The organism is Herbiconiux sp. (assembly GCF_023264895.1).
Classification (GTDB): Bacteria; Actinomycetota; Actinomycetes; order Actinomycetales; family Microbacteriaceae; genus Herbiconiux.
Map to the genome: position 1 here is coordinate 1 of NZ_JAHFUY010000023.1, position 57,671 is coordinate 57,671.

49 protein-coding genes (1 of these 49 running past the window's edge) are annotated in these 57,671 nt (G+C 70.6%); 27 read left to right on the top strand and 22 right to left on the bottom strand.

The window, feature by feature from the left end; all coding sequences use genetic code 11:
* The 3 genes from Q0D57_RS04585 to Q0D57_RS04595 all read right to left on the bottom strand — a co-directional run.
* Positions 1–1,169, bottom strand: a 1,169-nt coding sequence (locus Q0D57_RS04585; RefSeq protein WP_291038891.1) for a DUF1254 domain-containing protein, incomplete at its 3' end; no start/stop codon positions are given.
* Positions 1,169–1,840 (bottom strand): GAP family protein, encoded by a 672-nt coding sequence (locus tag Q0D57_RS04590; RefSeq protein WP_291038894.1) that lies wholly within the window; start codon positions 1,838–1,840, stop codon positions 1,169–1,171. The genes Q0D57_RS04585 and Q0D57_RS04590, both read right to left, overlap by 1 nt.
* Positions 1,841–1,862: 22 nt before the next feature.
* A complete protein-coding gene (locus Q0D57_RS04595) occupies positions 1,863–3,533 on the bottom strand; it encodes a solute carrier family 23 protein (RefSeq protein WP_291038897.1) in 1,671 nt (556 codons plus the stop codon).
* 177 nt (positions 3,534–3,710) lie between these two features.
* Between Q0D57_RS04595 and Q0D57_RS04600 the strand changes: the two genes are divergently transcribed.
* Genes Q0D57_RS04600 through Q0D57_RS04610 form a run of 3 tightly spaced genes read left to right on the top strand, consistent with a single transcriptional unit; the run spans position 3,711 to position 5,956 of the window.
* Positions 3,711–4,205, top strand: coding sequence for a DUF1269 domain-containing protein (locus tag Q0D57_RS04600; protein WP_291038901.1), 495 nt, complete (start codon positions 3,711–3,713; stop codon positions 4,203–4,205).
* Positions 4,206–4,214: 9 nt separating this feature from the next.
* Positions 4,215–5,627: a DUF1254 domain-containing protein gene (locus Q0D57_RS04605; RefSeq protein WP_291038906.1), complete on the top strand. Its 1,413-nt coding sequence runs from the start codon at positions 4,215–4,217 to the stop codon at positions 5,625–5,627.
* Positions 5,624–5,956 (top strand): hypothetical protein, encoded by a 333-nt coding sequence (locus Q0D57_RS04610; RefSeq protein WP_291038910.1) that lies wholly within the window; start codon positions 5,624–5,626, stop codon positions 5,954–5,956. Before Q0D57_RS04605 ends, Q0D57_RS04610 begins: the two co-directional genes overlap by 4 nt.
* Here Q0D57_RS04610 and Q0D57_RS04615 read toward each other — a convergent pair.
* The 3 genes from Q0D57_RS04615 to Q0D57_RS04625 form a co-directional block, all read right to left on the bottom strand.
* On the bottom strand, positions 5,953–6,663 hold the full coding sequence (locus Q0D57_RS04615; protein ID WP_291038913.1) for a prolyl oligopeptidase family serine peptidase: 711 nt from the start codon (positions 6,661–6,663) through the stop codon (positions 5,953–5,955). The genes Q0D57_RS04610 and Q0D57_RS04615 overlap by 4 nt on opposite strands.
* Entirely contained in the window at positions 6,660–7,136 is a 477-nt protein-coding gene (locus tag Q0D57_RS04620) for a cupin domain-containing protein (protein ID WP_291038916.1), read from the bottom strand. The genes Q0D57_RS04615 and Q0D57_RS04620 overlap by 4 nt, the downstream gene beginning before the upstream one ends.
* 128 nt (positions 7,137–7,264) lie before the next feature.
* Positions 7,265–8,299 carry a LacI family DNA-binding transcriptional regulator gene (locus tag Q0D57_RS04625; protein WP_291038920.1) on the bottom strand — a complete coding sequence of 345 codons (1,035 nt, stop codon included), beginning with the start codon at positions 8,297–8,299 and terminating at the stop codon, positions 7,265–7,267.
* 163 nt (positions 8,300–8,462) lie between these two features.
* Here Q0D57_RS04625 and Q0D57_RS04630 point away from each other — a divergent pair, with 163 nt between their 5' ends.
* The 6 genes from Q0D57_RS04630 to Q0D57_RS04655 all read left to right on the top strand — a co-directional run bounded on the left by Q0D57_RS04630 (position 8,463) and on the right by Q0D57_RS04655 (position 22,835).
* Positions 8,463–9,755, top strand: a complete 1,293-nt coding sequence (locus tag Q0D57_RS04630; protein ID WP_291038923.1) for a sugar ABC transporter substrate-binding protein — start codon at positions 8,463–8,465, stop codon at positions 9,753–9,755.
* 74 nt (positions 9,756–9,829) lie between these two features.
* Positions 9,830–10,747 carry a sugar ABC transporter permease gene (locus tag Q0D57_RS04635; RefSeq protein ID WP_291038926.1) on the top strand — a complete coding sequence of 306 codons (918 nt, stop codon included), beginning with the start codon at positions 9,830–9,832 and terminating at the stop codon, positions 10,745–10,747.
* Complete coding sequence (locus Q0D57_RS04640) at positions 10,744–11,667, top strand: carbohydrate ABC transporter permease (RefSeq protein WP_291038930.1); 924 nt, start codon at positions 10,744–10,746, stop codon at positions 11,665–11,667. Before Q0D57_RS04635 ends, Q0D57_RS04640 begins: the two co-directional genes overlap by 4 nt.
* Before the next feature lie 2 nt (positions 11,668–11,669).
* Positions 11,670–13,631: a beta-L-arabinofuranosidase domain-containing protein gene (locus Q0D57_RS04645; protein ID WP_291038933.1), complete on the top strand. Its 1,962-nt coding sequence runs from the start codon at positions 11,670–11,672 to the stop codon at positions 13,629–13,631.
* Positions 13,632–13,686: 55 nt separating this feature from the next.
* Positions 13,687–19,104, top strand: a complete 5,418-nt coding sequence (locus Q0D57_RS04650; RefSeq protein ID WP_291038936.1) for a cell wall-binding repeat-containing protein — start codon at positions 13,687–13,689, stop codon at positions 19,102–19,104.
* 29 nt (positions 19,105–19,133) lie between these two features.
* Positions 19,134–22,835, top strand: coding sequence for a cell wall-binding repeat-containing protein (locus Q0D57_RS04655; RefSeq protein WP_291038939.1), 3,702 nt, complete (start codon positions 19,134–19,136; stop codon positions 22,833–22,835).
* Between the two features lie 121 nt (positions 22,836–22,956).
* Here the strand turns inward: Q0D57_RS04655 and Q0D57_RS04660 are convergent, their stop codons facing one another.
* The 7 genes from Q0D57_RS04660 to Q0D57_RS04690 all read right to left on the bottom strand — a co-directional run bounded on the left by Q0D57_RS04660 (position 22,957) and on the right by Q0D57_RS04690 (position 29,616).
* Positions 22,957–23,937: a cyclase family protein gene (locus tag Q0D57_RS04660; RefSeq protein ID WP_291038944.1), complete on the bottom strand. Its 981-nt coding sequence runs from the start codon at positions 23,935–23,937 to the stop codon at positions 22,957–22,959.
* Positions 23,918–24,709 (bottom strand): helix-turn-helix domain-containing protein, encoded by a 792-nt coding sequence (locus Q0D57_RS04665; protein WP_291038947.1) that lies wholly within the window; start codon positions 24,707–24,709, stop codon positions 23,918–23,920. The genes Q0D57_RS04660 and Q0D57_RS04665 overlap by 20 nt, the downstream gene beginning before the upstream one ends.
* A gap of 65 nt (positions 24,710–24,774) precedes the next feature.
* On the bottom strand, positions 24,775–25,860 hold the full coding sequence (locus tag Q0D57_RS04670) for an extracellular solute-binding protein (protein WP_291038959.1): 1,086 nt from the start codon (positions 25,858–25,860) through the stop codon (positions 24,775–24,777).
* A 68-nt stretch (positions 25,861–25,928) separates the two neighbouring features.
* On the bottom strand, positions 25,929–27,089 hold the full coding sequence (locus tag Q0D57_RS04675; protein ID WP_291038986.1) for an ABC transporter ATP-binding protein: 1,161 nt from the start codon (positions 27,087–27,089) through the stop codon (positions 25,929–25,931).
* Between the two features lie 9 nt (positions 27,090–27,098).
* Positions 27,099–27,968, bottom strand: a complete 870-nt coding sequence (locus tag Q0D57_RS04680) for an ABC transporter permease (RefSeq protein ID WP_291038989.1) — start codon at positions 27,966–27,968, stop codon at positions 27,099–27,101.
* On the bottom strand, positions 27,965–28,837 hold the full coding sequence (locus Q0D57_RS04685; RefSeq protein WP_291038992.1) for an ABC transporter permease: 873 nt from the start codon (positions 28,835–28,837) through the stop codon (positions 27,965–27,967). Before Q0D57_RS04685 ends, Q0D57_RS04680 begins: the two co-directional genes overlap by 4 nt.
* Before the next feature lie 2 nt (positions 28,838–28,839).
* Positions 28,840–29,616: a helix-turn-helix domain-containing protein gene (locus Q0D57_RS04690; protein ID WP_291038995.1), complete on the bottom strand. Its 777-nt coding sequence runs from the start codon at positions 29,614–29,616 to the stop codon at positions 28,840–28,842.
* A gap of 204 nt (positions 29,617–29,820) precedes the next feature.
* Here Q0D57_RS04690 and Q0D57_RS04695 point away from each other — a divergent pair, with 204 nt between their 5' ends.
* The 7 genes from Q0D57_RS04695 to Q0D57_RS04725 are packed head-to-tail and all read left to right on the top strand — an operon-like array spanning position 29,821 to position 36,968.
* On the top strand, positions 29,821–30,753 hold the full coding sequence (locus Q0D57_RS04695) for a DUF6282 family protein (RefSeq protein WP_291038998.1): 933 nt from the start codon (positions 29,821–29,823) through the stop codon (positions 30,751–30,753).
* Positions 30,753–31,709: a 3-keto-5-aminohexanoate cleavage protein gene (locus Q0D57_RS04700; protein WP_291039001.1), complete on the top strand. Its 957-nt coding sequence runs from the start codon at positions 30,753–30,755 to the stop codon at positions 31,707–31,709. Before Q0D57_RS04695 ends, Q0D57_RS04700 begins: the two co-directional genes overlap by 1 nt.
* On the top strand, positions 31,706–32,638 hold the full coding sequence (locus Q0D57_RS04705) for a hypothetical protein (protein ID WP_291039004.1): 933 nt from the start codon (positions 31,706–31,708) through the stop codon (positions 32,636–32,638). The genes Q0D57_RS04700 and Q0D57_RS04705 overlap by 4 nt, the downstream gene beginning before the upstream one ends.
* On the top strand, positions 32,638–33,441 hold the full coding sequence (locus Q0D57_RS04710) for an aldolase/citrate lyase family protein (protein ID WP_291039007.1): 804 nt from the start codon (positions 32,638–32,640) through the stop codon (positions 33,439–33,441). The genes Q0D57_RS04705 and Q0D57_RS04710 overlap by 1 nt, the downstream gene beginning before the upstream one ends.
* Positions 33,438–34,208, top strand: a complete 771-nt coding sequence (locus Q0D57_RS04715; protein ID WP_291039010.1) for an SDR family NAD(P)-dependent oxidoreductase — start codon at positions 33,438–33,440, stop codon at positions 34,206–34,208. Before Q0D57_RS04710 ends, Q0D57_RS04715 begins: the two co-directional genes overlap by 4 nt.
* Positions 34,201–35,496: an iron-containing alcohol dehydrogenase gene (locus Q0D57_RS04720; protein WP_291039013.1), complete on the top strand. Its 1,296-nt coding sequence runs from the start codon at positions 34,201–34,203 to the stop codon at positions 35,494–35,496. Before Q0D57_RS04715 ends, Q0D57_RS04720 begins: the two co-directional genes overlap by 8 nt.
* A gap of 23 nt (positions 35,497–35,519) precedes the next feature.
* Complete coding sequence (locus tag Q0D57_RS04725; protein ID WP_291039016.1) at positions 35,520–36,968, top strand: NAD-dependent succinate-semialdehyde dehydrogenase; 1,449 nt, start codon at positions 35,520–35,522, stop codon at positions 36,966–36,968.
* Between the two features lie 30 nt (positions 36,969–36,998).
* Here Q0D57_RS04725 and Q0D57_RS04730 read toward each other — a convergent pair whose 3' ends face one another.
* Entirely contained in the window at positions 36,999–37,439 is a 441-nt protein-coding gene (locus tag Q0D57_RS04730; protein ID WP_291039017.1) for a BLUF domain-containing protein, read from the bottom strand.
* Positions 37,440–37,540: 101 nt separating this feature from the next.
* Here Q0D57_RS04730 and nhaA point away from each other — a divergent pair, with 101 nt between their 5' ends.
* Entirely contained in the window at positions 37,541–38,893 is a 1,353-nt protein-coding gene (gene nhaA, locus Q0D57_RS04735) for a Na+/H+ antiporter NhaA (RefSeq protein WP_291039021.1), read from the top strand.
* Between the two features lie 12 nt (positions 38,894–38,905).
* Here the strand turns inward: nhaA and Q0D57_RS04740 are convergent, their stop codons facing one another.
* The 4 genes from Q0D57_RS04740 to Q0D57_RS04755 all read right to left on the bottom strand — a co-directional run bounded on the left by Q0D57_RS04740 (position 38,906) and on the right by Q0D57_RS04755 (position 42,224).
* Positions 38,906–40,300, bottom strand: coding sequence for a potassium transporter TrkG (locus Q0D57_RS04740; RefSeq protein ID WP_291039025.1), 1,395 nt, complete (start codon positions 40,298–40,300; stop codon positions 38,906–38,908).
* A complete protein-coding gene (locus Q0D57_RS04745) occupies positions 40,300–40,734 on the bottom strand; it encodes a hypothetical protein (RefSeq protein ID WP_291039028.1) in 435 nt (144 codons plus the stop codon). Before Q0D57_RS04745 ends, Q0D57_RS04740 begins: the two co-directional genes overlap by 1 nt.
* 127 nt (positions 40,735–40,861) lie before the next feature.
* On the bottom strand, positions 40,862–41,731 hold the full coding sequence (locus tag Q0D57_RS04750; protein WP_291039031.1) for an alpha/beta fold hydrolase: 870 nt from the start codon (positions 41,729–41,731) through the stop codon (positions 40,862–40,864).
* Positions 41,732–41,735: 4 nt separating this feature from the next.
* The gene (locus Q0D57_RS04755) at positions 41,736–42,224 is read right to left on the bottom strand and encodes a MarR family winged helix-turn-helix transcriptional regulator (RefSeq protein WP_291039034.1); all 489 of its coding nucleotides are present in this window, start codon (positions 42,222–42,224) and stop codon (positions 41,736–41,738) included.
* Positions 42,225–42,337: 113 nt separating this feature from the next.
* On the opposite strand from Q0D57_RS04755, the gene Q0D57_RS04760 reads away from it, so the two are divergent.
* Positions 42,338–45,505 (top strand): MBG domain-containing protein, encoded by a 3,168-nt coding sequence (locus tag Q0D57_RS04760; protein WP_291039037.1) that lies wholly within the window; start codon positions 42,338–42,340, stop codon positions 45,503–45,505.
* A gap of 271 nt (positions 45,506–45,776) precedes the next feature.
* The gene (locus Q0D57_RS04765; RefSeq protein WP_291039040.1) at positions 45,777–46,115 is read left to right on the top strand and encodes a hypothetical protein; all 339 of its coding nucleotides are present in this window, start codon (positions 45,777–45,779) and stop codon (positions 46,113–46,115) included.
* Positions 46,116–46,134: 19 nt separating this feature from the next.
* Here the strand turns inward: Q0D57_RS04765 and Q0D57_RS04770 are convergent, their stop codons facing one another.
* The gene (locus tag Q0D57_RS04770) at positions 46,135–46,653 is read right to left on the bottom strand and encodes a putative immunity protein (protein ID WP_291039043.1); all 519 of its coding nucleotides are present in this window, start codon (positions 46,651–46,653) and stop codon (positions 46,135–46,137) included.
* 136 nt (positions 46,654–46,789) lie between these two features.
* Between Q0D57_RS04770 and Q0D57_RS04775 the strand changes: the two genes are divergently transcribed.
* The gene (locus Q0D57_RS04775) at positions 46,790–47,005 is read left to right on the top strand and encodes a hypothetical protein (protein WP_291039046.1); all 216 of its coding nucleotides are present in this window, start codon (positions 46,790–46,792) and stop codon (positions 47,003–47,005) included.
* Positions 47,006–47,151: 146 nt separating this feature from the next.
* Here Q0D57_RS04775 and Q0D57_RS04780 read toward each other — a convergent pair whose 3' ends face one another.
* Positions 47,152–47,835, bottom strand: coding sequence for a hypothetical protein (locus Q0D57_RS04780; RefSeq protein ID WP_291039048.1), 684 nt, complete (start codon positions 47,833–47,835; stop codon positions 47,152–47,154).
* 143 nt (positions 47,836–47,978) lie between these two features.
* Positions 47,979–48,563, bottom strand: coding sequence for a TetR/AcrR family transcriptional regulator (locus Q0D57_RS04785; protein ID WP_291039051.1), 585 nt, complete (start codon positions 48,561–48,563; stop codon positions 47,979–47,981).
* A 170-nt stretch (positions 48,564–48,733) separates the two neighbouring features.
* On the opposite strand from Q0D57_RS04785, the gene Q0D57_RS04790 reads away from it, so the two are divergent.
* Entirely contained in the window at positions 48,734–49,555 is an 822-nt protein-coding gene (locus tag Q0D57_RS04790; protein WP_291039053.1) for an alpha/beta hydrolase, read from the top strand.
* 72 nt (positions 49,556–49,627) lie between these two features.
* On the opposite strand, the gene Q0D57_RS04795 is transcribed toward Q0D57_RS04790, so the two are convergent.
* A complete protein-coding gene (locus tag Q0D57_RS04795) occupies positions 49,628–50,299 on the bottom strand; it encodes a small multidrug efflux protein (protein ID WP_291039055.1) in 672 nt (223 codons plus the stop codon).
* Positions 50,300–50,577: 278 nt separating this feature from the next.
* Here Q0D57_RS04795 and Q0D57_RS04800 point away from each other — a divergent pair, with 278 nt between their 5' ends.
* The 6 genes from Q0D57_RS04800 to Q0D57_RS04825 all read left to right on the top strand — a co-directional run.
* A complete protein-coding gene (locus Q0D57_RS04800; protein WP_291039058.1) occupies positions 50,578–51,339 on the top strand; it encodes a MerR family transcriptional regulator in 762 nt (253 codons plus the stop codon).
* A gap of 508 nt (positions 51,340–51,847) precedes the next feature.
* Entirely contained in the window at positions 51,848–52,894 is a 1,047-nt protein-coding gene (locus tag Q0D57_RS04805) for a substrate-binding domain-containing protein (protein WP_291039061.1), read from the top strand.
* A 98-nt stretch (positions 52,895–52,992) separates the two neighbouring features.
* Positions 52,993–54,492, top strand: coding sequence for a sugar ABC transporter ATP-binding protein (locus tag Q0D57_RS04810; protein WP_291039064.1), 1,500 nt, complete (start codon positions 52,993–52,995; stop codon positions 54,490–54,492).
* A gap of 5 nt (positions 54,493–54,497) precedes the next feature.
* Positions 54,498–55,439, top strand: coding sequence for an ABC transporter permease (locus Q0D57_RS04815; RefSeq protein ID WP_291039067.1), 942 nt, complete (start codon positions 54,498–54,500; stop codon positions 55,437–55,439).
* Entirely contained in the window at positions 55,421–55,555 is a 135-nt protein-coding gene (locus Q0D57_RS04820) for a hypothetical protein (protein WP_291039070.1), read from the top strand. Before Q0D57_RS04815 ends, Q0D57_RS04820 begins: the two co-directional genes overlap by 19 nt.
* 25 nt (positions 55,556–55,580) lie before the next feature.
* On the top strand, positions 55,581–57,671 hold the 5' portion of the coding sequence (locus Q0D57_RS04825) for a DUF5107 domain-containing protein (RefSeq protein ID WP_291039072.1). It continues 885 nt past the right edge of the window; 2,091 of the gene's 2,976 nt are visible here — the first part of the coding sequence; the start codon lies at positions 55,581–55,583; its stop codon lies beyond the right edge, outside the window.

Genomic DNA, 57,671 nt, shown 5'->3' on the forward strand with positions numbered 1-57,671 from the left:
GCTTCGTCAGCGGGTCGGCGGTGCTGCACGAACAGGGTCAGCGATCCGTCGTCGGCGTAGCGGATGCCCTCGGTGCGGTCGCCGATGGAGTACCGGTCGATCTCGTTGGCGCTGAGCAGCCGCTGAGGCAGCGTGTAGAGCGTGGCCGACCAGAAGAAGCGGGCCTTCGGCAGCTGCTCGGCGGTGAAGGTGATCGTGTAGTCGGTCGTGCCGACGATGCGGTCACCGGCGGAGTCGACGAGCCAGCCGCCGTACCAGGCGACCTCCGGCGACAGGCCGTACAGTCCTTTCTTGGCGCCCTTGTTGCGGTTGTCGTAGGCGCCCGCCATCTCGTCGCGGAATCCGAAGAGCCCGATCGATGTGGTGGCGGCCGCCGAAATCTCGTCGAGGTGGGCGATGCCGTCGGCGAGCCCCTGCTCGAGGTCCTCCCGCGCATCCGCCTCGAGCCCGCTGGTGGCGAAGGTGCCGCTGCCGTCGAGGCCTATGCTCGCGAGCCGCTCGCGCACGGCCCGATCCTCCTCGAGCACCGGGGCGTGCCCGAGCAGGAAGTCGAGCACGTCGAAGAAACGGATGTCCGTGGCCGCCGCCTCGTCCCAGACCGGCCAGTCGACGCCCGGAGCGGCCTCCGGCGCCGCCGATCCGGTCACCTCGTGCAAGGGCGCGACGGTGTAGGAGTGCTGGATGCGCGTGAGCTCGTCGATGTCGCCGTCGGTGAACGCCGTGCGGCCGAGGCAGCCCACGAAGTCGGTCGACGCGGTGATGACGCCGTCCAGGCCCTCGGGGGTGCCGCCGGTCCACGAGGGCCCGGCGAGCAGGTAGCGCCCGGGCCCGGTGCCGGTGGTCGCCGCACTGACGTAGCCGGCGTAGACGGTGTAGAGGTCGTGGAACGGCAGGATGTAGAAGCGGTCGATCGCGGGCACGGTCACCACCAAGGGCTCGGCCCGCAGGTCGAACCAGCCCCACGAGTACGGGGTGTCGTTGTTGGGCGTGACGATGTCGGTGTTGTCGGGCGTGAAGGGCTCGGAGTAGTGCCGGAACCCCCCGAAGCCGCCCGTGTAGCGGGGGTCGGCGCTGTCGACGGCCTGCTCGTAGAGGGTGCGGTAGTTCTCGACCATCGCATACCCGAAGGTGTACGCGTCGCGGGCGATCGATCGTCGTTCGTCGTTCATCAGAAACTCCCCATTCCCTTGCCGATCAGCACGACGCCGATCACGAGCAGCAGCACGGCCATCACCGTGGCGTTGTTGTGCACGAGCCACTTCCTGAGCGACTCGAGCGGTCCCGTCATCCGCGAGGTGGCGACGAGGTACGCGATCACCGGCACGGCCACGGTCGAGGCCGCGATCACGGTGAACACGACGATCGAGACCACGATCCCGCCGACGTCGAGCGACTCGGAGCCGATGGCGAGACCGGCCGCCACCCCCATCAGGAGGTTCTTCGGGTTCAGCCCCGAGAGCAGGAAGCCGAGCACGAGGCCGCGGCCGGGAGTCATGGTGTCGATGGCCGACATCCACTTCGGCATCGCCGGCTCGGCGCCGTCTTTCGGGCGGCCGCGCCACTGCTTCACGGCGAGCAGCAGGAGGCCCGCGCCGAGCACGATCTTGATCACGCCCGCGATCGGCTTCGGGTCGTCGGCGTCGCCCTGCGGGAGGATCGACGAGAGCAGCGTGAACACGACGACCGCCACCACGATGCCGAGCACCCAGCCGAGCAGGAACCCGACGCTCGTGCCGCGCGCCTTGGGCGAGAGCAGCATGAGGATGGCCGCGATGACGGGGATCGGGCTGATGGCGATGCCGAGCGCGAGAGGGAGTATCTCGCCGATCACTGAACCCATGGTGGCCTGCTTTCTCGCCCGACTACTCGGGTGGGGGGCTGCTGAGGGCCTGGAGGGCGGCCCGGTTGGTGGGGTAGAGCGTCTCGTCGTCGAGAAGGCCGAGAGCGCGCATCCGCTCGACGATCGACGCCCGGGGCCGGCTGAACGACAGCGCGACGTGCTGGTCGCGCAACCACGCCTTGAGCGCCTCGAAGGTCTCGGCCCCCGTGACGTCGACATCCGACACCGCCTCGAGGTCGAGCACGACGTGCCGGATGCCGGGGGCCGCGGTGACCGCGCGCTTGACGGCGTCGGCGAACACCGAGCCGTTGGCGAAGAACAGGGGCGCGGCGAGCCGGATGACGAGCACGCCGGGGGCCGTCGGAGCACCGGGGGGAGCGGGGTCGAGCAGCGACGAGCCCGGGTCGTCGTCGGCGGCGAGCACGTCGATCGCGGGCGTCGAGGCGCGGCGCGCGAGGTTGATGAGGGCCAGCACGAAGGCCACCACGATGCCCGGGATCGCGCCCACGAACAGCGTCACGACGAAGCAGACGGCACCTATCGCGAACTCGAACCTGTCCTGGCGCCAGAGCAGCCGGAAGTCGCGGATGCCGAGCAGCGGCAGGATCGCGACGCCCACGATCGCGCCGATCGCGGGCGACGGGATGTGCTCGAGCAGTCCGGTGCCGAACAGCAGCAGCAGGAGCGTGCCGACGGCGGCGACGAGGCTCGGCAGCTGGGTGCGGGAGCCGGCCTGGTCCATGGCCGCCGTGCGCGAGGTCGAGGAGCCCACCGCGAAGCCTCCCGACGCGCCGGAGGCGATGTTCGCGGCGCCGAAGGCGAGGAGGTCGCGGTTCGGCCTGGTCTCGTAGTGGCGCTTCTCGCCGTAGCTCCGCGCCACCAGCAGCCCCTCGGCCATCGTGACCATCGTGAGCGCGATGGCGGAGGGCACGAGGGCGAGCCAGGTGCCCCACTCGAGCACGGGCCAGGTGAGCGCGGGAGGGCCGGCGTCGACCGGGCCCAGCACGGCCACGCCCTGGGTCTCCAGTCCGGTGACGACCACGACCACGGTCGCTGCGACGAGCACGACAAGGGCCCACGGCACAGCTCGTGCGAGCCGGCGCCCGACCAGCAGCACCGCCACGGCGAGGGCGGCGATGAGCACCGACCAGGCGTTCAGGGTGGGCAGCCCGGTGACGAGACCGGCGACCTTATCGGTGAACTCACCGCCGGAGTCGATCTTCACGCCGAGCATCTTGGCGAGCTGGCTGACCAGGATGTCGAGGGCGAGGCCTCCGACGAAGCCGATGAGGATGGGCTTGGAGAGGAAGTTGGCGAGGAACCCGAGCTTGAACACGGCGGCGAGCACGAACAGCACGCCGCTGATGATCGCCTGCGCGAGCGCCATCGTGAGGTAGTCGGCGCTCCCCGCCACCGCGAGCCCGCCGATCGACGAGGCGACCAGGGCGGCCGCCGCGGCATCCGGAGACGCGACCACCTGACGCGACGAGACGACCAGGGCGTAGACGATCGCGGGCAGCACGAGCGCGTAGAGCCCGGCGGTGGGCGGCAGACCGGCGATCTGGGCGTAGCCGATGTTGAGCGGCACCGCGATCGCGAGCAACGTGACGCCCGCGACGACCTCGCGGGCGGCGTTCCGCGGGCTCAGACCGGCAAGCAGGCGAGGCCGCTGCGACACGATCCGGTTCCCCACTCACGCCCCCTCCGCTCGTTCCTTCATCATGGTCGACAGTCGTGCAACTTGCACGAAGAATTTGCTGGCCGTCCTGGGAGGTCGCGCTTAGAGTCAGGACAGATGGGGTCCAGGCGGCCGCATCCGTGGAGATGGTGGTCGACCGGATCCCACCCACGCTCACAGGGGAGTGCCGGCATGGCCGATCTGATCGTCATCGCGTTCGATTCCGAGACCCAGGCCGAGGCGGCCTACAACGAGATCCAGTCGCTCCAGGGCGACCTCGTCGTCGAGCTCGCGGGCCTGGCCCTCGTGAAGGTCGACGGCGAGGGCAAGACCCACGTCGAGTACCCGGGCACAACGGGCAAGATCGGCATCGGCGCGGCCGGCGGAGCGCTCTTCGGCGCGCTGATCGGCATCCTGTTCTTCATCCCCTTCGCCGGGCTCGTCTTCGGCGGCCTCTTCGGGGCGCTGTTCGCCGGAATCGACAAGACCGGCCTCGACCGGGAGTTCCGCGACCGCGTGAAGAGCACGGTCACGGCGGGCAAATCCGCTGTCGTGCTCTACGCGGTGAAGCTCACCGCCGACAAGTTCGCCGCCGCCCTCGCCCCCTACCAGGGCACCGTGGTGCAGACCTCGCTCTCGGAGGAGGACGAGAAGGAGCTCATCCACGACCTCGCCGACAGCAAGTAGGCGAGCGCGGTGAGCACCCAGAACCCCGCCCTCTCCGGCCGACTCGCCGACATCGAGATGGACGGGGAGCTGCCGGCCCGCTCGTCCATCCCGGTCATCTTCGACGAGCTCGACTACCAGATGGCCTGTCAGGTGTATCTCTGGGCGCTTCCCCTGGTGTCGTATGCGCAGTGGAAGACGCAGCACTACGAGGTCTTCGGTGCCACCAGCAGCGACCTGGTGCGGTACCTGAGCTACCGCGACCGACTGGGCCTAATCACGGCGAACGCGACCACGCCCTACATCCTGAACTTCTTCGACCTCGCCGAGACGGGGCCGCTCGTGATCGAGCTGCCGGCCGGGCCGACCGCGGGGGGCGTCTCCGACTTCTGGCAGCGCGAGACCGGTTCGATGGGAGAGATGGGACCCGATCACGGGGAGGGCGGCACGTACCTCGTGCTCCCGCCCGGCACAGACGCACCGGCGGATCTGCCGGCCGGCCACCGTACGATGCAGGCGACCGGGATGAACATCATGTTCGGCTTCCGAACCCTCGATCCCGACCCCGAGCGATCCGCGGCCCTCGTCGATGCCGTGCGGGTGTATCCGTTCAGCGAGCGGGATGAACCGCCCGAGACGCGCATCATCTCGCCCGACGGCCGTCCCTGGTCGGGCGACCAGCCGCGTGGGCTGGCGTTCTGGGAACGTCTCCACGACATCTACCAGTCCGAGGTCGTCGACGAGCGCGACCGGTTCTACCTCGCCATGCTCAAGCAGCTCGGCATCCGGAAGGGTGAACCCTTCGCACCGGATGCGCGACTGACGCGCATCCTGGAGCAGGGTGCGGCCGCCGGCGAGCTGATGGCGCAGGCCAACACCTTCGCGAAGCGGTTCGAGCAGGGCTCGTACTGGTCGGACCGGGCATGGGAGCTGGCGATCGTCCTCGACAACACCCAGCAGCGCGGCGACGGCTACGATGAGCTTCTCGAGCGCGCCTCCTGGTTCTACGAGGCGGTCAGCTTCTCCGTCGCCATGAAGTCCCAGACCCCTGGGGTCGGGCAGGCGTATCTCGGTTCGTACACCGACGGCGCCGGCGAATGGCTCGACGGCGGCCGAACCTACACGCTGCACGTTCCGGCGGAGGTGCCCGCGAAGCTGTTCTGGTCGGCCACCGTCTACGACGCCGGCACCCGCTGCCTGATCGACAACGAGCAGCAGCGCGGCGATCGCGGCTCCCGCGACCCGGAGCTGGTCGTGAACGACGACGGGTCGGTCGACCTGCACTTCGGGCCGTCGGCACCGGCGGCGGGGGAGTCGAACTGGGTGCAGACCATCCCCGGTCGGCACTGGTTCTCGTACTTCCGCTTCTACGGCCCGCTCGAGCCCTACTTCGACCGCAACTGGAAGCTCGGCGACATCACTCCGGCCGGGGAGCCCTCGTGAGCGACCGGCCCCTCGTGCGGGAGCGCGGCTGGTGGGGGCTCTTCGCGGGCATCATCCTCGCGGTCGTGATCGCCTACCCGCTTTCGGCCGCAGTCGCGTTTGCGACGCATCCGCGCACCCAGAGGCTGTTCGGCGACGCCCTCGACGACGCCAGCCGCACCGGCTTCCAGGCCTTCCGGTGGATCATCGCGATCCTGCTGGCAGCCCTCCCGGTGGCTGCCGGGTTCGCCATCGCCAAGCTCGACCGCCGTGGTCTGCAGATCGTGGCCGCGGTCGTGGCGCTGCTCGTGATCGCGGTCGTCGTGCTGGCGCAGTTGTTCGTGTACTAGACCTGCCGAGTGGCCGCCTGCCAGCGGTCGAGCCAGGCGTGCACGTGGTCCCAGTGCGGCGCATCCGGGGCGATGTCGGCCAGGTGGGAGAGCTCGGCGAGCTCGAGGAGCTCGGTCGTCGCGCCCGCCGCCGTGGCCGCGTCCACGTAGGCGCGGGTGTGCTCGATGGGGACCCGGGCGTCGTCGGCCCCGTGCACCACGAGGACCTCGGCGGGGGAGGGCAGCTGGGCGAGGGGCGACGCCGCGGCGTAGGTCTCGGGGATCGCGTCGGGGGCGGCGCGGAGGAACTCCGCGACCGCCCCGTCTCCGATGCCCTCGTGGTAGCCGCGCACGAGGTCGGTCACGGGGGCGAGCGCCACGACCGCGTCGCCCGCCTCCCCGCCGAGCAGGGCGAGCTGCCCGCCCACCGAGTGCCCCACGATCGCCAGGGGCGATCCGCCGGTCGACGACCTCACCGCAGCGAGTGCCGTCGTGAGGTCGTCGCGGAGGTCAGGCCAGCCTGCCGCGCCCCGCCGGTACTCGATGTTCGCCACGGCCCACCCGCGCGCGGTGAACTCCGGCACGAGCGGATGCATGAGCGCCGCCGTGAAGGGCGCGCGCCAGTAGCCGCCGTGGATGAGGACCACCGTGCCCCGCGGGGTCGTGTCCGGGTACGAGAGCTCGATCCGCTGGTCGTCGTGCGAGCCGTAGCGGAGCGTCTCGGTCATGCTCCTTCGACGGAGCCGGGGGCCAGGAAGTCGACGCCGTTGGCGGCCGAGAGGCGCACGACCTCCTCGGGGTCGGTGACGTTGTGGAGCAGGCTGAAGAGGTTGGCCAGCTTGCCGCCGGGGCTCACCCAGAACAGCGACTTCGCGTCGGACTCCTGCTTGTTGTAGTAGGCGTGCGGCAGGTTGCGGGGCATCTGCACGAGGTCGCCGGGGCCGGCGGTGGTCCACTGGCCATCCAGGTAGAGCGTGTAGACGCCCTCGAAGACGTAGATGAACTCGTCCTGCGTGGGGTGCACGTGCGGCGGCACGCCGGTGCCGGCGGGGTCGAACGAGAGCCAGGAGTAGGTCGACGCGCTCTCGATCTTCGTGGTGTACGTGTGGCCCAGGACGTTCCAGACGCGGTCGCCGTAGGCCTCGTCGGCTCTGACGATGCCCGCGGGCAGGTCGCCCAGGATGATTTCCTCGGTGCTCATCGGCGTTCTCCTCGCTCGAAGGGATGTGGTTGCACCAGTGTGGCCGAGGCGCTCGCCGAATGCACGCATTTCTATCAGTCGTCACGAATCGGTAACACGGCGCGACGGTGTCGGTGTCCACCCGGACGTCAGCGGGAGGCGATCGTGCTGCCCCGGATGACGAGCTTGGGCTGGAAGAGCTCGGTGCCACCCGAGACGGGGGCGCCGTCGAGCGCCTCGAAGATGCGCTTCGCCGCCTGGCGGCCGAGGCCCTGCAGCGTGCAGTCGATGCTCGTGAGCTCCGGCCGGGAATTGGTGGCGAGCACCTCCCAGTTGTCGTAGCCGATCACGGCCACGTCCTCCGGAACCGACCGGCCGAAGTCGCGGAGGGTCTCGAGCGCACCGCGCGCGATCTGGTCCGAGCCGCAGACGAAGCCGTCGATGTCCGGATGCCGCTGCAGGAGCACGGCGGTGGCATCGCGCCCCCACCCCTCCGTCCAGCTGCCGAACATCACCTCGTCGACCGGGGTGAGGCCCGCAGCTGCCATGCCCTCGTGGAACCCCTCGGCGCGATCCTGCGCGGCGGCGTAGCCGGGATCACCCGTGATGTGCACGATCCGGCGCCGGCCGACCGAGATCAGGTGCTCGACGGCGAGCCGGCCGCCGGCGCGGTTGTCGGGCGCGAGCGACTGGTCGCGCGGGTCGTCGGAGGGCGCATAGGCGTACACCACGGGCACGGGGAGCTGCTGGCCGAGGGAGTTGCGCGGGTCGGTGCTCCGGCCCACCACGATGATGCCGTCGACCCTGCGGTTCAGGAGCGCCTTGAGGTGGTAGTTCTCGCGGATCCGGTCGCCTCGGGCGTCGCAGAGCAGCACGCTGATCTCGCCCGATCCGAAGGCGTCCTCCGCCCCCATCAGGATGGGGAGCACGAACCGGCCCTCGAGGTCGCTCGTGAGCAGCCCCACCGTCTTGGTGCGCCCGGTGACGAGACTCTGCGCCAGGCCGTTCGGGGTGAAGCCGATCTCGGAGGCGGCGGCCAGCACGCGCCGCCTGGTCTTCTCGGCTACCTCGGCGCGACCGTTGACCGCCTTGGAGGCGGTGGCCATCGACACCCCGGCCAGCTGGGCGACGTCATTGAGGGTGGGCGCGCGGGACGCATGGACGCGTGGTGACGTGTCGGCCATGATCCCCCAATCGGTTTCGAAACTGTTATCACTCTAACGCTTGACATTGCACCGCGGTTGGCGATTAGCTGTCCGAAAGGCGTTTCGAAAGTTTTGACGAGACGCCTACATGGCAGAAGCCGGGCATCCCGGCTCAATGACGAGCCCCACGAGGAGAACTTACATGGCACGGATCAAGGGCCACTTCGCCCGCTTCACGGCGACGGCGGTCGCAGGCGCTCTGGCGCTCACGCTCGCCGCCTGTGCTGGTGGCGGAGGCTCCACCACCACGAGCGCCGACATCCCCGCAGGGGGCACCGACGACGGCAGCACCCTCACCCTCTGGACCAGGGCGCCGCTCGAAAAGCAGGCCAAGCTGCTCGTGGAGGCCTACAACGCCTCGCACGAGAACCAGGTCGACCTCACCGTCGTTCCCAACGACGACTACGTGGCCAAGGTGGGCGCCGCGGCCGGAGCGGGCGGGCTCCCCGACCTCTTCGCCGCCGACATCGTCTACGCCCCCAACTGGGCCTCGCAGGGCCTCTTCCAGGACATCACCCCGCAGATCGACGGCCTCGAGTACAAGGACACCCTGAACGCGGGCCACCTGGCCGCCGGGACCGTCGACGGCAAGGAGCACGTGCTCCCGTTCGTGCTCGACCTCTCGATGCTGTTCTGGAACAAGGAGCTCTTCAAGGAGGCAGGCCTCGACCCTGAGAAGGCCCCCGCGAACCTCCAGGAGTTCGCCGACGCCGCGAAGGCCATCCAGGCCCTCGACAAGCCCGACACCTACGGCACCGCGACGGGCCTCAACTGCGGCGGCTGCCTCGTGTTCACCTGGTTCCCGAGCGTGTGGGCCGACGGCGAGGAGGTTCTGAGCGAGGACGGCGCCGAGTCGCTGCTCGCCAGCGACACCGCCAAGGAGGTCTACTCCACCTGGAAGGACCTCTACGACTCCGGAGCGGTGCTGCCCTCCTCGGTCGACGAGGCCGGCCCCACCTGGACCGCCGGGTTCACCGAGGGCAAGGTGGGCCTGCAGTTCTACCCCGCCACCCTGCTGAGCTCCACCCCGTTCGAGGCCGGCGTCTCCGGCATCCCCGGCCCCGAGGGCGGACAGTCGACCTTCGTGGGCGGCGACGGCATCGGCATCTCGAAGGACTCCGAGAAGTCGGCCCAGGCCTGGAACTTCCTCGAGTGGCTCACGAGTGAGGACGCCCAGGTGGGGGTGCTCGCCAAGAACGGCGACGCTGTCTCCCGCAGCGACCTCGCCTCGAACGAGTACTCGGATGCCGACCCGCGCCTGGTGACGATCAACGAGGTCGCCGCCGAGGGCAAGACCCCGCTGGCGCTCAACTTCCAGCAGGCCTTCAACGCCCCGTCGAGCCCCTGGCTCACCCTCGTGCGCGACGCGGTGCTGAACGACGGCGCGAAGATCGACGCCGACAACGACGAGATCACCTCGGTGCTCTCGCAGTAGTCAGCCCTGACCGGGCGGCCCGCCGCACCTCCTCTCCGCGAGCGGGCCGCCCTCCTTCGACCGAAAGGCGCTCCATGTCGAGCAATGCCCTCAAGACCAGGACTCCACCGGTCCGCCGGCGGATGACGCAGCAGCGTGCCGAAGGCTGGCGGGGCTGGCTGTTCGCCTCGCCCACCGCCCTCATCGTGGTGGTGCTCTTCATCGTGCCGCTCGTGCTCGTGTTCCAGATGTCGGCCTCGGACTGGCCGCTGCTCGGCGGCAACCAGGGCGTCAACGTGCCCGAGAACTTCGTCGACGCGGTGAACAACCGCTTCTTCTGGAACGCCGTGGGCTTCACCCTGCTCTACACGGTCGTCACGACCGTCATCCTGCTCGTGCTGGCCCTCGGCCTCGCGCTCCTGGTGCAGGAGTCCACGCGGTGGAAGGGGTTCCTCCGCACGGCGATCCTCATCCCGAGCGCTCTCGGCCTCGCCTCGGCCTCGCTGCTGTTCTACGTGCTCTACTCGCCCATCGCGGGCCCCTTCTCCGACCTCATGGCCGACTGGGGCTTCACCTTCCTCGGCACACCCGAAGGCGCCCTCTGGTCGACGGTCTTCCTGATCGTCTGGCGCTACGCGGGCTTCTACATGCTGCTCATGATGGTGGGCCTCCAGGCCGTTCCCGAAGAGGTCTACGAGGCCGCCAGGATCGACGGCGCGAGCCGGTGGCAGACCTTCCGCTCGGTCACCATCCCGCTGCTGAAGCCCACGCTCGCGATGACCATGGTGCTCTGCATCACGGGCTCGCTGCTCGCGTTCGAGCAGTTCTACATCCTCACCAAGGGCGGGCCGGACAACAGCACCATCACGGTGGTGCAGCTGATCTACAGCGTCGCCTTCCAGGGCCCCAACAACCTCGGCGTGGCCGCCGCCCTCTCGGTGATCGTGCTCGTCGCGCTCGTCGTGATCAACATCTTCCAGATCCGCGTGTTCAACGACAAGGAGCCGACATGAGCACGATCACCCGACCGGCGCCGGCGGAGCCCGCCTCCGAGCCCGCCCCCGGTGCGGCCCTGCACCGCCCGGCCCCGCCTCGCCGCCGACGCCGCAGCCGAATCGGCGTGGCGGCCGCCCGCACCCCGTTCTGGGTGCTCACCGGCGGGCTCGCCATCGTCTTCCTCTACCCGCTGATCTGGGCCGGGGTCTCGTCGTTCGCACCCCTCGCCGGCACCAACCAGACCGACGGCTGGGGCTTCGGCAACTACATCACCCTCGCCAACTACCAAGCCGGCATCTGGACCTACATCGGCAACTCGCTCTTCGTCTCGATCCTGACCGTGACGCTCACGCTGGTGACGAGCCTCCTCGGCGGCTACGCCTTCGCGCGCTTCCGGTTCCCGGGCAAGAACATCCTGTTCCTGGCGACACTGGCCATCCTCATGGTGCCCTACGCGTCACTGCTCATCCCGATGTACGTGCTGCTGAACCTGGTGGGGCTGTCGAACTCGCTCGTGGGCGTGGCGCTCGTGCTCACGATGCTGCAGCTGCCCTTCTCGACCTTCCTCATGCGGGTCTCGTTCGAAGCCGTGCCCAAGGAGCTCGACGAGGCCGCGATGGTCGACGGCTGCTCGCGCTTCAGCGCGCTCAGGCGGGTGCTGCTCCCGGCGGTCAAGCCGGGCCTCATCACCGTGGGGCTGTTCGCCTTCCTCGCCTCGTGGAACGACTTCCTCGCCCCCCTGATCCTCATCAACGACTCCGACAAGATGACGCTCCCGCTCGCGATCTCGAACCTCCGCGGCCAGGTGCAGGGCGTCGTCGACTACGGGGCCACCGAGGCGGGAGTCGTGGTGCTGGCGCTGCCGTGCATCCTCCTGTTCCTCGTCCTCCAACGCCACTACGTGCGCGGATTCCTCTCCGGCGCCTTCAAAGGATGATCATGACCCTCACCGACCACTCGGGCCGCACGTCGGCCCCGCACGACCGACGCCTCATCGTGGCGCCCGTCGTGCCCACCGAATCGGCGCTCGTGCCCCTCGGCGTAGGAGAGCTCCGCCTGGAGGGCGGGTTCTGGGCCGACCTGCAGCGGGTCAACGCCGCCGGCACCATCCCGCACATCGAGCACTGGCTCGAGCGCGAGGGCTGGCTCGGCAACTTCGACCGTGCCGCCGCCGGAACCCTCCCCGAGGGCCGCCGGGGGCGCGAGTTCAGCGACTCCGAGGTCTACAAGTACCTCGAGGCGGTGGCCTGGGAGCTCGGTCGCCGCCCCGACGAGGCGCTCGAAGCCCGGTTCCGTGCCGTCGTCGACCGCATCGCCGCCGCGCAGGAGCCCGACGGCTACCTCAACACCCGCTTCGGCCGCCCCGGTCAGGAGCCGCGCTGGTCGCAGCTCGAGTGGGGCCACGAGCTCTACTGCGCCGGGCACCTCTTCCAGGCCGCCGTGGCACGCGAGCGCTCGCATCCCGGAGCCGACGACGGGCTGCTGGAGATCGCGGTGCGGGTGGCCGATCTCGTCTGCGACACCTTCGGAGACGACGGCATCCGCTCGGTCTGCGGCCACGCCGAGGTCGAGACGGCACTGGTGGAGCTCGCCAGGGTCACGGGGGAGCAGCGCTACCTCGAGCAGGCGCGCCTGTTCGTGGAGCGCCGCGGCCACGGTGTGCTCGAGGACATCGAGTGGGGCCGCTCCTACTTCCAGGACGACATGCCCATCCGTGAGGCCGACGTGATGCGCGGCCACGCCGTGCGCGCCAACTACCTCGCGAGCGGCGCCGCCGACGTGGCGAGCGAGCGCGGAGACGCCGAGCTGCAGTCGGTGCTGCGCCGGCAGTGGCAGAACACGATCGCCCGTCGCACCTACGTGACCGGGGGCCAGGGCTCCCACCACCAGGACGAGGGCTTCGGCGAGGACTTCGAGCTGCCCTCGGACCGCGCCTACTCCGAGACCTGTGCCGGCATCGCGTCGATCCAGTTCTCGTGGCGCCTGCTCCTCGCCGAGCCGGATTCCGCGTACGCCGATCTGATCGAGCGCACCCTCTACAACGTGGTCGCGACCTCGCCCTCACCGGACGGCCGCGCGTTCTACTACGCCAACACCCTGCACCAGCGGGTGCCGGGTGCCGCGGCCGATCCGGATGAGGCGTCGCCGCGGGCATCCGCCTCCCTGAGGGCCCCCTGGTTCGAGGTGTCGTGCTGCCCGCCGAACATCGCCCGCACCCTCGCGAGCCTCGAGAGCTACTTCGCCACCCGGAGTGACAGCGGCGTGCAGCTGCACCAGTACGCCCCCGCCTCCCTCCGCACGCGTCTGGCCGGCGGAGAGGAGGTCGCGCTCTCGGTGCAGACCGCCTTCCCGGCCGAGGGCACGGTCACCGTGGTGATCGACTCCGACGCCGAGAAGGAGTGGACCCTCGGGCTGCGGGTGCCCTCCTGGGCCGACGAGGCCCGGCTGACGGTGACGCCGGCCGACGGCGGCCCCGTCGAGGAGCGCACGGTGCGGCCCGGATCCACGGGCGTGACCCGGGCGTTCCGGCGCGGTGACACCATCACGCTCGAGTTCCCGCTCGCACCCCGGTTCCTGCACCCCGACCCCCGCATCGACGGCATCCGCGGCTCGCTCGCCGTGAGCCGCGGCGCCGAGGTGTTCGCGCTGGAGTCCATCGACCTGCCCGAGGGGATCGACGACGTCGCCGACGTCATCCTCGACCCCAGCGTCTCGCCCTCGGAGGAGGGCGGCGAGGTGTTCGTGACGGTGCGCCGGCGCACCGTCGACGACGCGGCCTTCCCCTACACGTCGGAGTCCGGTGCCCGCACCGGCGAACCCCTCCGCGTGCGCCTCGTGCGCTACCACGACTGGGCCGAGCGCGGCCCGTCGACGATGCGCATCTGGCTCCCGACCCTCTGATCAGCCTTTTTTCACCTTTCACGCACACCGGACACTCGACGAGGAGATCATCCGCATGACACCCCCACGCCATCGCCCGAAGGCGGTGCTCGGCAAGACGGCCGCCGGCATCGTCACGGCAGCACTGCTCACGGCAGGGCTCGCCTCCCCGGCATTCGCCGCCCCCAACGCCGATCTCGGCTATCCCGTCTTCACCGGTTCGGACACCCCGGTGCCGGCCACCGGCGTGGAGTACGACACCCGGAGCGAGCTCGGCGCGATCTTCGACGCCGACGTCGCAGCCGGTGCGGGCGCCTCGCCGGACAACGACTTCTGGTTCGACGAGATGCTCGCCCGCACCGGCACCGCCGGCAGCTTCGGCGACGAGAACCAGTGGCTGTTCTCCCGCGGCAAGGCCGTCTTCATGAAGGTCCACGACCCGGCGGTGCTGGGCTTCGGCGGCGACGTGGCCTACTGGGAGTCGATCAGCGGCCGCGGTGCCTACGCCATCACGCTCACCGTCGACGGCGCACCCGTGACCCTCACCGAGGTGACGGCGGAGCGCAAGCAGACCCCCAGCTACTGGCGGAGCACCTTCACGACCTCGGACGCCGAGCTCACGGTGGTGCAGACGAAGTACATCACCGACGGAAACGTGGCGGTCACGAACGTCGAGCTGCGCTCGGCCGGCGGCGCGAAGAGCGTGGGGGTGAGCGCGAGCTCGCCCTACGCCGCCACCGCGGAGGGCGACGAGCTCACGGGCGTCACGAAGGCGCTCAACAACGTCACGACCGTCTACCCGAGGTTCTCCGGCGACGGCATGACCCCGGCCGACGGCGCCCTCACCGGCACGGTCGAGGTCCCGGCCGGCGGCAGCGCCGGCACGAAGGTGCAGCTCGGCTTCGTCACGCCCGAGATCCCGAGCTCGCGCACCGAGTACGACGCCTACCGCGCCGCCGAGCCCGGTGCCGCCTACACGACGCACGTCACCGACTACAACCGGTGGTGGGCCGACAACGTGCCCTACCTCGACACCCCCGAGGACAACATCGACAAGTCGCTCTACTACCGCTGGTGGCTGATGCGCTTCAACTTCCTCGACGCCGACGCCCCCGGCAACACGTTCCAGTTCCCCACCGCGGTGGAGGGCGTGCTCGGCTACAACAACGCCATCGTGCTCACCTCGGGCATGTTCATCGACGACCTCAAGTACTTCCGCGACCCGGCCTACTCCTACGGCACCTGGGTGTCGGCGGGTGAGGCGGCCAAGAGCTACAAGTTCGTCGACAACCCGGGCGACCCCGCTAACTGGAGCAACAGCTACACCCAGTACATCTCGGATGCGGCCTGGCGCTCCTACCAGCTGCACGGCGGGCCGACCCCCATCGCCGAGAGCCTCGGCACCTACGCGGCCAACGACGTCGAGGGCCTCATCGACGCCTACGACACCGACGACAGCGGCCTGATCGACTACAACTGGGGCGCGATGACGGGCAACGACGCCGACGCGGTCTCCTTCGACGTGCGGCCCGGCGCCTCGATGGACCGCGCCGAGAACGCCTACCTCTACGCCAACGCGCTCGCCGGGGCATCCGCGTTCGACGCCGCGGGCGAGACCGCCAAGGCCGACGAGATGCGCGCCTTCGCGGCGAACATCAAGGCGAAGGTGCTCGACCTGCTCTGGGACGACGAGGACAACCTCTTCAAGCACCGCTTCACGAGCGACGGAGAGCTGGTGAAGTGGAAGGAGACCAACAACTACTATCCGTTCTCGGTCGGGCTCGTGCCGAAGCCGGGCGACGCCGACTACGCCGATGACTACGTCGATGCGCTCCGCCTGTTCGGCGACGACGACCAGTACCCGATCTTCCCGTTCTTCACGGCGAACCAGGCCGACAAGGCCGAGGCGGCGGCGGAGGGCGCACCGGGCAGCAACAACTTCTCGGTGATCAACTCGACGGTGCTGTTCCGCCTGTACTCGGCGGCGCTCCGTGAATACGACACGGATGCGATCACCGCCGAGTCCTACAAGAAGCTCCTCTACTGGAACGCCTGGGCGCACTACCAGAACGGCGGCGACAACCGCCTGCCCGACCAGAACGAGTTCTGGGCCAACGGCTCGGCCGATCCGGCGAAGATCGACTACCGCTCGTGGATCCACCACACCATCCTCGGAGCGACGAACTTCACGATGATCGAGGACACCATGGGCCTCCGCTCGCGGGACGACGCGAAGATCGAGCTCGACCCGATCGACATCGGCTGGGACCACTTCACGGCCAACAACATCCGGTTCCGCGACAACGACCTCACCATCACCTGGGACAAGCCCGGCGGTGAGCGCCACTACGGCGACTCCGTGCCCGAGGGCTACTCCGTCTTCCTCGACGGCACCCTCGCCTTCACCGTCGACTCGCTGGCCCACGTGGTCTACGACCCCGCCACGGGCACCGTGACGTCGGAGGACGGCGCCGAGGTGCTGAGCTCCGCCGCCGCGACGGTCAAGCAGGCCAACGAGGTGCAGTTCACCTCGGCCGACCGCGTGACCGACGTCTTCGCCAAGGCCGGCCGCAACATCGACTCCGCGAGCGCATCGTCGGCGAACGTCGCCGAGGGAGCCGCGGTCTCCGCCACCTTCGAGGCCGACGGGCGACCGGCCTCGGCCGCCGTGAACGGCACCACCATCAACGAGCCCTTCTGGGGCACGGCCGGTTCGCCGAACGCCGAGGACTCGCTCACGGTCGACCTCGGGTCGGCTCAGGCGATCGACGACGTGCGGCTGTACTTCTACCAGAGCTCGAGCACGGCGACCGTCGCCGGCTACTCGGAGCCGCAGGAGTACCGGGTGGAGTACCTCGACGGCGACGAGTGGAAGCGCGTGCCCGACCAGGCCCGCACACCGCTCTACCCGCAGGCGAACTACAACCGCATCCAGTTCCCCGAGATCACGACCTCGCAGCTGCGCGTGACGGTCTCGCACGCTCCCGGTCTCAAGACGGGTCTGAAGGAGATCGAGGCGTTCGCCACCGGCATCGCCGCCCCGGCCGCCGGCAACAGCGCACCGTTCGTCGACGCCTACGTCGATCAGACCGGTGCGGTGCCCGGCCAGGTCAAGCTGGCCGGCGTGGTGAAGGACGACGGGCTCCCCGGCGACTCGCTCAGCTCGACCTGGAGCGTCGTGAGCGCCCCCGAGGGCGGCACCGCCGTCTTCGCCGACGCCTCGGCGGCCACGACCACCGCGCAGTTCACGGTGGAGGGTGAGTACGTGCTGCGGCTCGCGGCCTCGGACGGCGAGCTCGACGCCTCGAAGGAGCTGACCGTGCAGGGCGGTCTCCCGGAGGGCGGCGTGAACGTGGCCCCCGGAGCCACCCCCAGCGCCTCCTACACCGCGCCGTGGACCAACATCGACGCGGTGAACGACGGGGTCGAGGTCTTCTCCGGCGGCGCCAACAACACCGTGTGGGCGACATGGTCGGGCAACCGGCCGGCCAGCCAGTGGCTGCAGTACGACTGGGCGGAGCCCCAGCGCCTCGACAAGGTGGAGCTCTCGTTCTGGCGCGACCAGAACGGTGAGAACATCGGCGACGGCGTGGCCATCCCGAAGAGCTGGAAGCTCGAGGCGTGGGACGGCTCGGCCTGGGTCGAGGTCGGCAACCCCTCCGGCTACGGCCGTGAGGGCGACTCGCCCAACGTCGTGACCTTCGACCAGGTCACCACCACGAAGCTCCGGGCGACGTTCCAGGCCTCGAGCAACGGCAGCACGTTCGCCGCCGTGGGCGTGAGCGAGTTCGAGGCGTTCGTCGAGGCCCCGGTCTCGGTCGACCCGGTGGCGGTGCGCACCGCCGTCGGCACCGTGCCGACCCTCCCGGAGACGGTCACCGGCGTCTACGCCGACGGCTCGCGCGCCGAGCTCGCCGTGGCGTGGCCCGCCATCGACCCGGCCCAGGTGGCCGCCGAGGGCAGCTTCACCGTCACCGGTGTGGCCACCGGCGCTTCGCTCCCGGCTCTTGCCACCGTGTGGGTGCGGGCGACTCCTCCCGGCCAGATCAACACCGTCGACCCTGTGACGGTCTCCACCCCGGCCGGCCGCGCGCCGAGCCTTCCGGGGACGGTGACCGTGCAGTACAACGACGGATCGCGTCAGAGCGGCATCGCGGTCGAGTGGGCGGCGATCGATCCGTCGGCCTACGCCGCTCCCGGCACCTTCACGGTGCAGGGCACGGTCGCCGGCTCTCCGCAGCAGGCCGTCGCCACCGTCACGGTGACGGGCGGTGCCGGAGCCACGGCTCCGGCAGCCCCGGCCGCTCCGACGGCCACGGTCGACGGATCGACGGCGACGGTGGCGTGGAGCGCTCCCGCCGACGGCGGTTCGGCGATCACCTCCTACACGGTCACGATCCACGACGCCCTCGATGCCGCGGTGCGGACCATCGAGGTCACCGAGGGGATCGGCGCCTCGATGAGCACGCTCGTCGAGGGCCTCACCCCGGGCGACTACACGGCGACGGTCACCGCGACCAACGCCGTGGGCACCTCGGCGGCCTCAGCCGCCTCGGCACCGTTCACCATCACGGGCACCGACCCCGAGCCGGAGCCGACCACGGTCGACCGGATCGCTGGGGCGGACCGCTACGAGGTCGCGGTGAACACGTCCAAGGCCGGGTTCGCCGACGGGTCCGACACCGTGTATGTGGCTTCGGGTGCTGTGTTCCCGGATGCGCTGTCGGCGGCTCCGGCTGCGACGGTTGCTGGCGCGCCGATCCTGCTGACGACGACCGCTGACCTGCCTGCAGGTGTGGCGGCTGAGATCAAGCGACTCGGGGCTACCAAGATCGTGATCGTGGGCGGGACCGCGACGGTGTCGGCCAACGTCGAGGCGTCGCTCGCGAAGCTCGGCACGGTGACCCGCATCGGTGGTGCTGACCGGTACGAGGCGTCGCGGAACATCGCGAAGGCGGCGTTCCCTGACGGCGCACCGACCGCGGTCCTGTCGGCGGGCACGACGTTCGCAGATGCCCTGTCGGCGGGTGCGGCGATCGATGGTGAGGGTCCGGTGATCCTGGTGAAGGGCTCGTCCGGTTCGCTGGATGCGGCGACGAAGAAGCTGCTTGCCGATCTCGATGTGAAGAGCATCGCGATCGCCGGTGGCGAGGCCTCGGTCTCGGCGGGCATCCAGACGGATGCCGCGGCGATCGCCGACACCGTCCGCCTGGGTGGTGCTGACCGGTACGAGGCGTCGCGCAGCATCAACGCGCACTTCTTCGACACCGCCGATCACGTGCTGCTCGCGACGGGCCTGAAGTTCTCCGACGCCCTGTCGGGCTCGGCATACGGGCCCCGGATCGACGCGCCTCTCTTCACGGTGAAGGCGGACTGCATCCCCGCAGCCACCCTCGCCCAGATCGAGGAGCTCGGGGCGACGAAGGTCACCCTCCTGGGCGGCCCCGCGTCGCTCTCCGCAGCGGTCGAGAACCTCACCGCCTGCACCCCCTGATGACGACCCTCGACCAGCAGGAGATCGATATGACCGGCAGTTCCCCCGCCCGCCCCGGAGCACGCAGCGCCGTGCGCCGGGGCGGGGCCCTCCTCCTCGGCGGCGTGCTCGCCGCCTCGGCGGTGCTCGCGGGGGCCTCGGCCGCCGTGGCCCAGACCGTCAACCCCATCCTCTCCGACGGCAGCTACTACTCCGCCGATCCGGCCACCCTCGTGGCCGACGACACGCTCTACATCTTCGCCGGGCGTGACGAGGCGGGGCCCACTCAGAATGACTTCATCATGAACGAGTGGCAGACGTTCTCCACGACCGACGTCGAGTCGGGGCAGTGGGAGCACGAGCCCGCCGCGATGCGCCCCGAGGAGGCGTTCGACTGGGCGACCCCCGGCCGGGCCTACGCGGGCCAGGCCGTGGAGGGCACCGACGGGCGCTACTACTGGTACGTGCCGGTCGCGCAGCGCGACCCCCAGTCGGAGAACGCCTTCGCCATCGGTGTGGCGGTGGCCGACAGCCCCACCGGGCCCTGGACCGACGCGATCGGCGGCCCCCTGCTCTCGCAGCGCATCCTGGGCAACGACATCGAGAACATCGACCCGACGGTGCTCGTCGACGACGACGGCCGGGTGTACCTCTACTGGGGCACCTTCGGTCAGCTGCGCGCCATCGAACTCGACCCGAGCATGACCTCGCTGATCGGCGAGCCCATCTCCGTGACGGGGGCTCGGGGCTTCTTCGAGGCTCCCTGGCTCTTCAAGCGCGGCGAGACGTACTATCTGGCCTATGCCGGCAACGAGGTGAGCCCGAGCTGCACCGAGGCGGTGTATCACGCGTGCATCTCGTACGCCACGAGCCCCGGGCCGATGGGGCCGTGGACCTACACGGGCCGCGTGCTCGCTCCGGTCTCGTCGACCACGAGCCATCCCGCCATCACCGAGTTCGACGGCTCCTGGTACATCGCGTACCACACGGCCGACGCCGAGGGCGGCAACCACTTCCGGCGCTCGGTCGCGATCGACGAGGTGCTGTGGGACGACTCCGTGAGCCCGGCCAGGATGCTCGAGGTCGTGCAGACCCCGGAGAAGACCGTGGACCGGACCCCGCGGGCGAACGTGGCGCCCTGGGCGACGGCCTCGTCGTCGAACCAGCCGGTGCCGGCCCAGTACTGGATCCGGGCCCTCAACGACGAGCTCGTGCGGCCCAACCCGCTGCCCCCGGACATGTGGGGCAACTACTCCGGCAACCGGCCGGCCTCGGAGTGGGTGCAGTACGACTGGGAGGAGCCCGTGCGGATCGACTCGACCACGGTCGACTTCTGGCGTGACGCCGCTCCCGGTCTCGGCGACGGGGTCTCGAACCCGGCCTCCTGGGTGCTGCAGTACCGCGACGCGAACGGGGAGTGGGCCGACGTCGCCGACCCCACGGGGTACGGCACGAGCACCGACGAGCCCGTCACGGTGGGCTTCGCACCGGTGACGACCACGGCCGTGCGCCTCACCATGCAGGCAGCGCCCGGCACGGCAGACCCGAGCCGGTACTCCGCCGTCGCGATCGAGGAGTGGCAGGTGGATGCCCAGCAGCCGGCGTCGGTCTCCGAGCCGCTGATCGAGACCGCGAGCGGCACCGCCCCGGTGCTCCCGGCCACCGTCGACCTGACCATGCCGGACGGCGAGGTCGTGCCGGCTCCCGTGATCTGGGATGAGGTCGATCCGGTCGACTGGTCTCGCCCCGGCACCTTCGAGGTCGCGGGCTTCGTGGAGGGCTACGCCGCCGGAACCGTCGCGGCGACCGTCACGGTGACGGGCGACCCGGATCCGGGAACCGACACCACGGCGCCCACGGTCGCGCTCAGCACCACGCCGGTGGAGCCCGCCTCGGGCTGGTTCCGCACCGCTCCGGTGGTGCGGGCCGCGGCGACGGACGAACGCGACCTGCGGCTCACGATCGAGCTGCGGGTGAACGGCGGGGAGTGGCAGGCCACGCCCAACGCGCGGTTCGCCGACCTGCCGGTGCCGACGGAGGGCGAGACCACGGTCGAGGCCCGAGCCGTCGACGCGGCCGGGAACGTCTCGACCGTGGCGAGCACGACCGTGCGGTTCGACCGCACGGCACCCGTGGTCACCTCGGCCGTCTCCCTCGCGGACCGCACGGTGTCGCTCGCGGCGACGGATGCGACCTCCGGTGTGGCGGGGCTGGAGTACTCGATCGGCGACCGTGCCTCGTGGCAGCCCTATGAGGCTCCCGTCGAGGCCGGTCCCGAGAGCGTGTGGGTCTTCCACCGGGCGACCGACACGGCAGGCAACGTCTCGATGGTCGGCTCGGTCACCGTGCCGGCCGACGATGACTCGCCCCTCGAGGGCAACGTCGCGCCGCTGGCCACCGCCTCCGCCTCGTACACCTCACCGTGGACCCAGGTCGCCTGGGTCAACGACGGCGACGCCACGGCGGAGGCCCCGGGCTGGGGCACCTGGCCTGAGGTGGGCGAGCAGTGGGTAGAGCTGCAGTGGCCGCGCGTCGTGAGCGTGGACCGTGCCGCGGTGAGCTTCTTCACCGACCAGGACGAGTCGGCGAACGCCGGCGTGATCGTGCCGGAGTCGTGGCGCATCCAGTACTTCGACTTCACAGTGGGCGACTGGCGCGACGTGGTGGCTCAGGGCGAGTACGGCCGCGACCGGGTGGCGGCCAACGCGGTCGCCTTCGAGAAGGTCACGACCGATCGCCTGCGCGTCACGATGCAGGCCTGGGGCGAGACGCCCACCACAGGCTCGTCGGGCCTCCGCGAGATCGAGGTCTTCGCGGCTGCGCCGGACCCCGACCCCGAGCCGGAGCCGGAGCCGACCGTGGTGGACCGCATCGCGGGTGCGGACCGGTACGAGGTCGCGGTGAACACGTCGAAGGCGGGGTTCCCCTCCGGGGCGTCGACCGTGTACGTGGCATCAGGGGCTGTGTTCCCGGATGCGCTCTCCGCATCTCCCGCGGCCACGGTCGCCGGTGCGCCGATCCTGCTGACGACGACCGCTGACCTGCCTGCAGGTGTGGCGGCCGAGATCAAGCGACTCGGGGCTACGAAGATCGTGATCGTGGGTGGCACCGCGACGGTGTCGGCCAATGTCGAGGCGTCGCTTGCGAAGCTGGGCACGGTCACTCGGATCGGTGGTGCTGACCGGTACGAGGCGTCGCGGAACATCGCGAAGGCCGCGTTCCCTTCGGGTGCTCCGACGGCTGTGCTGTCTGCGGGCACGACGTTCGCCGATGCGCTGTCGGCGGGTGCGGCGATCGATGGTGAGGGTCCGGTGATCCTGGTGAAGGGCTCGTCCGGGTCGCTGGATGCGGCGACGAAGAAGCTGCTGACCGATCTCGATGTGAAGAGCATCGCGATCGCCGGCGGCGAGGCGTCGGTCTCGGCAGGCATCCAGACGGATGCGGCTGCGATCGCGACCACGGTGCGACTCGGTGGTGCTGACCGGTACGAGGCGTCTCGCAGCATCAACGATCACTTCTTCACCGAAGCCGATCACGTGCTGCTGGCCACGGGCCTGAAGTTCTCCGATGCCCTCGCGGGCTCGGCGTACGGGCCCCGGATCGACGCGCCCCTGTTCACGGTGAAGGCCGACTGCATCCCCGCAGCGACCCTCGCCCAGATCGAGGAGCTCGGCGCCACCAAGGTCACCCTGCTCGGAGGCCCGGCCTCGCTGTCGGCGGCGGTGGAGGACCTGGTGGCCTGCACCCCCTGAGGCTCACCTGATCCGGCAGAAAGTGCCCTCATCCATTGCGGATGGGGGCACTTTCTGCCGGTTCGCGTCCGGTGACGCGGCTCGGTGTCGGTCACACCTGGGCATCGCGGGGAGGCGGGGGTCAGCGGATGGCGATCGCGTTGGGCGGGGAGCCGACGCCTCCCGGGAGGTTGAGCGGCTTGCAGGTGAGCAGGAAGTCGTAGACGCCGTCGGCGGCGCACGCGTCGGCGAGCTCGTCGAGGCGCCAGAGCTCGCCGAGCGCCATGCCGAGCAGGGCGATGAGGGGCCGGTGCAGCATGCCGCTGTGGTCGACCCCGCGCGGCGGCGGAGCATCGGCCGCCGAGCGGAAGTCGCTGTCGATGACCGGATCGGCCTCCACCGCGAGGTTGTCGGCGGCGACCAGCGCGATCTCGTGGTCCCAGAGCCAGCGCAGGATCTCCTCGCGCTGCGCCAGCCCCGGCGAGCGGCGCCAGGGCGTGGCCGCGCGCTCGGCGGGCGACTTGGCGAGGTACTGCTCGGCCCATCCGGTGCGGAGCAGCAGCATGTCGCCGCCCCGGAACGCGACCTGCTGGGCCTCGGCGATCTCGTCGAGCATCCGGGCGTCGAGGGGGATGGTCGCCGACGCGTCGTAGGGGAGCCCCTGCCGGGCGAAGTGACGCGGCACGTCGAGCAGCACCCCTCGTCCCGCGATGCCGACCTCGGCCCACGCGTGCACGCCCAGCGTGGTCGACGACTCGTCGTTGTCGGCCGACGCGAGACCGTTGTAGAAGCCGTGCTCCGGGTGCCCGATGTGCCGCAGGGCGTCGATCTGCGAGGAGGCCTGTAGGTAGAACGAGTCGACGTGGTCGTCGCGGTGCCACTCGTTGTTGGCGAAGACCGTGTGGGCGAGCGGATGCCGGGTGCCGGTGGGGTAGGGCTCGAACGCGGTGATGGGGTGGTCGAGGCCGAAACGCCGGCCGGTGCGCACGAGCGCCGCCGCGGCGGCGACCCGCTCGGGGGTCAGGAAGTTGACGGTGCCGAGCTGGTCGTTGCGGCCGAAGTGCTCCCAGCTGGAGTGCGGGGGCGTGGCCGAGGCGAGCTCGTCATAGGTCGGGGTTCTCACGGGGTCGTCCGTCCGGGGAGCCGCTGAGCTCGGCGGTGAGGGCCGCGGTCGTGGTCAGCAGGTGCGAGATGATGGGGGAGTCGCGGGTCAGGTCCGCGTTCGGGTCGGCGCCGAGCAGGCCGATCGTGGCCGCGATGCCGAACTCGTCGAAGACGGGCGCGGCGGCCGAGAAGACGCCTCCGGATTGGGAGGCGATGCAGTATCCGGAGCGCCTCGCCGTGTACACGGCCGCCTCGAGCTCGGCGCGCTCCGCGGAGGTCGCGCCCTCGGTCATCCAGTCGAAGGCCCGGTCGTCGGTGAGATGGGCGAGGAAGATCCGCGTCTGCGCCGCTGTGGCGTCGAGCTGCGAGCCCGCTCGCACCGTCACCACCGCGGTGCGGCTCCGGTCGTCCTCCACGAGGGCGACCACGGGCCCGCGGGCGCCCCACAGGCTGAGCACGGCCGTCATGCGCACGGCCGCGCTCAGCTCGGCGAGGTGGGGCGGGGCGATCTCGGTGACCCGACGCCGGCTGAGGGCGTGGATGCCCAGCTGGAGCATGAGGCCGCCGAGCACGAAGGTGCCGCGGCGGGGTCCGCGCTCGAGGATGCCGGCGGCCACGAGCGACGCGCAGTAGCGGTACGCCGTGGTGCGGTTCAGGCCCAGCCGTTCGGCCACCTCCGCCGCGCTCAGCTCCGCGGTGTGCGGGCCGAACAGCGAGCAGATCTGACCGACCCTGGCCACGGCCTGGATGTCGGATCCCGATGTCTCCTGGCCGCCTTCGATGTTCGCCATGCCTGAATCGTAGTTCAGGGTGAGAACAGGGCCGGGGCGGCCGGGCGCGAGCGCGGACCCGCTCGTCATCCGGCGAGCCAGGTGGTGAGTTTGTTCGAGACGTCGTTGAAGTTCTCGGCGTACCAGTCGATGTCCTGCAGCACGGTGCCTCCGGTGTTGGCGGGGCCGTAGACCTCGACCTTCTCGGTGAACTCGTCGAGCTCGGGCTTCGCGGCCGTGTTGACGGGGGCCACACCGAGCAGCTCCGAGATCTTCGCCACCTGCTCGGGCTCGACGACGCTCGAGATGAACTCGACCGCGGCATCCTTGTGGGGGGCGCCCTTGGGGATGGCGAAGGCGTTGAGCGAGGCGACCGTCTCGTCCCACACGACGGTGATGTCGAGCCCGTTCTGCATGAGCGGGACCAGCCGCGAGTCCGGCAGCAGGAACGTGTCGACCTGGCCCGCCTCGACGGCCTGCTGCAATGCACCGACGTTGGGGGCGAAGGTGGTGTCGTCGCGGATCTCGCCGAGCTTCTCGAGGGCGCGGTCGACGTCGAGCGGGTACAGGTCGTCGGCCGCGACGCCGTCGGCCAGCAGCGGGTACTCCAGGATGCCGTTCTGGAGGTTGTTCACGATGCCGCGCTGGCCCGGGAACTTCTCGGTGTCGAAGAAGTCCTCGACCGTCTTCGGCCCCTCGCCCTCGGGGAACGCGTCGGTGCGGTAGGCGATCGGTGTCGCGTTGATCCAGTTGCCGAGGTAGCACTCGCCCACGGTGCCCTCCACCAGATCGGTCTGGTCGATGGCGCTGAGGTCGAGCGGCTCGAAGAGGGTGTCGCAGTTCTGCTGGGCGGCGTACGGGGCCGTGGCCACCACGTCCCACTGCACCGATCCGCTGTCGACCTGGGCCTTCACCTGCGCCACGTCGGGCGGGGAGGTGTTGACGAAGGTCACGTTCGGGTGGGCCTCGGTGTAGGGGGTCTGCCAGGCCTCGATCTGGGCGTCCTGGCCGCCTCCGCCGTAGCCGACGAAGGTGATGGTGGTCGCCGCATCGGCGGCGGGCTCGGAGCTCGAGCCACCGCCGGCGGCCGGGGTGGAGGAGCACGCGGCGAGGAGGCCGGCGACCGCCACGAGGCTGAGAGCGGTGCTGATGGTTCTGGATCTGGACACCATTGTCGTTTCCTTCTGGTTGCTGGGTGTGGTGGGTGGGGATGGGGGGAGGTGCAGGGCGTTCGGCGCGGTCAGGCCGCGACGATCCGCTGGCGTTCCGGCTTCCACCAGGCGGTGACCTGGTCGCCGACGGTGAAGGTGGAGTCGAGGGCGTCGACGCGGGCACGACCGAGCTGGCGCACGCGGCCGAGGTCGAGCAGGGCCGTGCGGTACGACCCCATGTACTCGAGGTCGCGCACGACCGCGCCGACGGAGTTGCTGCCGGAGGGCACGTCGGCCGGATCGTGGGCCACCCGCACGTCTTCGGGCCGCACCACCACGGCCGCGCGGTTCGCCGCGCCGGGGTGGCTCGAGACGGTGCCCGGGACGATCGACCAGGTGCGGCCGTCCCAGCCGGCCGACGTCGCCGAGGCGGCTCCGTCGAGGTCGAAGACGTTGGAGTCGCCGAGGAAGCGGGCGGTGAAGAGCGTGTCGGGCTCCCGGTAGAGCTGCTCGGGCGAACCGACCTGCTCGATGTGCCCGCTGTTGAACAGGGCGATCCGGTCGGAGAGGTTCATCGCCTCCTCCTGATCGTGGGTGACGAACACGAAGGTGGATCCGACCTCCCGGTGGATGCGCCGGATCTCCGTCTGCAGCGCCGCGCGGAGGTTGCGGTCGAGAGCGCCGAGCGGCTCGTCGAGCAACAGGGCGGCGGGGTTGAACACGATCGCCCTGGCCAGGGCCACGCGCTGCTGCTGACCGCCGGAGAGCTGGGAGGGGTAGTTGCCGTCGCGGTCCGGCAGCTGCACCAGGTCGAGCACCTCCGAGACCCGGCGGGCGATCTCGGCCTTCGGGACCTTGCGCTCCTTGAGCGGGTAGGCCACGTTCTGGGCCACCGTCATGTGCGGGAACAGGGCGTAGTTCTGGAAGAGCATGCCGAGGTTGCGCTTGTGCGGCGGCAGCGAGCCCACGTCGGAGCCGTTCAGCGCGATGGTGCCCGAGGTGAGGGTCTCGAAGCCCGCGATGAGATTGAGGGTGGTGGTCTTGCCCGATCCGCTCGGGCCGAGGAGGGTCATGAACTCGCCGGGCTCGATGGTGAGTGAGATGTCGTCGACCGCGGGCGCGGCGAGCCCGTAGTCCTTGGTCACGCCCTCGAGGCGGATCTGCGTGCCCTGCTTCGCCGCGGAGGCCGCGGAGGCCGCAGAGGCCGAGGACGTGGGAGTCCCGGCGCGTGAGGTGCTCGAAATGGTCAAGGCGATCTCCTAACGCTTCTTCGTGCGACGGCTGCCGATCAGCAGCGGCACCAGGAAGATGATGGTCACCGCGACGACGACGAGACTCGACGACGCGGAGATGGTGGGGTCGAGCTCGAACGTCACGCTGTTGTACATCTGCACCGGAAGTGTCTGGAACGTGGGCGAGCGGAGGAACAGGGCGATGACGACCTCGTCGAACGAGGTGACGAAGGCGAAGATGGCGCCCGTGAGCACGCCGCGGCTGATCAGCGGCATGGTGACCGTGATGAAGGAGCGAATCGGCGACGCACCGAGCGAGGCCGAGGCGCGCAGGAGCTTGGGGTCGAACCCGCCGAGCGCGGCGGTGACCGAGACCAGCACGAACGGCACGCCGAGCGCGGCGTGCGCGATGACGTAGCCGAAGACGCTGCCGGTGAGGTGCCACTGCAGGAACGCGATGTAGACGGCGACGGCGACCACGATGGCGGGGGTCACGAGTGAGATCATGAGCAGGGTGCGCGCGAACGCCGCGAGCCGCCCGGTGAGGCGGTCGAGCCCCACGGCCGCCGCGGTGCCCACGACCGTCGCGATGATCGCCGCGAGCGTCGCCACGAGGAACGAGTTGCCGAGCGACGAGAGCCAGATGGGGTCGGTGAAGAAGTTCTCGTACCAGCGCAGCGAGAAGTCCTGCGGCGGGAACTGGAACGCCGAGGCCGAGCTGAAGCTCAGCGGGATGACGATGAGCGTGGGGAGGATGAAGTAGAGGGCCACCACGGCGCCGATGACGATCAGCCACCAGGGGATGGGATCGATCCCGCGGTCGCGACGGCTCGGCCGACGCGGGGCCGGGGCCGGAGTGGCCGGGTTCGCGGTCTCGTGCTCGTCGAGCGCGGTCATCGCTGCTCCTTCCGATCGGTGGTGGCGGCGGCGCCGATGGCCGAGATGGTGCCGCCGAAGCGGTTGGCCCAGGCCACGAGCGTGAGCGTGATGACGAGCACGAGGATGCCGAGGGCGCCTGCGCCGGCGAAGTCGAGCAGCTGCGTGGTGCGCTGGGCGAGCAGCTGCGCGATGAGCGACTGCTGGGGCGAGCCGAGCAGTGCGGGCGTCACGTAGAAGCCGAGGCTGAGCGTGAAGACGAGGATGAGGCCGGAGACCACGCCGCCGCGGGAGAGCGGCCAGTAGATCTTCCAGAACGCCACGAGCGGCGAGGAGCCGAGCCCGCGGGCGGCCAGCAGCAGCCGCCGGTCGATGCCGCCGAGGGAGCTGAACAGCGGCAGCACCATGAACGGGAGCAGCACCTGGCTCATCGCCACGGTCACGCCCACCACGCTGCCCTGGAAGGCGATGTCGTCGGCTCCGAAGAACTCGAAGACGCTCTGCACGGGGCCGCCGCGCTGCAGGAGCACGATCCAGGCGTAGTTGCGCGCCATCACCGAGGTCCAGAACGGGATGAGCACGATCACGAGCAGCACACCGCGAAGGCGCGGCCCCACCCGGGTCATGAGGTAGGCGTAGGGGTAGCCGAGGAGGAACGCGACCGCGGTGACGATCGCCGCCGTCGCGACCGTGCGGCCGAGCACCGTGAGGGTGACACCGTCGGTGAAGAGCGACGCGTAGTGCTCGAGGGTGAAGCCCGGGGCTCCGACGCTCGTGAGCAGGCTCTGCCCGAGGGGCACGAGGAGCACCGCGGCGAGCAGTCCGAGTGCCGGTATCAGCAGCAGCCAGCTGGGGCGCGGGGCGCGGCGCTGTCGTGTGGTCGTGGTCATCGCTATCCGTTCACCATTGCGCTGAGCTGCTCGGCAGACTCTCTCAGCATTATCACTCTGTCCTCCGACTCGGCGGAGGAGGGAAGCATCGTCGTGGTCCCGAGCACGGCCATGGCGGCCTGGATCTCGTGGCTGCCGAACACGGGAGCGGCCACCGAGGCGAGGCCCACCCGGCCGAGATCGGCCCAGGCGATGCGGTCGCGCCTGGCCAGGGCCAGCTCGGCGTTCTCCCGCCTGGCCTCCTCGGGCCCGAGTCCCGCGTGCAGCCGGGCGACCACGGCGGGGTCGGACTGGAAGGCGAGGAGCACTCGGGACTGGGCGGCCTTCACCTCGAGCACGGTGCCGACGCGCACGGTGAGCACGATCGTGCCGGCGTTCGCCTCCTCCACGTGGCCCACGACGGCGCCGGAGCGGCCGAGGAAGCTCAGCACGGCGGTGAGGCCCGTGCGATCCGACAGCCGGCGGAGCATCGTGGGGGCCAGGGCGAGGATCTGCTGGCGGCTCGAGACGAGACCCGAGAGCTGGTCGACGAGAGGGCCGGGGCCGTTGGAGGCGTTGAGGAAGCCCGACGACTGCAGCGACAGCAGGTAGCGGTGGGCCGTGCTGCGGTTGAGGCCGAGCCGCTCGGAGACGAGGGTCGGCGAGAGCGTGCGGGTGTTCTGGTCGAACAGGGCGAGCACCATGGCCGCCCGTTCGATCGACTGGATGGAACCGCGGTCGGTGTCGGCGATCGGCACGACGGTCTCCGGTGCGTTCGCCTCGGGTGCGGGATCGGTCATGGCTCACCTCCTCATCGAGGGTCTGGTCGGGTACGTCGATCAGTAAAGCAAGCAATTGTTCATAATGCAATCCCAGATTTCGTATCTTGAACACATCTCCCGCTCTGCCATGAGCCTGAATCGCAGGCTTCCAAGTAGACAGATGCGGCATCCGTCCGTATTCTGAACCAAAAGCTCGCAATCCGAACACAAGGAGGTTCTCGGATGACCGTCACCCCCGACGCACCCGTCCCCACGCCCGCCCCCTCTCCTGCACTGCTGAAGGTGCTGCACGGCGCCGTCGATCTGCACGTGCACTCCGGCCCCAGCCCGTTCCCGCGCCGGCTCAACCACGTCGAGGCCTCCTACGACGCCGCGCGGATCGGGCTCCGCGCCCTGCTGATCAAGTCGCACCACCACAACACCGTGATGGACCTGCTCGCGATGCAGGACCAGCTGAAGGATGCGCCGACTCCCGTCTACGGGGGAGTGGCGCTCAACTCCGAGGTCGGTGGCATCAACCCCTCGGCCGTCGCCGTCGCCATCCAGATGGGCGGCCGTGCCGTCTGGGGGCCCACCGTCTCGGCCGGTCAGCACATCCGTGCGCACAGCCACGACGACGGCTTCCCCACCGCCGGCTCGAACCTCGAGGAGAAGGAGGAGTCGGTGTGGGCCGCCGACGGGACCATCTCGGCGGAGACCGTGAGGGTGACCCAGCTCGTGGCGGAGGCCGGCATCATGCTCTCGGGCGGCCACCTCGACGCCGAGTCGATGAAGGCGCTCTTCGCCACCGCGCAGGAGAACGGAGTGCGCCGGCTGCTGCTGCACCACCCCGACTTCATCGTGAACGCCTCGGAGGGCGACGTGGAGGCGATGCTCGGCTACGGCGCCTTCGTGGAGCACGAGATGTCGATGTACCACCCCGACGTGCCCGCTCCCGGATTCCCCATCTCGCAGCTGGTCGACTGGATCGAGAAGGTGGGCCCCGAGCGCACCGTGATCGACTCCGACCTCGGCCAGAAGACCAACCCGCTGCCCGTCGACGGCTACATCTACGTCATCCAGCAGCTTCTCGACCACGGCGTGAAGGAGAAGGACGTCCGCCAGATGATCTGCCGCAACACCGCCTACCTGCTCGGCCTCGAGGAGACCAACTGATGCAGCGCGCCGAACAGGTCATCATCAGCACGGCCGTCACCGGATCGGTCAACGTGCCCTCGCAGAGCGAGCACCTCCCGCTGAGCGCCGATCAGGTCGTGCAGTCGGCGCTCGAGGCGGTGGAGGCGGGTTCGGCCGTCATCCACCTGCACGCCAGGCATCCCGACGGCCGGCCGGCGTGGGAGGCCGAGCTCTACGAGCAGATCGTGCCGCGCATCCTCGAGCAGACCGACGTGGTGATCAACATCACCACGGGCGGATCGTCGGCCATGACGATGGAGCAGCGTCTCGCCGGCGCCCTGCGGTTCGCGCCGGAGCTCGCCTCGCTCAACATGGGCTCGATGAACTTCGTCTACTCCGGCATCGCCGACAAGGTCACGGAGTGGAAGCACGGCTGGGAGGAGCAGTACGTGCGGAACACCTACTCCCATCCGTTCATCAACTCGTTCGACCGCATCGAGCACACCCTCCGCGAGCTCGGCGAGGGCCTCGGCACCCGCTTCGAGTTCGAGTGCTACGACATCGGGCACCTCTACACGCTCGCCTACTTCGTGGAGCGGGGCCTCGTGAAGCCGCCCTTCCTCATCCAGGGCGTCTTCGGCATCCTCGGCGGCATCGGGGCGCACCACGAGAACCTCACCCACATGGTGGCGATCGCCGACAAGCTCTTCGGCGACGACTACTACTTCTCGGCCTTCGCCGCCGGCCGCGGCCAGATGCAGTTCGGCACGCACAGCGCGTGGCTCGGCGGCCACGTGCGGGTGGGGCTCGAGGACAGCCTGTGGATCGGCAAGGGCGAGCTCGCCACGAGCAACGCGCAGCAGGTGCGCAAGATCAGGGCCGTCGTGGAGGATCTCGGTCGCCCCATCGCCACCCCCGCCGACGCCCGGCGCATGCTCGCCCTCAAGGGCTCCGGCGGGGTCACACTCCAGAAGGCAGGAAGCGCGACGACATGACCATGTACGCCAAGGACGACATCCGATCGACGCTCGCCGCGGCACCGCAGGCGCCCCCCAGGGACGTCGACCCCTCGACCCCCGTGAAGCCCTCGCAGTGGCTCGCGTTCCACGACCTCGCGCCCAGCGAGGTAAGCGCCTCGGGTGGCCGCACCTGGATCGCCCGCGCCGCCAACCTCGTCGTCGTGTACTCCGAGGCGCGGGCCGGCGACGTCCTCACCCGCACCGGGCAGCCCGACGAGTACGCGGTGCTGCTCTACTCGGAGAGCGCGCCCCTCCGCATCACCGCCGAGGGCGCCACGGCCGGCAGTGGCACAGCCGAGGTGGCCGAGGAGGCCTTCGTGGTGGTGCCGCCGGGCGACAGCTCCGTCGAGGTGCTGGCCGACGGCCCCGTCATCCGGCTGTTCTCCACCCTCGACGAGGAGCTCGCGGCCTCGGCGCTGAACGCCGCGGCCTACGACGAGCCCGACCTCCGCGCCGCGCCGCTCGAGCCCTGGCCCGACCCCGTCGGGGGTTTCGCACTGCGGGTCTACCGCCTCGCCGACACCCCGATCGCCGAGGGCCGCTTCGGCCGCATCTTCCGCACCACGAACCTCATGGTCAACTTCCTGGCCGAGGAGCCGGCGCCGCGCGACGAGCACCGGCTGTCGCCGCACTTCCACGACGACTTCGAGCAGATCTCGTTCGGGGTGAAGGGCACGTTCGTGCACCACATCCGCTACCCCTGGGGCCCGGATTCCGCCGCGTGGCGGGAGGACGAGCACCGCGAGATCGGCACGCCGTCGATCTGCATCATCCCGCCGCCCACGGTGCACACCACCCAGGGGGTCGGCGTGCACCAGCAGCTGCTCGACATCTTCTCGCCCCCGCGTGCGGACTTCTCGGCCTCGGGCTGGGTGCTGAACGCCGACGACTACCCGGCGCCGTGATGGCGACGCGAACGAGCCTGTTCAAGGCCGCACTCGACCGGCCGGGAGGCCCGGCGCTCGGCACCTGGGTGAAGCTGCCCGCCCTCGAGAGCGTCGAGCTGATGGCGCTCGCCGGCTTCGACTTCGTGGTGATCGACCTTGAGCACTCGGCGCTGAGCATCGAGTCGGCCGCGCAGCAGATCGGGGTCGCACTGCTGGCGGGCGTCTCGCCCATCGTGCGCATCCCGGCGCTCGACGGCGGGGTCGTGCAGCGCGTGCTCGACGCCGGGGCGGAGGGCATCATGCTGCCGCACGTCGACACCGTCGCCCAGGCACGGGCCGCCGCGGCGGCCGTGCGCTTCCCCCCTCGCGGAACGCGCGGTGTGGGGAGCACGAGCCGAGCGGGGGCCTGGGGTGCACTGCCGCGCGAGGAGTACCTGCGCTTCGGCCAGGAGGAGGTGGTGCTCATCGCGCAGATCGAGAGCGCCACGGCCGCGCGCTCGGCCGGGGAGATCGCCGCGGTCGAGGGCGTCGACGCCCTGCTCATCGGGGCAGCCGACCTCTCGACGAGCGAGGGGCGGTCGGAGTCCGACCCCGAGATCGTCGCCCTCATCGCCGCCGCCGTGCGCGACAGCCTGGCCGCAGGGGTCCCCATCGGCAACGCCGGGGGAGCCACCGCCGCAGCCGCGCGGGCCTCGGCGGAGGCCGGATACCGTTTCACCTTGATGAGCAACGACGCGAGTCTGCTCGGAGCCGCCGCAGCCGCCGCGGTCTCCGCGGGTCGCACCGTGCACGACGACGAACCACGGAAGGACACGCCATGACAGGCACACCGCACGAGGGAATGCTCCACGGCAAGGTCGTTCTCGTGATGGGCGCGAGCGCCGGGATCGGCGCCGACGCCGCCCGGGTCTTCGCCGGGCACGGCGCATCCGTCATGCTCGTGGCGCGCACGGAGGGGCCGCTCCGAGCGGTGGCGGATGCGCTCACCGAGGAGGGCTTCTCCGCCCACCACGCCGTGGGCGACATCAGCCGGGGAGCCGATGTGGCGCGGATCGTGGACTCCACGATCGAGCGCTTCGGCCGCCTCGACGGCGCCTTCAACAACGCGGGCCTCACCCAGGGCGGCCGCCTCGACGAGGTGTCGGAGGAGGACTTCGACCGCATCCTCTCGGTCAACGTGAAGGGCGTGTGGCTGTGCCTGCGCGAAGAGCTCCGCGTGATGCGCGCGGCCGGCTCCGGGTCGATCGTGAACGTCAGCAGCATCGGCGGGCTCCGCGGCAGCTCGGGCATGGGCGCCTATCAGGCCACCAAGCACGCGGTCATCGGGCTCACCCGCACGGCGGCGCACGACAACGGGCCGGCCGGCATCCGGGTGAACGTCATCGCCCCCGGGCCCACCGAGACCCCCATGCTGGAGCAGACCCGCCGGGCGATCCCGGGCGGGGTGGAGGCGCGGATCGCGGCGACCCCGCTCCGCAAGGTGGGCACGGGCACCGAGGTGGGGGAGGCGGCCGCCTGGCTGCTGAGCGACCTCGCGAGCCACATCAGCGGCGTCGTGCTGCCCGTCGACGGAGGCTTCAGTGCCTAGGGCGGGCCGGGCACCCGCCTCCACCGTGCTCCGTGACGGTCGTGCAGCGGCCGCGGCAGGCACCGGAACGCTGCGCCTGCCGACGCGCATCCATGTGGGCTACGGCGTGCGATCGCAGATCCCGCCGCTGCTCGCCGAGCACGGTTCGAGGGTCTTCGCCGTCGTCGATCCGTTCCTCGCCGGCTCGCCGCACTTCACAGCACTCGTCGACGCCGTGCGGGCACAGGGCGCCGAGGTCGAGATCCACACCGACGTGCTGCCCGAGCTCCCCGTGGGCTCGCTCACCGCGAGCGGCGACGCGGCGCGGGCGTTCGGGCCCGACGTCGTGCTCGCCTACGGCGGGGGCAGCTCGCTCGACGCCGCCAAGCTCATCGCGCTGCTCGTGACGCACGGGGGAGCGCTCGCCGACTACTACGGCGAGAACAACGTGCCGGGGCCCGTGCTCCCCATCGTGGCCGTGCCCACCACGGCCGGAACCGGATCGGAGGTCACGCCCGTGGCCGTGATCTCGGATCCGGATCAGGAGATGAAGATCGGCATCTCGAGCCCGCACCTGGTGCCGGTGGCCGCGGTGGTCGATCCGGAGCTCACGCTCGGAGCGCCGCCCGCGGTCACCGCCTACGCCGGCATCGACGCGCTCGTGCACGCCCTCGAGTCGTTCACCGCGACCGAGCTGCCGCTCGAGTGGGGTGGCAGGCTGCCCGTGTTCACGGGGCAGAACCTCTTCGCCGACCAGCTCGCCCTCGAGGCCGTGCGGCGCATCGCGCCCTCGCTCGCGCGGGCCGTGGCCGATGGCTCGGACCGGGAGGCCCGCGCCGAGGTGGCCTACGGGAGCCTCCTCGCCGGCATGTCGTTCGGCCCCACCGGCACGCACCTCTCGCACGCGCTGCAGTACCCCATCGGCGCCATCACCAAGACGCCGCACGGGCTCGGCACGGGGCTCATGATCCCGTACGTGCTGCAGGCCTGCGTGCCCGTCATCCCCGAGCGGCTCGCCCGCATCGGGGAGGCGCTCGGCGGGGTCGAGGCGGATCCGTGGGTCGCGGCTCAGGATGCCGTGGACCGGGTGGCCGTGCTCTGCCGGGCCATCGGCATCCCGCAGAGCCTCGCCGAGATCGGTGTCGAGCACGATCAGCTCGAGCGCATCGCCGACCTCGCCCTGCGCGCCCGCAGACTCGTCGACATCTCGCCGCTCGGCTCCGACCGGCAGACCCTCCTCACCATCCTCGAGGCCGCCCACGCGGGCGACCGCACGCTCATCGCGGCCACCGGCCGCAGCGGCCGCTGACCGCGGCCGGGAAGGACCCCCGCATGACCACCGCCACCACCACCCTCCCGTTCCGGGCGGAGCTCTTCCTCGACGGCGCCTGGCGACCGGGCGCCGACGGGCGCACGTTCCCCGTGATCGATCCCTCCGACGGCTCCACCATCGCCGACTTCGCGATCGCGAGCCGCGAGGACTGCCTGCACGCCGTGGAGTCGGCCGCCGCCGCCCAGGAGAGCTGGGCGGCCACGTCGCCCCGGCACCGCAGCGAACTGCTGCGTGCGGCCTACGAGGTGCTCACCGACGAGGTCGAGCTGTTCGCCGAGATCATGATCCGGGAGAACGGCAAGTCGTACGCCGACGCGATCGGGGAGGCGAACTACGCCAAGGAGTTCTTCCGCTGGTTCGCCGAGGAGGCCGTCCGCATCCCGGGCGAGTACCGGCTCTCCCCGGGCGGCGACAAGCGGATCGTGGTCGACCGGCAGCCCATCGGGGTGTCGCTGCTCATCACGCCCTGGAACTTCCCGGCCGCGATGGCCACCCGCAAGCTCGCGCCGGCGCTCGCCGCGGGCTGCACCGTCATCCTGAAGCCGGCCAGGGAGACCCCACTCACCGCCGCGTACGTGGTCGACGTGCTGCACCGCGTCGGCTTCCCGAGCGGCGTCGTGGGCCTCGTGACCCCCGTGCCGACCGGGCCGATCGTGGCCGAGATGCTCGCGCATCCGGCTGTGCGGAAGCTCTCGTTCACGGGATCGACCGAGGTCGGCCGGGAGCTGCTGCACGCCTCCGCCGACACCGTGGTGAGCACCTCGATGGAGCTGGGCGGAAACGCGCCGGTCATCGTGCTGCCGGGCGCCGACCTCGAGCTGACGGTGCGCGAGTCGCTGCTCGCGAAGATGCGGAACGGCGGATCGGCGTGCACGGCCGCCAACCGCTTCTACGTGCACTCGTCGGTGCACGACGCCTTCGTGGCGCGCATGGCGGAGGAGCTCGCGGCGGTGCGCGTGGGCCCCGGGCTCGATCGCTCGAACCAGCTGGGGGCCCTCGTGTCGGTGAGGGAGCGTGACAAGGTCGCCGCCCTCGTGCAGTCGGCGGTGGCCGAGGGGGCTGTCGTCGTGACGGGCGGTGAGAGCTCGGCGGAGGGCGCCTTCTACGACGCGACGCTCCTCACGAACGTACGGCACGGATCCGCCGTCAACGCCACCGAGATCTTCGGGCCGGTGACGGCCGTGGTGGTCTACGACGACGTCGACGAGGCCATCCGCATGGCCAACGACACCGTGTTCGGGCTGATGGCGTACGTCTTCGGCGAGGAGCGCGCGGCGATCGCGGTGGCGGGCCGGCTCGAAGCGGGGATGATCGCGATCAACCGCGGGGTCGTGAGCGATCCGGCGGCACCTTTCGGCGGTGTCAAGCAGAGTGGTCTCGGCCGCGAGGGCTCGAGCGACGGCATCCTCGAGTTCCTCGAGGAGAAGTACATCGCCCTGACCGCCTGAGGGCCTGACCGCTCGTGTCCTGGGCGGGCCCTACGGGGCCGACTGGAACCAGCGGATGAGGGCCCGCACCGCCGGGGTCGTGGAACTCACGTCGTCGGTGTCGTCGGCGAGGTCGTCGAAGGTCTTGCGGTAACCGGGGATCGACGCCTCCTCGGCGACGGCGACGGGCTGGAACCCCATCGTCCACTCCGGGAACTGGCGGGAGTCGACGATCTCGTCGATGAGCACCCGCACGTCGCGGTGGCCCGTGTCGTCGGCGATCCGCTCCATCAGGTCGTGCACCGGGCGGAAGGGGCCCTCGAGGAGCTGCAGGAACCGTCCGTCGCGGTAGAGGAGCATGCCGGTGACCCCGTTGCCGGCGTTGTTGCGGCGGCTCACGGTGAGCAGGGCGGCGAGATCGGCGTCGCTGAACGGCGAGGTGGCGGTGCTGGAGTACACGACGGAGATCACGGGGTAACGCTGCGGGTCCATGAGTCGACCCTAGGCGGGCGGTGGCCATTCGGCCGCGGTAAACTCGACGAGGCGCGTCGGGAAGTCTGGTCGACATCCGTTCTGTCGACCCGAGGAGCTCCTTGAACAACTCCACCACGCCCGCCCGCTTCCCGTCCTGGCCCGGCTACCGGGAATCCCGCCGCATCACGGCGCTCCTCCGCAAGGAGGCCGTGGGCGGCATCCTTCTCGTGGTGGCCGCCGCCATCGCCATCATCTGGGCCAACTCACCTGCGGCTGAAGCGTACTTCGCGCTCCGCGACTTCCGGATCGGGTACGAGCCGTGGCACCTGAACCTCTCGCTGGGTGCGTGGGCCGCCGATGGCCTGCTCGCCGTGTTCTTCTTCCTGGTCGGCCTCGAGCTCAAGCGCGAGATCGTGTCAGGGGGCCTCCGCCGATTCCAGACCGCGATCGTGCCCGTCACAGCCGCCTTCGGTGGCGTCCTGGTGCCCGCGCTGATCTACACGGCCGTCGTGTGGGCCGAACCGAGCCTCCGGCCAGGGTGGGCGATCCCCACCGCCACCGACATCGCGTTCGCGGTGGCCGTGCTCGCGATCGTCGGCTCCCACCTGCCGAGTCCGCTGCGGATCTTCCTCCTCACCCTCGCCGTCGTCGACGACCTCATCGCGATCCTCATCATCGCCGTCTTCTACACGTCGGCGATCGAGGTCGTGCCCCTGATCATCTCGGCGGCGATCATCGCGGTGTACGGGTTCATCGCCCAGCGCTACCGGAGCCTGTTCCACGACAATGCGCTGGCCGCGTGGCTCATCCTGCTGCCGATCGGTTTCGCCGCGTGGGCGTTCCTGCACGCCTCGGGCGTGCACGCCACCATCGCCGGTGTGGCGCTGGCCTTCACCATCCCCGTGCGGCCACCTCGTCGTCCGACCGGATCCGGCGCAGAGGAGCACGACCTCGCCGAGCAGTTCGAGCACCGGTTCCGGCCGCTCTCCGCCGGGTTCGCCGTCCCGGTGTTCGCGTTCTTCGCCGCCGGCGTCGCGGTCGGCGGCCTCGAGGGGATCACCCGTGCTCTCACCGATCCCGTCACCATCGGCATCTTCGTGGGGCTCGTGGTCGGAAAGCCGATCGGCATCGTGGTCTCGGTGCGGCTGCTGACCTGGCTCACGCGGGTGAAGCTCGACCCCCTGCTGAAGTGGATCGACCTCATCGGCGTGGGCCTGCTCGCCGGAATCGGCTTCACCGTCTCGCTGCTCATCGCCGAGCTCAGCTTCGGCGAGGACAGTCCGCACGGCGACGACGCCAAGATCGCCATCATGGCGGCCTCGCTCGCCGCGTCGCTGTTCGCCTCCGTCGTCCTGGTGGCCCGCAACCGGCACTACAAGCGGATCTCGGACGCGGAGGACATCGACGCCGACGGCGACGACGTGCCCGACATCTACCAGACCCCGGCGGACAGACCGCCGAAGAGCTCCTAGGGGCCGGCCGGGTCAGCCGATGACGGGCCGCTCGTCGGGGTAGCGGAAGAGCAGGTTGCGGCGACGCACCGCGAGAGCCGAGGCGAGGCCGATGGGGCCGATCCGTCCCGCGAACATGAGCGCGGTGAGCACGTAGAGCCCCGCGGGATGGAGCTCTTCCGTGAGACCGACGCTGAGGCCGCAGGTGGCGAACGCCGAGATCACCTCGAACAGGATCCGGTCGAGGGGGGCGTCGCTCACGAGCATGATGAGCCCGGTCGCGACGAGCACGAGGGTGGCGCCGAGGAACGTCACGCTGATGGCGACGCGGAGCGCGCCCTGCGGGATGGTGCGACCGAAGATCATGACGTTCTTGTCGCCCTTGGCCTCGGCCACGATGGCCAGGAACAGGATCGCGATGGTGGTGACCTTGATCCCGCCGGCCGTGGAGGCCGATCCGCCGCCCACGAACATCAGGGCGTCGGTCACGAGCAGGGTCACCGGGCTCGACTCGCCGTAGTCGGTCAGCGAGAAGCCGCCGGATCGCATCATGGTCGAGGCGAACAGGGCGTGGTAGATCTTCTCGCCGACCGTCATGCCGCCGATCGTGTCCGTGTTCGACCACTCGAGCACCATCCAGGTCAGAGCACCGAGCACGAGGAAGACGGTGGTGGTGGTGAGGGTGAGCTTGGCGTGCAGCGACCACGTCCTCCAGTGGTGCCGCGACATCATGAGCACGAGGAAGACGGGGAAGCCGAGGCTGCCCACGAACACACCGACCATGACCGGGATCGTGATCCAGAGGTCGCCGTCGTAGGCCATGATGCCGCCCGGGTTCGGCGCGAAGCCGGCGTTGTTGAACGCCGAGACCGCGTAGAAGATGCCGTCCCAGGTGCCCCGGAGGAAGGACCCCTCGACGATGATGAACCGGGGGATGAGCACGAGCGCGAGCACGCCCTCGAGGACGAGGGTCGTGAGGATGACGATCCGGAGCAGCGACTGCACCTCGCCGAGCTTGCTCGCGCCGATGCCCTGCTGAGCGAAGATGCGCACCTGCACGCCGAAGCTGCGGGTCACCGCCCGCGAGAGCAGGAGGGCGATGGTGATGATCCCGAGGCCGCCGATCTGGATGCCGAGGAGGATGACCAGCTCGCCGAAGAACGACCAGTGCTCGGCGGTGTCGACCGAGACCAGCCCGGTCACCGTCACGGCGGAGAAGGCCGTGAACATCGCATCGTGCAGCACCGTGGCCCGCCCGTCGGCCGCGGCGATCGGGAGGGTGAGCAGGCCCGTGAACAGCAGGGCCACGAGCAGGAAGATGGCGAGCGCGAGCAGAGCGGGAGAGATCTTCGCCACACGGCTCGTGGCGATCGCGAGGCGGAACGGATCTCGCGCACGACGCGTGCGGGCCGTGCGCGCGAACGTCATCATCCCTCCGTGCCGGATCCGGTGCCGCGAAGGCCCGACACCGACCCGCTCGAGTGCGCGAGCTCGATGACGCCCTCGCTCGAGCCGTCGATCGAGGCCTGCACCTTGCGGGTCAGGCCGTCGAGGTCCGGATCGGGCGGCACGATGATGGCGTCCACCCGAGCCGACTGCGTGCGGCCGCGCCGGGCTCTCCTCCGGCTTCTGGCCAGCTCGCGCAGCGTGACGTCGGCCATCACATCGCTCGTCCGCGGGTCGGTGGAGCCGTTCAGCGACTCGGGCTCCACCCGCACGAGCAGGGCGTCGATGTCGGCGACCCGGGGGATGCCCGTGCTCCGGGAGGGATGGACGACGTCGAGGCCTGCCGTGGAGAGCGAGCGGGTGAGGTCGTCGGAAAGCGGATCTCCGTAGACCACGGCGAGAAGGGCTGATGTCATGTGCGCGACCGGCTCTCTGCTAGGAGGAAGAGCGGCTCGCTCCGAGCCACCCGCCGACCAGACTTCCCGGCGCGCCACCAGCAGACTAGCCGACGTCGTGCGGCCGGTCACTGACATGCTGCAACTGTCATCCGGATGCGCGTGGCGAGCCCTGAACTCGGCCCGGGTCGGTTGCGTCGTGGAGGATGGCGGCGGCCACGACGGTGGGGGCGTTCTCGGGCAGCCAGTGGTTCTCATCGAGCTCGACGAAGCGGTAGGGGGCTGTGACGTAGGAGCCGGTGAGCTCCGCCGCGCGACGGCCGAGGGCCTGGTCGCCGTTGCCCCACAGGTAGGTGGTGGGGACCGTCACGCTCCGGCCCCGCGGCTCCGGCGCGCCGGGCAGGCCGATGCCCCGGTACCAGTTCAGCCCGCCGGTGAGGCGGCCGGGCTCGGCCATGAAGGCGCCGTAGGCGGCCGCCGAGTCGGGGTCGAGCCCCATCCGCCGCAGCACGGCAGCGAGCCGCGGGCGGAGGAGCCGCTCGGGCAGCCGGGGCAGCTGGAACACCAGCATGTAGAAGGAGCGCAGCAGCTGCGCCGAGCTCACGAGCGAGCGCACGAGGGCGGCCGGATGCGGCGTCGACAGCACGGTGAGCCCCGTCAGGCGGCCGGGCGCCGACATCGCGAGCAGCCACGCGATCGCCCCGCCCCAGTCGTGCCCCACGAGGTGCGCGCGCTCAACCCCGGCGGCGTCGAGCAGCGCGAGCACGTCGCGCTGGAGCTCGCCGGCCCGGTAGTCGCGTCGCCGGCGCGGGCGGGCGCCGTCGGAGTAGCCGCGCTGATCCGGGGCGAGGGTTCTCAGGCCGGCCCCCTGCAGGATCGCCGCGACGCGGTCGAAGCCGTGGCGGTTGCCGGGGAAGCCGTGCAGGAGCACCACCGTGGGTGCGTCCAGCGGCCCCGCATCCGTCACGTCGAAGGTGAGCCCGGACCGGGAGAACGACTCGATGCGCTGCGGCTGCATGTCATCAGCCTGCCCCGTCGGAGTCGAGGTGGGAACGGAGGGTCGTGGTCAGCTCGTGGAGATGCTGCAGCTGCTCCGCGGTGAAGGCGTCGACGAAGATCTCGCGCACGAGGCGGAGATGGGCGGCCGAGGAGCTCCGGAAGGTGCGGGCGCCCGACGCCGTCAGGCTGACCGAGGCGCCGCGGGCATCGCCGCCGACGCGGCCGCGCAGCACGAGGCCTCGCTCCTCCATGCGCCGGAGGTGATGCGAGAGGCGGCTGCGCTCCCAGCCCACGACCGCCGCCAGATCGGAGGAGCGGAGGGTCTTCTCGGGGGCCTCGCTCAGGGCGAGCATCACCGAGTAGTCGCCCGGCGAGATCCCGGACGTCTCCTGGAACGCCGACGCGAGGGTGCGCCGCACCTCCTCGGCGGTCTCGATGTAGGTGCGCCAGACGGCCAGCTCGGCCGCGTTCGGCGATCGCCGCTGCGGGGCATCCTCGTCCGTCTCGCTCATCAGGCCTCCTGCACACGAGGGTACCGGTCATTGACGCGTCAACCACGGGCGTGACGACGCAGACTCGGTTGGGGGGGAGCGGTGGCGGTGATGTCTCTGACACCCTGAAGACCATGCTCCGCACCCACCCGAACACCGCCCGGCACCGACGCGCGATGGCGGTGGGAGCGACGGTCGCACTGCTGCTGGGGTTCGCGGCGAGCAGTCCCGCCGCGCCGGCGACCGCCGCGGAGGATGACCCGCCCGTCGAGAGCGGGCAGGAGTTCTGCGCCACGGCGCAGGTGACGGTGCCGGCCGGTGTCGACTACGGGCGAATGACGGTCGTGGGCCAGACCGGCGGCCCCGGCTACTCCCGCACGAGCTCCCCCGCCACCGGCGGCCGCGGGGGCATCGTCGAGGCGGTCGTGCGACTCGTGCCCGGTCAGCCGCTGTGGCTGGCCGGGGCCTCGACGCTCATGACCTCACCCGGCAACGGGCCCAACCGCTACGGTGCGGGCGGCCGGGGATCCTTCGTCTCGAACATCGACCCGAACCCGTACTGCCCCGGCGGCACCAAGCGGGCCGAGGACTTCCCGACCAATGCGTTCCTGGCGGTCGCCGGTGGCGGCGGGGGTGGCGGTGGCGACGGCGCCTACGGCGGGCACACGAACGGAGGCAACGGCGGCGCGGCCGGCCAGCCGGGGTACGACGCCGGCGACAACGAACGGCAGGACGGCGCCGGCGGCGCACCCGGCGCGAGCACGCACGGTGGCGCAGGTGGAGCGGGCGGCCACCGGGCGCTCGGCGAGTCGGGCAAGCCCGGGCAGGGCGGCACGTACCTCACCGGCGGTGCCGGCGGTGTCGCCAACCCCTCGTTCCTGTACGGCGGCCAGGCCGGATCCGGGTTCTACGGCGGCGGGGGCGGCGGAGGCGGCCAGGACGGCGGCTCCGGGGGAGGAGGCGGCGGCTCGAACTACCTCCCGCCCTACATCCCCACCACCCCGCCGACGGCGACGCAGCCGATGGGCACCCTGCAGAACGGGATCGCCCCCTCCTCCGACGTGAACGCGAGCATCGCGTGGATGTACCCGACCACCACCACCATCACGGTCACCCCGACCCCGAGCTACCCGGCCGACGAGCACACCGCCGCGATCACGGTGTCGACGCTCAGCGGGGCCGTGCCGATCGGGGGCACCGTCGAGCTGCGGGTGGCGGGCCGCGCTGCCGTCAGCGCCCCCGTGGTGGGCGGGGCGGCGACCTTCCCGCTCGGCACACTGCCCGTGGGGGACACCGCGCTCACGGCCTCCTACAGCGGCATCGACACGCCCGACGTGGTGTTCCAGCCGAGCACCGGATCGGCGACGCCGACCGTCACGGCCTACACCGACGCGTCGACGACGACGACGATCCTCCCCCTCAGCGGTGAGATCTACACGGTCGACCCCGTCGCCCTCGCGGCGACCGTCGTGGGGCCGGACGGCGGCAGGATCAACGGCGGCACGGTGACGTTCTCCACCGGGTCCGGCACGGTCCTGGAGACCGCCCCCGTGGTCGACGGGGCCGCTCGCGCCTCGCATGTCTTCCCCGGCGTGGGGCTCTACGAGGTGCACGCGCGGTTCAGCGGGCTGACGGACCGCACGACGGTCTTCACACCGAGCTCCAGCGGCACCATCGCCTTCTCCGTGACCCAGGGCACGGTGCCGCAGGTGAGCACCCAGCCGCAGTCGGCCTCGATCGTCTACGGTGAGCAGCCGCCGACGCTTCGAGCATCGGCCTGGAGCATCCCGTCGCCGACCGTCCAGTGGGAGCGGGCCGCCGACTCCGTCGCGCAGTTCAGCGACATACCTGGCGCCACGTCCGAGAGCTACACGCCGCCGGCCGACACACCCACGGGCACCGAGTTCCGCGCGCACTTCGAGAACCGCTTCGGCTCGACGGCCTCCGACACCGTGAGCCTCACCGTGGCCAAGGCCGAGCTCCTCGTGATCGCCGACGACAAGACCATGGAAGGCGGGACGAGTGCTCCCGGCTACACCGTGAGCTACGGCTCCGGATCCGGCACGGACGGGTTCCGGCTGAACGACGGGCCCGGCTCGCTGCAGGGCACGCTCACCTGCGTGACCGATCCCGCCGACGTGACGACCGTCGCGCCCGGCCGCTACCCGATCTCGTGCTCGGGGCTGAGCTCGCCGAACTACACGATCTCCTACAGGAGCGGCACCTTGACGGTCGCGGCGGCCTCCCAGCGGATCGAGTTCACGACCGATCCGCCCGCGCCCGGTCTGGTGGGGCAGCAGGGATACCTGGTGCAGGCCGACGGCGGAGCCTCCGGGCAGCCGGTGGTCTTCAGCGCCACCCCGCAGAGCGCGCCGTGGTGCACGGTCTCACCGGAGGGCGACGTGCAGTTCGTGTCGGACCGGTCGACGCCCTTCGCCGGCACCTGCACGGTCAACGCCGATCAGGCCGGTGGGGGGATCTATCCGCCCGCGCCGCGGGCCCAGCAGGTGATCGCCGTGCAGAAGGTGGCCCCTCAGCCCGGGCCGCAGTATCCGGACGTACGTCTTGAGGCGGGGAAGCTCTACACGATGTCGGCGGGCGTCACCGACGACGCGGGCGCGCGCTACCAGTGGTACTCCTCGGTCGACGGGCAGACCTTCACCCCCATCGAGCTGGCGCAGGCGCCGACCCACAGGATCTACGGCACGATGACGCATCCCTCGGTCTACTACAAGGTGCTCGCCTACAACTCCACGGGGCCCACGCCCTCGGAGGGGCGCATCTTCTCGCAGGTGACCCGGGTCACGGTCGAACCGGTCGAGATCGAGGTGATCGCACCGGACGTGCAGATCACCGTCGGATCGGAGCTGCCCGTGGTGACGCCCGAGTACGCGACCTTCATCGACGACGAGACACCGGAATCGCTCGGCCTGACGACGACCTGCACCATCGACGCCGAGGCGGCGAAGACGGTCGGCGCCCACCCGGGGGCGGTGACGTGCTCGGGGTTCTCGAGCATCGACTACCGGCCCATCTACGAGGCGGGGACACTGACGGTCGTGGTGGCTGCGGGCCCCGAGCCGGTCGACCCGGTCGTGCCGGTCGTGCCGGGCGTTCCGGATGGCAGCTCAGGCGGAGCAGTGTCTCACGACGGTGCTCAGCCTGCGGGTGACGGCACGACGGCGCTCGCCGCGACCGGCGGCCCGGGGTCGGGCTCGGGTGGCACCTGGCTGCTTCTGGTGCTCGCCGTGCTCGCCGCCGCCGCCGGAGCCTCGGTGCGCCGCCTCGCGGTCGGGCGGTGACGGGCGCCGTCCGACGGGGCACGAGCGACCGGACTTCACCTGGCCGGACGCGCCGGACCACGTCCCTCGCGGTCTCCGCATCCTCCGATCCCCTCACCATCACCCGCTCGGAGACGAGAACGCGGTGACCGCATCACCCACTTGTCGATCGCGATCACGTGAGCCGATCCGGCCCTGCGGTTCGGTCCTGCTCCACACTTGTCGTGGAGCCCGGAGTGCGGTTCGCTGAGGGGGAGGCGCGGGGTGTTCCGGTGCCCGGAGGGAGTCGACCGTGGAGTCGTGGCTGATCGCGGTGCTCGTGGTGGTGGCGATCGTCGTCGTGGTGATCCTGGTGGCGCTCGGGATGCGGGGGCGCGGTTCTGGTGGCCGGGGCGCCGCTGACGGCGGATCGGCGGCCGTCTTCGTGAGCGGGGACTCGGCAAGCACCGGTCGGCATCACCACGACGGCAACGACGGCGGGAACGGTGGCGGCTTCGACGGCGGAGGTTCCCACGGAGGCGGCTTCGACAGCGGCGGTTCGTCCAGTGGCGGCTTCGACGGCGGCGGCTCCTCGGACGGTGGCGGTTCGTCCGGTGGCGGCGACGGCGGAGGTGGCGGCGGCGGGGACTGACCTCGTGCCGAGGCGAGCCTCAGAGAGCGGCTTGGATCGCCCGGATGTGCGCGCCGAGAACACCCGAGGCCAGGAGGCCCGCTCCGAGCGGCCCTGAGGAGTCGGTGCCGACCGCAGGCAGGCGGAGGAGTGCCTCGCGCGCGGGCGCGCTCAGCTGCTCGAGCTGCCACGAGATCTCGTCGGGTCCGTTCCCGTCGGCGGCGAGGGCGGCGGCCTTCGCGGCGTAGGCCGCGGCACCCAGGGCGTGCGCGCCCATGTGGGCGACTCCGGATGCCTGTCCGGCGGCCCAGGCAGCGGCCTTCGCTGCCGGGCTGTCGACCACCTGTGCCGCACGATTGGCCACGAACCGCCGCCGGATCTCGCCGGCCGCGTCGAGCTCGCCGCGGGAGAACGCGCGTGCCCGGGCGATCGCCTCCCGAGGCCGTGCGTCATCCGGAGCCTCCCGCTCGAACACGGGCAGCACCCTCTCAGCGCAGTCGGCGGCCCACGCGGCCACGATCCGCCGGTCGTTCTCGCTGAGCGCCTGCACGGAAGCCATGCCGCCACTGTCGCAGATCGCGCCCCGCAGCACCAACATTGAAGTGCCGCTTCACCTTCAGCTAAGAACTAAGCGCTGGACCTTACGGTTCCCGGTTGCCACGGTGGGATCACACCCACCAGACCCGGGAGCCCTCATGACCGTCTTCCTCATCCTCCTGGCAGCCCTGGCCGTCGTCTCGATCGCGGGTTCCCTCCGCCTCGTGGCAAGAGACGGCTACGCCCGAGTCCCCACCCGCACCCCGCTCCCCATCCGCACCCCGCGCCCCACCGGCACCCCGCGCCCCACCGGCACCCCGCGCCCCACCCGCACCCCGGGCCCCACCCGGCACCCCACCCCGCCCGCGACTTGACAGTACCTGCGCTCAAAAGGCCCGACTTGACACAAGATGTGCCAAGTCGGGCCTTTTGAGCGCACCTACTGTCAAGTGGATGCGCCGGGGACGCCGGAACGGCCCGTCGCGGGGGAGGCGACGGGCCGTTCGGTGGTGGAGGGGGACTACTTCGTGTTGACGGTGATCTTCGCAACACCCACGAGCAGGCCGCGCTTGACAGCGTCGGTGCCGAAGGTCTCGTTCAGCAGCCCGGCGGCGTCCTCAGACACGTGCACGGTGGTGCCCTCGAGGATGGCGGTGTCGTTCGGGCCCATCTCGAGCGGCTTCAGGGTGCCGCCCCAGAGCTCGAACAGGTAGGCCTGCTCGACTGCGACGGTGCCGTTGACGGTCACGTCGCCGTAGAGCTTGGACTCGCCGGGGTCGACGGTGAAGTTGGTGAGCTCGACGACGGTGTCGCCGGCGGTGAGGGACAGGCCGGAGCCGTCGTGCTCGATGTTGCCCTGGACGTAGGGGCGGTAGCCGGACTCGGGGTCGTAGTAGTCGACGTTGCCGCCGGTGATCGGGAACGCGAGGACCCCGTCGGTGAGGGTCGCGGTGCCCACGACTCCGGGGGTCAGGCCAAGGCCCGTGATGGCGTCGAGGAAGCCGGCGTCGACGGCGACCTGGGTGTCGACACCCGACAGTGCGGGGATCGAGGCCAGCGGCTCGGGGGTCTCGTTGGCCGAGGAGGACGACGACGCGGCCGGGCTCGAGGTGTCGCTCGAGGAGCCCATGGAGCAGGCGGCCATGGAGAAGGAGAGGAGGCCCGCGGTCGCGATGCCGATGGTGACCTTGGTGATCTTGCGCATGATGTTCGACCTTTGCTGTGGTGAGCGAGTGGTTCTTGCTGGACACAGAGGGTTCGGCACCCTGTCCCGAACCGATTGGTCGCCAGCGCGATCCGGTCGAAGATCGCACAGGTTCCGTTCAGGAACCGCTCGCCGAGCGGCCGCTATCGAGCCGGAGGAACCGTCTCGTTCCACTGCCCGAGAGCGACGATGAAGCCCCGGACGAGCCGCTCGAAACTGCGATCCACATCGGCGCTCATGGCGAACGCGCCGGCCGCCTCGAACACCACGAACCCGTGCAGCGTCGACCGGAAGGCGCGGATGGCGTCGACCGCGTCGTCGCCCTCGAGCCGGTAGGCGGTGAGCACGTCGGTGATCACCTGGATGGCGGTCGCCGACACCGTCTCGTCCTCGACGTCACCGGGGGAGGGCATCAGCATGGAGGCTTCGTAGCGCGCGGGATGCCGCCGCGCCCAGTCGCGGTACGCGTGGGACATCGCGGTGATCGCATCCGCCCCGGATCGCCCCACGGAGGCTCGGGCGAGCACGTCGCCGAGCTCCCTCTTGGCCTGCACCGAGATGTCACGGCGGAGGGAGGCGACGGAGTCGATGTGCTTGTAGAGGGAGGGCTGCCGCACACCGAGCCGCTCGGCCAGGCCCGCGAGGGTGAGCCGGCCGAGACCGACCTCGTCGGCCATGACGGCGGCCTCGCCGGCGACGCGGTCGCGGGTCAGTCCGGCCCTAGGCACGTGGTGCCTCATCACGATCATTCATGCAGCTATACAACAGTCACCCCTGGCTAGTGTCAATAGCCAATCGCGCCCCAACGGCTCTCGGATTCGTTTAAAGCTATTGACAATAGCCAAAATGGGATGCAGAGTAGCTTCTACCAGCCGCTCCCCACAGTCAGAAGGACGCCATGACCCACTACCTCACCCTCGCCGAAGGAACCATCGCCTACGACCTCACCGGTGAAGGCCCCTTGGTCGTGCTCGCCCACGGCATGGGAGACAGCCGCCACTCCTACCGCTTCGTGGTTCCGGCCCTGGTGGCCGCCGGCTACCGGGTCGCCAACGTCGACCTCCGCGGCTGCGGAGAGTCGAGCACCGGATGGGCGGGCTACAGCCGCACCGACATCGCCGGCGACCTCGTCGCGCTCGTGCAGCACCTCGGTGGCCCCGCCGTGATCGTGGGGCAGTCCATCAGCGGTGGTGCCGCGACCATCGCCGCCGCCCTCGCGCCGGAGCTGTTCGCCGGTCTGGTCGAGCTGGCACCCTTCACCCGCGCGCAGTCCGTCGACCTGGGCGGCCTCCTCCGCAACGCGAGGCACCGCAAGGGCACCGTGCAGCTCGGCAAGGTCATGATGACCGGCAGCCTCAAGGGCTGGCTCGCCTACCTCGACCTCGCGATCCCCGCGAAGCCCGCCGACTGGGCGGCCGAGCGCGCCCGCATCGAGGCGACCCTGAGCCGTCCGGAGCGCATGCAGGTGCTCAAGGCGATGACGCGCACGAGCCCCGCGGATGCCGGGGCGCAGCTCGCGAACGTGCGTTGCCCCGTGCTCGTGGTCGAGGGCGGCGTCGACCCCGACTGGGCCGATCCGAAGGCCGAGGGCGAGCGCATCCTCGCCGACCTCCCCGCGGGCCTCGGCGAGCTCGCGGTCATCCCGGCCGCCGGCCACTACCCCCACGCCGAGACCCCCGGCGAGCTCATGACGCTCGTCCTGCCCTTCCTCGCCCGGTAGCCGGCCGGCCCGGCATCCGCTCGGTCGCCGACCCAGGCATCCGCCCGCTCACCAGCCGGGGCATCCGCTCGCTCACCAGCCCAGGAGCGCGAGAGCGCCGGTGGCGGCGAGGGCGACGAGGGTGGTCCAGACCGCGATCGCGACGACCTGCCACAGGATGACCCACTGCTTGGGCACGCCGGAACCCACGAAGAACGCCGCCGTGAGCATGGTCGGCAGGGCGAGGGGAGCGAGCAGGCTCGCGCCCGGCACGCCGAACTTCACGAGCCATCGCCGGAGCCGCCGCCGGCCCTTCGTGCGCCGGCTGACCTTGCCCGTCTTCTCCGACTCCGTGCCCTCCGGGGCGTCGGCGACGAGGACGGTCGACTCCTCCTCCGCGCGAGCTGCAGCGGTGTCTGTGCCCACTGTGTCAGTGCCCGCGGTGTCGGTGCCCGCGGTGCCGGTGCCCGCCGTGGCGGTGCGCTCGGCTTCGCTCTCGCGCCGGGCGGCGGAAGCGGCGCGACGGGCGAGCACGCCCTCGCGCACCCGCGACCCCAGCAGCACCACGAGCACGACGCACAGGATGTTGCCGGCCGCGCCAGCGATCGCGGCCACCACCGGAGGGATGCCCGCGAGGATGCCGAAGGCCGTCGCGCCCTCCGCCTCGATGTAGGGAACGGCGCCGGCGAGCGCGACGATGAGCGGTTGGATGATCTCGGGCACCTGGTCGATCGCATCCTGCAGCCAGCCGTAGGGGTTGTCCATGTCTCTTCCTCCTCTTTCGAGAGGAGTCAAGACCGTGTTCCCGGCACAGGGTCAAGCGGTGGCCCGATCCACCCGACCAGGGCCACGGGCCACAGACTCTCGTCGATCACTCTCGGTGCATCGACTTGACAGAAGTCGCGCCTAAGAACGGCGACTTGGCACATCTTGTGTCAAGTCGGCGGGGCGGGCGGGTGGCCGGGCGGCGACGCGGACCTCCACGCTTGACCGTGTTCCGGGAACAGGGTCTTGAATGGGTGCTGACCGACAAGGAGCGCACGATGCCCTGGAGCACACGAGAGGTGGCGGAGCTCGCCGGCACGACCGTCAACACCGTGCGGCACTACCACCGCGCGGGCCTGCTCGAGGAGCCCGAGCGGCTCTCGAACGGCTACAAGCAGTACAGCGCGCGGCACCTCGTGCGGCTGCTGCAGATCCGGCGGCTGCGTGACATCGGCGTTCCGCTCGTGCAGATCGAGGCCGTCGGCTCCTCGGGAGGGGCGACCCCCGCGGAGGCGCTGCTCGCAATCGACGCCGACCTCGCCGCGAGCATCGAGCGACTGCAGCGGGCGCGGGCCGAGATCCGGGCCATCCTCGACGGATCGACAGCGACCGACGTTCCCGCAGGCTTCGAAGACGTCGCCTCCCGGCTCACCCCCTCCGAGCGCTCCCTCATGCTCGTCTACTCCCAGCTCTACGACGAGTCGGCGATGACCGACCTCAAGCACATGGTCGACGCCGAGCCCGAAGACACCGACGCGGAGTTCGAGGCGCTCACCGCCGACGCCGACGACGCCACCCGGCAGCGAATCGCGGAGGTCTTCGCGCCGCAGCTCGCGCAGCACCTCGCCGACTACCCCTGGCTGCTCGAGCCCACCGAGCACCTCTCCAAGAGCGCCCCGGTCACCCAGCAGGCCTTCGTCGAGACCTACCTCGAGCTCTACAACGAGGCCCAACTCGACGTCCTGGCCCGAGCCGCGGCCCTGGCCGTAGCCCTCCCGCCCGCCCCGACACCCCCTCCCTCCCCGGAGCCCCCCGCCTAACAAGCGCGGACAACGCCACCCCTCCCCGCCACCAACCCGCATCCGCCGGTGCTCCCCGTCACGTTTGGCGAACTCAGCCCCCCACCCACCGCGCCAGCCCCCAAACAGAAGCAGGCCGTGGGGTGGGTGTTCGGGTGGAGTCATAGGCATCGGGCCTGGCGGGAGACCGCGAAGCGGGCGAGGGGACTATGACTCCACCCGAACATCCACCCCACGGCCCCACGAGCAACCCCGCTGTCGAAACATCCATAAACCCCCAGCCGCCACAGCCCAAACCACCAGATCACACCGAACACCACAAGAAGCGAATCAGAGAATCATCCAGGTCATTCCATAAGATCGTCCTCCGCGCCACCCCGCAGAGCGCCGTACCGTGATGATGCAGCCAGGATGGACGCGCACGGCCTCCGATGAGGGACCGCCGGAACGCAAGACGCCCCGCTGACAGCACCAGGAACGACCCCACCGGCTCCGTTGCCGACCGATCGAAGAAGATGAGGACACGCGGATGATCACATTCACAGCCCGAAAGACCTGGAAGCGGGTGGCCGCGGCGAGCGTCGCCGCCGTCGCTCTCGTGGCGCTCAGCGCCTGCACGTCGGGGATGGAGACGGGCACGTCGTCGTCCGACTCCGCGGCGAGCGGCCCCACCGACGGACCGCTGACGATCGCGTTCCTGCAGAAGCAGGGCGACCAGCAGTACTTCATCGACGAGGCGAACGGCGCCAAGGAGGCGGCGGAGGCCGCGGGCGACGTCACGATCAACGTGGTCGACCTCGGCACCGACTCGAACAAGGCGATCTCCGAGGTCGAGGCCGCCATCGCCCAGCAGGTGGACGGCATCATCATCGTGGTGCCCGACCAGCAGATCGGCCCGCAGGTGATCCAGCTCGCCGAGGAGGCGGGCATCCCGATCATGGCCGCCGACGACACGATCGAGAACAGCGCCGGCGAGCCCGCGCCGTTCTCCGGATTCGACGGCACGTCGATGGGCGAGAAGGTGGGCGCCGAGGCGGCGCGCCTCTACACCGAGGCGGGCTGGACCGCGGCGGACACCCGCATCCTGTCGGCCTACAAGGAGGACCTCTCGGTCTGCACGCAGCGGGTCGAGGGTGCGCAGAGCGCCTTCGACGAGGCCGTGAGCGACGGCCCCGAGACGATCGACATCGGCACCGACAACTCGGCGACGGATGCGCAGGACAAGGCGGGCGCCGTCATCACGGCGAACGCGGGTGTCAAGCATTGGGTGGTCTGGGGCTGCAACGACGAGAGCGAGACCGGTGTCGTCACCGCCCTGCAGAACTCGGGTGTCCCCGCCGCCGACATCATCGGTGTCGGCCTCGGCGCGTACCTGACCTGCAAGGACTGGAAGGCCGGTCAGGAGACGGGCAACAAGGCCGCGCTGTTCATCTCGGGCATCGAGGTGGGCAAGGCCGCCGCGACCTCGATGATCGACCTGCTGCGGAACGGCACCGAGCTGCCGCCCCAGTCGATCGCGAACACCGAGATCGTCGACGCGAGCAACTGGGAAGCCGAAGGCGTCGTCTGCACCTAGCGAGACCGCGGCGGGGCGGCCCTTCACCGGCCGCCCCGCCGCACCGTCGCCCGTCGCCCATCCGGGGGCGCACTCATCGATCGACACGAGGACTGACCATGTCGCAGGACGTCGTCGCGCTGCGCGCGACGGGAATCACGAAGAACTTCGGGCCGGTGCGGGCACTCCGCGGCGTCGAGCTCGAGCTGAGGGCCGGCGAGGTCACGGCGCTGATGGGGGAGAACGGAGCGGGCAAGTCGACGCTGCTGAAGATCCTCAACGGCGACTACCGGCCCGACGGCGGTGAGCTGATCATCGACGGCAAGCCGGTGACCTTCGGCGATCCGGCCGATGCCCGCGCCGCCGGGCTCCGCGTGATCGCGCAGGAGCCCGAGATCATCGGCGCCGTCTCGGTGGCCGAGAACATCTTCGTGGGCGACCTCGGCCGGGTCGGCTACAACCGCCGGGCCCTCCTCCGCCGCACGCGGGAGGAGCTGAAGCGCTGGGGGCTCCACCGGGTCATCCGCGCCGACGCGCTCGGCTCAGAGCTCTCGCCGGCGCAGCGCCAGATCGTCGAGATCATGCGTGCGGTGGTCAGCCGCCCCCGCATCATCTGCTTCGACGAGCCGACGTCGTCGCTCGGCGACGAGGAGGTGAGCCTGCTGTTCGCGCTGATCCGCCAGCTGCAGGCGGAGGGCACGGCCATCGCGTACGTGTCGCACCGCATGGCAGAGATCTTCCAGCTCGCCGACCGCATCACGGTGCTCCGTGACGGCGGCTACGTGGGCACCGAGCTCGTGGGCGAGACCGACCACGACCGGCTCGTGCGCATGATGGTGGGCCGCGACCTCAGCCAGTTCTTCCACCGCGAGCCCGCGCCGCTCGGCGAGACCGTGCTCGAGCTGCGCGCCGTGGGCAACCAGTTCGTCGACTCGATCGACCTCACCGTGCGAGCGGGGGAGGTCGTGGGGGTCGCAGGGCTCGTCGGTGCCGGCCGCAGCGAGCTCATGAAGACCATCGCGGGCGACTACCCGGTCACCACCGGTGAGATCGTGATCTCGGGGAAGGTGCGGCGCATCCGGCAGCCCTCCGACAGCATCCGGGCCGGGATCGGCTTCGCCCCCGAGGAGCGGAAGGCCGAGGCACTGCTGCTGCAGCGGTCGGTGCGCGACAACGCGGCGCTGGTGGTGCTGCGGTCGGTCTCGCGCTGGATCTTCGTGCGCCCGCGGGCCGAGCGCGCCCTCGCTCAGGACTACATCACGAGGCTCCGCATCCGAACGCCCTCGACCGAGCAGCTGGTGGGCAACCTCTCCGGAGGCAACCAGCAGAAGGTCGTGCTGGCGCGGTGGCTCGCCACCAAGCCCCGGCTGCTGCTGCTCGACGAGCCCACCCGCGGCATCGACGTGGGGGCCAAGTCCGAGATCTACGCCATCATCGACGAGCTCGCCCACCAGGGTGTCGCCGTCGTGGTGGTCTCCAGTGAACTGCCCGAAGTGCTCGGGATCTCCGACCGCATCTACGTGATGGCCGGCGGACGGATCTCGGGCGAAGTGACCCGCGCCGAGGCCACCGAGGAGCGGATCCTCGCCCTCGCCATGGACGACGAGGTCGTCGCATGAACGCCATGACCCGAAAGGACACCCCCGTGAGCACCACCGCCACCTCCCCGAAGACCGATCCGCGGGGAGCGCCGGAGGACGACCGCATCCCGCCCCTCAAGCGCTTCGTCACCGCCATCGGCGTGCAGAACATCTCGCTCATCATCGCGATCGCGATCGTGGTCGCCATCATCGGCATCCAGAACCCGCTGTTCTTCACGGTGCCGAACCTCAAGGTCATCGGCACCGCGATCGCCATCGTGGGGCTGCTCGCCGTGGTGCAGACGATCGTCATCATCCTCGGCGCCCTCGACATCTCGGTGGGATCCATCGCGGGGCTCACCTCGGTGACCTCCGCGATGATCTTCACCTCCACGAGTTCGGCCGCCCTCGGCGTGCTCGGGGCCGTCGCCATCGGTGTCGCCTGCGGCCTCGTGAACGGCTGCATCATCGTGTTCGGACGCGTGAACCCCGTGATCGCGACCCTCGCGACGCTCGCGGCCTTCAAGGGCATCGCGCAGCTGATCTCCGACGGCCGGGCGCAGGGCTACACCGGCGCCGACCCGTTCTTCGTGTTCCTCGCCCGCGGCACCCTGCTCGGCATCCCGACCCTGATCTGGGTGCTCGTGCTCGTGGCCGTGCTCGCCCATGTCGTGCTCCGCTACACGACCATCGGCCGCAACATCTACGCGGTGGGCGGCAACAACATCGCCTCGCGGCTCGGCGGCATCAACATCAACCGCTACATCATCGGCGTCTACATGGTCACGGGTGCGGTCGCGGCCATCGCGGGCATCCTCATCACGGCCCGCACGGGCTCCGGCCAGCCGATCTCCGGATCGGAGGGGCTCGAGCTGCAGGCCATCACGGCCGCAGCCCTCGGTGGCGCCGCGCTGAAGGGCGGCAAGGGTCCATCGCCGGCACCATCCTCGCCGTCATCCTGCTCGGGGTGCTCACGAACGGCATGACCCTGCTCGGGGTGAACACGTTCTGGCAGAACATCGCCCAGGGCACGCTCCTCGTGGTCGCCGTCGTCATCCAGCAGCTGCGCTCCGGTGAGCGCCGCATCGGCATCCCCGGCTGATCCGGCCGGGCGAGGAGAGAACACCATGACCATCGACATCGCCGCCGACAGGATCGTGCTGCCGGAGGCCCCCGCCGACCTGCGGGCCGAGCTCGAGGCCGGCCACGCGATCGCCTGGAGCGAGCCGCTCTCGATCCGCACCTACGAACCGGATGCGCCGAGCGCCTACCCGATGTACCTCGACAAGCGCGTCTACCAGGGCTCGAGCGGCAAGGTCTACCCGATCCCGTTCACCGAGCAGGTCTCCGACGAGGGGCGGCCGCGCGACTGGCAGGCCGTGCACCTCGAGAACGAGTACCTGAGGCTCGTGGTGCTGCCGGAACTCGGCGGGCGCATCCACATCGGCTACGACAAGACCACCGACTACGACTTCTTCTACCGCAACAACGTGATCAAGCCGGCGCTCGTGGGCCTCGCGGGGCCCTGGATCAGCGGAGGCGTCGAGTTCAACTGGCCGCAGCACCACCGGCCGGCCACATTCCTGCCCGTCGAGACCTCGATCGAGCACGGCGACGACGGGTCGGTCACGGTCTGGTGCGCCGACCACGATCCGTTCGCGAGGATGGCGGGCCAGCACGGTGTGCGGGTGCGGCCGGGCAGCAGCGTGGTGGAGCTCGTCGTGCGGCTGCACAACCGCACGAGCGAGCGGCAGACCTTCCTCTGGTGGGCGAACGTGGCGGCTCTCGTGCACGACGACTACCAGTCGTTCTTCCCGGAGGACGTGCGCTACGTGGCCGACCACGCCCGGCGCGCCATCACGGCCTTCCCGGAGGCCGACCGCCCCTACTACGGGGTCGACTACGCCGAGCGTGCCGCCGCCGATCCTGCAGCCGAGCCCGGTGCCGACCGGATCGACTTCTACCGCAACATCCCGGTGCCGACCTCCTACATGATCGTCGACTCGCAGCAGGACTTCTTCGGCGGCTACGACCACGCCGCCGGTGCGGGCTTCGTGCACTGGGCCGAGCGACGGCTCTCGCCCGGCAAGAAGCAGTGGACCTGGGGCAACGCGCCCTTCGGCCACGCCTGGGATGCGCAGCTCACCGACGGCGACGGGCCGTACGTCGAGCTCATGGCCGGCGTCTACACCGACAACCAGCCCGACTTCAGCTGGCTGCTGCCGGGCGAGACGAAGGTGTTCAGCCAGTACTGGTACCCGATCCCCGGGATCGGTGCCGCGCATCAGGCGACTCCGGATGCGGCGGTGCACGTCGAGCGGGCGGGCGCGGCGGGTTCGGCGGGTGCTGTGGGCGCTGTCTCGAGCGCGTCCTTCGCGGTCACCTCGCCGCGCCCCAACGCGGTGCTGCGGGTGCTCGTCGACGGCACGGTCGTTGCCGAGCGCCGGGCCGACCTGGTGCCCGGCGTGCCTGCCACGATCGAGATCCCGGAGGGCGCCCTGCCGACCGCCGTCGAGCTGCTCGACGAATCCGGATCGCTGCTCGTGCGCTGGGAGCCGGACGGCACGGGCGACGAGGAGCCATGGGTGGCCGACGAGCCGAAGCGGCCGGAGGAGATCGAGACCGTCGAGGAGCTGTACCTCACGGGCCTCCACCTCAGCCAGTTCCGGCACCCCACCCGCTCGCCGCTCGACTACTGGCGGGCGGCTCTCGAGCGCGACCCCGGAGACGTGCGCACCAACCTCGCGCTCGCCGACCACCACTACCGCGCGGGCTCCTACGAGCGGGCGCTCGCGGGCGTCGAGACGGCCCTCCGGCGGCTCACCCGCCGGAACGCCAACCCGCTCGACGCCGAGGCCTACTACCTGGCGGGTCTCGCGCTCCGCCGCCTGGGCCGCGACCTCGAGGCCGAGCCACTGCTCGGCAAAGCCGGCTGGGACGGCACCTGGGCGTCGGCGGCGGGCTTCGAGCTCGCCGCGTCGCTCGCCCGACGCGGTCGCAACCGCTCGGCGCTGCGCGTGCTCGAGAGCCTCGAGGGCGTGGCGCTGCACGACAGCCGCCGCGTGGTGCTGCAGGCCATCGTGCTGCGGCGGCTGGGCCGCGAGAGCGAGGCGGAGGCGGCGCTGCGCACGGAGCTCGCGCTCGAGCCGCTCAACCCGACCGTGCGGGTGCTGCTCGGTGTGGGGGCGCCTGCCGAGGCGGGTCTCCTCCTCGACGTG

Excerpts from the sequence above, each read along its gene's own strand:
- Q0D57_RS04590 (WP_291038894.1), bottom strand. The coding sequence starts at position 1,840 with ATGGGTTCAGTGATCGGCGAGATACTCCCTCTCGCGCTCGGCATCGCC.
- Q0D57_RS04600 (WP_291038901.1), top strand. The coding sequence starts at position 3,711 with ATGGCCGATCTGATCGTCATCGCGTTCGATTCCGAGACCCAGGCCGAG.
- Q0D57_RS04615 (WP_291038913.1), bottom strand. The coding sequence starts at position 6,663 with ATGACCGAGACGCTCCGCTACGGCTCGCACGACGACCAGCGGATCGAG.
- Q0D57_RS04620 (WP_291038916.1), bottom strand. The coding sequence starts at position 7,136 with ATGAGCACCGAGGAAATCATCCTGGGCGACCTGCCCGCGGGCATCGTC.
- Q0D57_RS04625 (WP_291038920.1), bottom strand. The coding sequence starts at position 8,299 with ATGGCCGACACGTCACCACGCGTCCATGCGTCCCGCGCGCCCACCCTC.
- Q0D57_RS04630 (WP_291038923.1), top strand. The coding sequence starts at position 8,463 with ATGGCACGGATCAAGGGCCACTTCGCCCGCTTCACGGCGACGGCGGTC.
- Q0D57_RS04635 (WP_291038926.1), top strand. The coding sequence starts at position 9,830 with ATGTCGAGCAATGCCCTCAAGACCAGGACTCCACCGGTCCGCCGGCGG.
- Q0D57_RS04640 (WP_291038930.1), top strand. The coding sequence starts at position 10,744 with ATGAGCACGATCACCCGACCGGCGCCGGCGGAGCCCGCCTCCGAGCCC.
- Q0D57_RS04645 (WP_291038933.1), top strand. The coding sequence starts at position 11,670 with ATGACCCTCACCGACCACTCGGGCCGCACGTCGGCCCCGCACGACCGA.
- Q0D57_RS04650 (WP_291038936.1), top strand. The coding sequence starts at position 13,687 with ATGACACCCCCACGCCATCGCCCGAAGGCGGTGCTCGGCAAGACGGCC.
- Q0D57_RS04655 (WP_291038939.1), top strand. The coding sequence starts at position 19,134 with ATGACCGGCAGTTCCCCCGCCCGCCCCGGAGCACGCAGCGCCGTGCGC.
- Q0D57_RS04665 (WP_291038947.1), bottom strand. The coding sequence starts at position 24,709 with ATGGCGAACATCGAAGGCGGCCAGGAGACATCGGGATCCGACATCCAG.
- Q0D57_RS04670 (WP_291038959.1), bottom strand. The coding sequence starts at position 25,860 with ATGGTGTCCAGATCCAGAACCATCAGCACCGCTCTCAGCCTCGTGGCG.
- Q0D57_RS04680 (WP_291038989.1), bottom strand. The coding sequence starts at position 27,968 with ATGACCGCGCTCGACGAGCACGAGACCGCGAACCCGGCCACTCCGGCC.
- Q0D57_RS04685 (WP_291038992.1), bottom strand. The coding sequence starts at position 28,837 with ATGACCACGACCACACGACAGCGCCGCGCCCCGCGCCCCAGCTGGCTG.
- Q0D57_RS04690 (WP_291038995.1), bottom strand. The coding sequence starts at position 29,616 with ATGACCGATCCCGCACCCGAGGCGAACGCACCGGAGACCGTCGTGCCG.
- Q0D57_RS04695 (WP_291038998.1), top strand. The coding sequence starts at position 29,821 with ATGACCGTCACCCCCGACGCACCCGTCCCCACGCCCGCCCCCTCTCCT.
- Q0D57_RS04700 (WP_291039001.1), top strand. The coding sequence starts at position 30,753 with ATGCAGCGCGCCGAACAGGTCATCATCAGCACGGCCGTCACCGGATCG.
- Q0D57_RS04705 (WP_291039004.1), top strand. The coding sequence starts at position 31,706 with ATGACCATGTACGCCAAGGACGACATCCGATCGACGCTCGCCGCGGCA.
- Q0D57_RS04710 (WP_291039007.1), top strand. The coding sequence starts at position 32,638 with ATGGCGACGCGAACGAGCCTGTTCAAGGCCGCACTCGACCGGCCGGGA.
- Q0D57_RS04715 (WP_291039010.1), top strand. The coding sequence starts at position 33,438 with ATGACAGGCACACCGCACGAGGGAATGCTCCACGGCAAGGTCGTTCTC.
- Q0D57_RS04725 (WP_291039016.1), top strand. The coding sequence starts at position 35,520 with ATGACCACCGCCACCACCACCCTCCCGTTCCGGGCGGAGCTCTTCCTC.
- Q0D57_RS04730 (WP_291039017.1), bottom strand. The coding sequence starts at position 37,439 with ATGGACCCGCAGCGTTACCCCGTGATCTCCGTCGTGTACTCCAGCACC.
- Q0D57_RS04740 (WP_291039025.1), bottom strand. The coding sequence starts at position 40,300 with ATGACGTTCGCGCGCACGGCCCGCACGCGTCGTGCGCGAGATCCGTTC.
- Q0D57_RS04745 (WP_291039028.1), bottom strand. The coding sequence starts at position 40,734 with ATGACATCAGCCCTTCTCGCCGTGGTCTACGGAGATCCGCTTTCCGAC.
- Q0D57_RS04750 (WP_291039031.1), bottom strand. The coding sequence starts at position 41,731 with ATGCAGCCGCAGCGCATCGAGTCGTTCTCCCGGTCCGGGCTCACCTTC.
- Q0D57_RS04755 (WP_291039034.1), bottom strand. The coding sequence starts at position 42,224 with ATGAGCGAGACGGACGAGGATGCCCCGCAGCGGCGATCGCCGAACGCG.
- Q0D57_RS04760 (WP_291039037.1), top strand. The coding sequence starts at position 42,338 with ATGCTCCGCACCCACCCGAACACCGCCCGGCACCGACGCGCGATGGCG.
- Q0D57_RS04770 (WP_291039043.1), bottom strand. The coding sequence starts at position 46,653 with ATGGCTTCCGTGCAGGCGCTCAGCGAGAACGACCGGCGGATCGTGGCC.
- Q0D57_RS04775 (WP_291039046.1), top strand. The coding sequence starts at position 46,790 with ATGACCGTCTTCCTCATCCTCCTGGCAGCCCTGGCCGTCGTCTCGATC.
- Q0D57_RS04780 (WP_291039048.1), bottom strand. The coding sequence starts at position 47,835 with ATGCGCAAGATCACCAAGGTCACCATCGGCATCGCGACCGCGGGCCTC.
- Q0D57_RS04790 (WP_291039053.1), top strand. The coding sequence starts at position 48,734 with ATGACCCACTACCTCACCCTCGCCGAAGGAACCATCGCCTACGACCTC.
- Q0D57_RS04795 (WP_291039055.1), bottom strand. The coding sequence starts at position 50,299 with ATGGACAACCCCTACGGCTGGCTGCAGGATGCGATCGACCAGGTGCCC.
- Q0D57_RS04800 (WP_291039058.1), top strand. The coding sequence starts at position 50,578 with ATGCCCTGGAGCACACGAGAGGTGGCGGAGCTCGCCGGCACGACCGTC.
- Q0D57_RS04805 (WP_291039061.1), top strand. The coding sequence starts at position 51,848 with ATGATCACATTCACAGCCCGAAAGACCTGGAAGCGGGTGGCCGCGGCG.
- Q0D57_RS04810 (WP_291039064.1), top strand. The coding sequence starts at position 52,993 with ATGTCGCAGGACGTCGTCGCGCTGCGCGCGACGGGAATCACGAAGAAC.
- Q0D57_RS04815 (WP_291039067.1), top strand. The coding sequence starts at position 54,498 with ATGACCCGAAAGGACACCCCCGTGAGCACCACCGCCACCTCCCCGAAG.